Source organism: Actinoplanes solisilvae, assembly GCF_003999975.1.
Lineage (GTDB): Bacteria > Actinomycetota > Actinomycetes > Mycobacteriales > Micromonosporaceae > Actinoplanes > Actinoplanes solisilvae.
This window is the reverse complement of record NZ_RJAC01000023.1, coordinates 56,740-111,100: the sequence shown is the minus strand read 5'-3', so window position 1 is coordinate 111,100 and position 54,361 is coordinate 56,740. Positions and strand designations below refer to the sequence as shown.

At 70.6% G+C, this 54,361-nt stretch carries 49 protein-coding genes and 2 pseudogenes (1 of these 51 cut by a window edge); 24 read left to right on the top strand and 27 right to left on the bottom strand.

Going from position 1 to position 54,361, the window contains the following annotated elements:
* From EER30_RS49805 to EER30_RS37865, 4 genes and pseudogenes are all read left to right on the top strand, one after another.
* Positions 1-120, top strand: a pseudogene (locus tag EER30_RS49805) (IS630 family transposase); the annotation flags it as partial.
* Positions 121-310: 190 nt separating this feature from the next.
* On the top strand, positions 311-3,367 hold the full coding sequence (locus EER30_RS37875) for a hybrid sensor histidine kinase/response regulator (RefSeq protein ID WP_164842627.1): 3,057 nt from the start codon (positions 311-313) through the stop codon (positions 3,365-3,367).
* Between the two features lie 215 nt (positions 3,368-3,582).
* On the top strand, positions 3,583-5,679 hold the full coding sequence (locus EER30_RS37870; protein WP_164842626.1) for a two-component system sensor histidine kinase NtrB: 2,097 nt from the start codon (positions 3,583-3,585) through the stop codon (positions 5,677-5,679).
* A complete protein-coding gene (locus EER30_RS37865) occupies positions 5,676-6,872 on the top strand; it encodes an HDOD domain-containing protein (RefSeq protein ID WP_127506104.1) in 1,197 nt (398 codons plus the stop codon). Before EER30_RS37870 ends, EER30_RS37865 begins: the two co-directional genes overlap by 4 nt.
* Positions 6,873-6,908: 36 nt before the next feature.
* On the opposite strand, the gene EER30_RS37860 is transcribed toward EER30_RS37865, so the two are convergent.
* Together EER30_RS37860 and EER30_RS37855 are read right to left on the bottom strand one after the other, a co-directional pair.
* Positions 6,909-9,101 (bottom strand): PAS domain-containing sensor histidine kinase, encoded by a 2,193-nt coding sequence (locus tag EER30_RS37860; protein WP_127506102.1) that lies wholly within the window; start codon positions 9,099-9,101, stop codon positions 6,909-6,911.
* A 10-nt stretch (positions 9,102-9,111) separates the two neighbouring features.
* Positions 9,112-10,245 (bottom strand): FIST N-terminal domain-containing protein, encoded by a 1,134-nt coding sequence (locus EER30_RS37855; protein ID WP_164842625.1) that lies wholly within the window; start codon positions 10,243-10,245, stop codon positions 9,112-9,114.
* A 107-nt stretch (positions 10,246-10,352) separates the two neighbouring features.
* Here EER30_RS37855 and EER30_RS37850 point away from each other — a divergent pair, with 107 nt between their 5' ends.
* A complete protein-coding gene (locus tag EER30_RS37850) occupies positions 10,353-11,444 on the top strand; it encodes a response regulator (protein ID WP_127506098.1) in 1,092 nt (363 codons plus the stop codon).
* Positions 11,445-11,616: 172 nt separating this feature from the next.
* Here the strand turns inward: EER30_RS37850 and EER30_RS37845 are convergent, their stop codons facing one another.
* The 3 genes from EER30_RS37845 to EER30_RS37835 form a co-directional block, all read right to left on the bottom strand.
* The gene (locus tag EER30_RS37845; protein WP_127506096.1) at positions 11,617-12,360 is read right to left on the bottom strand and encodes an SDR family NAD(P)-dependent oxidoreductase; all 744 of its coding nucleotides are present in this window, start codon (positions 12,358-12,360) and stop codon (positions 11,617-11,619) included.
* A 68-nt stretch (positions 12,361-12,428) separates the two neighbouring features.
* Complete coding sequence (locus EER30_RS37840; RefSeq protein ID WP_127506094.1) at positions 12,429-13,010, bottom strand: GNAT family N-acetyltransferase; 582 nt, start codon at positions 13,008-13,010, stop codon at positions 12,429-12,431.
* 94 nt (positions 13,011-13,104) lie between these two features.
* The gene (locus EER30_RS37835) at positions 13,105-16,542 is read right to left on the bottom strand and encodes a bifunctional proline dehydrogenase/L-glutamate gamma-semialdehyde dehydrogenase (protein ID WP_127506092.1); all 3,438 of its coding nucleotides are present in this window, start codon (positions 16,540-16,542) and stop codon (positions 13,105-13,107) included.
* Between the two features lie 92 nt (positions 16,543-16,634).
* On the opposite strand from EER30_RS37835, the gene EER30_RS37830 reads away from it, so the two are divergent.
* On the top strand, positions 16,635-17,528 hold the full coding sequence (locus EER30_RS37830; protein ID WP_127506089.1) for a LysR family transcriptional regulator: 894 nt from the start codon (positions 16,635-16,637) through the stop codon (positions 17,526-17,528).
* Between the two features lie 438 nt (positions 17,529-17,966).
* Here the strand turns inward: EER30_RS37830 and EER30_RS37825 are convergent.
* Positions 17,967-18,158: pseudogene (locus EER30_RS37825) on the bottom strand (ATP-binding cassette domain-containing protein); the annotation flags it as partial.
* A gap of 89 nt (positions 18,159-18,247) precedes the next feature.
* Here EER30_RS37825 and EER30_RS37820 point away from each other — a divergent pair.
* Entirely contained in the window at positions 18,248-18,610 is a 363-nt protein-coding gene (locus tag EER30_RS37820) for a cyclic-phosphate processing receiver domain-containing protein (protein WP_127506087.1), read from the top strand.
* Here EER30_RS37820 and EER30_RS37815 read toward each other — a convergent pair.
* The gene (locus EER30_RS37815; RefSeq protein ID WP_127506085.1) at positions 18,552-19,469 is read right to left on the bottom strand and encodes a hypothetical protein; all 918 of its coding nucleotides are present in this window, start codon (positions 19,467-19,469) and stop codon (positions 18,552-18,554) included. The genes EER30_RS37820 and EER30_RS37815 overlap by 59 nt on opposite strands.
* Before the next feature lie 36 nt (positions 19,470-19,505).
* On the opposite strand from EER30_RS37815, the gene EER30_RS37810 reads away from it, so the two are divergent.
* Entirely contained in the window at positions 19,506-19,745 is a 240-nt protein-coding gene (locus tag EER30_RS37810) for an e9imm peptide (RefSeq protein ID WP_127506084.1), read from the top strand.
* 51 nt (positions 19,746-19,796) lie between these two features.
* Here the strand turns inward: EER30_RS37810 and EER30_RS37805 are convergent, their stop codons facing one another.
* The 3 genes from EER30_RS37805 to EER30_RS37800 form a co-directional block, all read right to left on the bottom strand.
* On the bottom strand, positions 19,797-19,976 hold the full coding sequence (locus EER30_RS37805; protein ID WP_127506082.1) for a hypothetical protein: 180 nt from the start codon (positions 19,974-19,976) through the stop codon (positions 19,797-19,799).
* A complete protein-coding gene (locus tag EER30_RS47530) occupies positions 19,964-20,119 on the bottom strand; it encodes a hypothetical protein (RefSeq protein ID WP_164842624.1) in 156 nt (51 codons plus the stop codon). The genes EER30_RS37805 and EER30_RS47530 overlap by 13 nt, the downstream gene beginning before the upstream one ends.
* Before the next feature lie 167 nt (positions 20,120-20,286).
* A complete protein-coding gene (locus EER30_RS37800) occupies positions 20,287-20,493 on the bottom strand; it encodes a phospholipase D-like domain-containing protein (RefSeq protein ID WP_127506080.1) in 207 nt (68 codons plus the stop codon).
* Between the two features lie 147 nt (positions 20,494-20,640).
* Between EER30_RS37800 and EER30_RS37795 the strand changes: the two genes are divergently transcribed.
* The gene (locus EER30_RS37795) at positions 20,641-22,035 is read left to right on the top strand and encodes a reverse transcriptase family protein (protein WP_205650590.1); all 1,395 of its coding nucleotides are present in this window, start codon (positions 20,641-20,643) and stop codon (positions 22,033-22,035) included.
* Here the strand turns inward: EER30_RS37795 and EER30_RS37790 are convergent.
* Genes EER30_RS37790 through EER30_RS37780 form a run of 3 tightly spaced genes read right to left on the bottom strand, consistent with a single transcriptional unit; the run spans position 22,008 to position 25,288 of the window.
* Positions 22,008-22,580 carry a TetR/AcrR family transcriptional regulator gene (locus EER30_RS37790; RefSeq protein ID WP_127506078.1) on the bottom strand — a complete coding sequence of 191 codons (573 nt, stop codon included), beginning with the start codon at positions 22,578-22,580 and terminating at the stop codon, positions 22,008-22,010. The genes EER30_RS37795 and EER30_RS37790 overlap by 28 nt on opposite strands.
* Before the next feature lie 13 nt (positions 22,581-22,593).
* A complete protein-coding gene (locus tag EER30_RS37785) occupies positions 22,594-23,871 on the bottom strand; it encodes an MFS transporter (RefSeq protein WP_127506076.1) in 1,278 nt (425 codons plus the stop codon).
* 43 nt (positions 23,872-23,914) lie between these two features.
* Positions 23,915-25,288: an FAD-binding oxidoreductase gene (locus EER30_RS37780; RefSeq protein WP_127506074.1), complete on the bottom strand. Its 1,374-nt coding sequence runs from the start codon at positions 25,286-25,288 to the stop codon at positions 23,915-23,917.
* A 170-nt stretch (positions 25,289-25,458) separates the two neighbouring features.
* Between EER30_RS37780 and EER30_RS37775 the strand changes: the two genes are divergently transcribed.
* From EER30_RS37775 to EER30_RS37765, 3 genes are all read left to right on the top strand, one after another.
* Positions 25,459-25,806 (top strand): YciI family protein, encoded by a 348-nt coding sequence (locus EER30_RS37775; RefSeq protein WP_127506072.1) that lies wholly within the window; start codon positions 25,459-25,461, stop codon positions 25,804-25,806.
* Positions 25,803-27,080: an RNA polymerase sigma factor gene (locus EER30_RS37770; protein WP_127506070.1), complete on the top strand. Its 1,278-nt coding sequence runs from the start codon at positions 25,803-25,805 to the stop codon at positions 27,078-27,080. The genes EER30_RS37775 and EER30_RS37770 overlap by 4 nt, the downstream gene beginning before the upstream one ends.
* A 207-nt stretch (positions 27,081-27,287) precedes the next feature.
* Positions 27,288-29,129, top strand: a complete 1,842-nt coding sequence (locus EER30_RS37765; protein WP_127506068.1) for an adenylyl cyclase — start codon at positions 27,288-27,290, stop codon at positions 29,127-29,129.
* Between the two features lie 377 nt (positions 29,130-29,506).
* Here the strand turns inward: EER30_RS37765 and EER30_RS37760 are convergent, their stop codons facing one another.
* The 3 genes from EER30_RS37760 to EER30_RS37750 form a co-directional block, all read right to left on the bottom strand.
* Positions 29,507-30,286 carry a serine hydrolase gene (locus EER30_RS37760; RefSeq protein WP_127506066.1) on the bottom strand — a complete coding sequence of 260 codons (780 nt, stop codon included), beginning with the start codon at positions 30,284-30,286 and terminating at the stop codon, positions 29,507-29,509.
* A gap of 4 nt (positions 30,287-30,290) precedes the next feature.
* The gene (locus EER30_RS37755) at positions 30,291-31,091 is read right to left on the bottom strand and encodes a DUF4241 domain-containing protein (protein WP_127506064.1); all 801 of its coding nucleotides are present in this window, start codon (positions 31,089-31,091) and stop codon (positions 30,291-30,293) included.
* 83 nt (positions 31,092-31,174) lie between these two features.
* Complete coding sequence (locus EER30_RS37750; RefSeq protein ID WP_127506062.1) at positions 31,175-31,789, bottom strand: TetR/AcrR family transcriptional regulator; 615 nt, start codon at positions 31,787-31,789, stop codon at positions 31,175-31,177.
* A 133-nt stretch (positions 31,790-31,922) separates the two neighbouring features.
* On the opposite strand from EER30_RS37750, the gene EER30_RS37745 reads away from it, so the two are divergent.
* On the top strand, positions 31,923-32,771 hold the full coding sequence (locus EER30_RS37745) for an SDR family NAD(P)-dependent oxidoreductase (protein ID WP_127506060.1): 849 nt from the start codon (positions 31,923-31,925) through the stop codon (positions 32,769-32,771).
* A 16-nt stretch (positions 32,772-32,787) separates the two neighbouring features.
* Here EER30_RS37745 and EER30_RS37740 read toward each other — a convergent pair whose 3' ends face one another.
* Together EER30_RS37740 and EER30_RS37735 are read right to left on the bottom strand one after the other, a co-directional pair.
* The gene (locus tag EER30_RS37740; protein ID WP_127506058.1) at positions 32,788-33,483 is read right to left on the bottom strand and encodes a hypothetical protein; all 696 of its coding nucleotides are present in this window, start codon (positions 33,481-33,483) and stop codon (positions 32,788-32,790) included.
* Between the two features lie 46 nt (positions 33,484-33,529).
* Positions 33,530-34,891 carry a DUF2252 domain-containing protein gene (locus EER30_RS37735; RefSeq protein ID WP_205650589.1) on the bottom strand — a complete coding sequence of 454 codons (1,362 nt, stop codon included), beginning with the start codon at positions 34,889-34,891 and terminating at the stop codon, positions 33,530-33,532.
* 160 nt (positions 34,892-35,051) lie between these two features.
* Between EER30_RS37735 and EER30_RS37730 the strand changes: the two genes are divergently transcribed.
* Together EER30_RS37730 and EER30_RS37725 are read left to right on the top strand one after the other, a co-directional pair.
* On the top strand, positions 35,052-35,462 hold the full coding sequence (locus EER30_RS37730; protein ID WP_127506054.1) for an MmcQ/YjbR family DNA-binding protein: 411 nt from the start codon (positions 35,052-35,054) through the stop codon (positions 35,460-35,462).
* A gap of 30 nt (positions 35,463-35,492) precedes the next feature.
* Complete coding sequence (locus EER30_RS37725; protein ID WP_127506052.1) at positions 35,493-36,191, top strand: hypothetical protein; 699 nt, start codon at positions 35,493-35,495, stop codon at positions 36,189-36,191.
* 6 nt (positions 36,192-36,197) lie between these two features.
* Here the strand turns inward: EER30_RS37725 and EER30_RS37720 are convergent, their stop codons facing one another.
* The 3 genes from EER30_RS37720 to EER30_RS37710 form a co-directional block, all read right to left on the bottom strand.
* Positions 36,198-37,457 carry a lamin tail domain-containing protein gene (locus EER30_RS37720; RefSeq protein WP_127506051.1) on the bottom strand — a complete coding sequence of 420 codons (1,260 nt, stop codon included), beginning with the start codon at positions 37,455-37,457 and terminating at the stop codon, positions 36,198-36,200.
* 81 nt (positions 37,458-37,538) lie between these two features.
* On the bottom strand, positions 37,539-38,942 hold the full coding sequence (locus tag EER30_RS47525; RefSeq protein ID WP_164842623.1) for a class I SAM-dependent methyltransferase: 1,404 nt from the start codon (positions 38,940-38,942) through the stop codon (positions 37,539-37,541).
* Positions 38,939-39,802 (bottom strand): hypothetical protein, encoded by an 864-nt coding sequence (locus EER30_RS37710; protein WP_127506124.1) that lies wholly within the window; start codon positions 39,800-39,802, stop codon positions 38,939-38,941. Before EER30_RS37710 ends, EER30_RS47525 begins: the two co-directional genes overlap by 4 nt.
* A 236-nt stretch (positions 39,803-40,038) precedes the next feature.
* Here EER30_RS37710 and rho point away from each other — a divergent pair, with 236 nt between their 5' ends.
* From rho to EER30_RS37695, 3 genes are all read left to right on the top strand, one after another.
* Positions 40,039-41,136, top strand: a complete 1,098-nt coding sequence (rho, locus tag EER30_RS37705; protein ID WP_127506049.1) for a transcription termination factor Rho — start codon at positions 40,039-40,041, stop codon at positions 41,134-41,136.
* A 120-nt stretch (positions 41,137-41,256) separates the two neighbouring features.
* On the top strand, positions 41,257-43,416 hold the full coding sequence (locus tag EER30_RS37700; RefSeq protein ID WP_349290910.1) for an ATP-binding protein: 2,160 nt from the start codon (positions 41,257-41,259) through the stop codon (positions 43,414-43,416).
* 143 nt (positions 43,417-43,559) lie between these two features.
* Entirely contained in the window at positions 43,560-44,537 is a 978-nt protein-coding gene (locus EER30_RS37695) for an SLAC1 family transporter (RefSeq protein WP_164842622.1), read from the top strand.
* Positions 44,538-44,569: 32 nt separating this feature from the next.
* Here EER30_RS37695 and EER30_RS37690 read toward each other — a convergent pair whose 3' ends face one another.
* Positions 44,570-45,676, bottom strand: a complete 1,107-nt coding sequence (locus tag EER30_RS37690; protein WP_127506045.1) for a glycosyltransferase — start codon at positions 45,674-45,676, stop codon at positions 44,570-44,572.
* Positions 45,669-46,598 (bottom strand): glycosyltransferase family 2 protein, encoded by a 930-nt coding sequence (locus tag EER30_RS37685; RefSeq protein WP_127506043.1) that lies wholly within the window; start codon positions 46,596-46,598, stop codon positions 45,669-45,671. The genes EER30_RS37690 and EER30_RS37685 overlap by 8 nt, the downstream gene beginning before the upstream one ends.
* 358 nt (positions 46,599-46,956) lie before the next feature.
* Here EER30_RS37685 and EER30_RS37680 point away from each other — a divergent pair, with 358 nt between their 5' ends.
* Positions 46,957-47,817 (top strand): MEDS domain-containing protein, encoded by an 861-nt coding sequence (locus tag EER30_RS37680; RefSeq protein WP_164842621.1) that lies wholly within the window; start codon positions 46,957-46,959, stop codon positions 47,815-47,817.
* Here EER30_RS37680 and ybiA read toward each other — a convergent pair.
* The gene (gene ybiA / locus EER30_RS37675; RefSeq protein WP_205650587.1) at positions 47,811-48,362 is read right to left on the bottom strand and encodes a riboflavin biosynthesis intermediates N-glycosidase; all 552 of its coding nucleotides are present in this window, start codon (positions 48,360-48,362) and stop codon (positions 47,811-47,813) included. The two genes, EER30_RS37680 and ybiA, sit on opposite strands and share 7 nt — an antisense overlap.
* A gap of 399 nt (positions 48,363-48,761) precedes the next feature.
* Here ybiA and EER30_RS37670 point away from each other — a divergent pair, with 399 nt between their 5' ends.
* The 5 genes from EER30_RS37670 to EER30_RS37650 all read left to right on the top strand — a co-directional run bounded on the left by EER30_RS37670 (position 48,762) and on the right by EER30_RS37650 (position 53,425).
* Complete coding sequence (locus EER30_RS37670; protein ID WP_127506038.1) at positions 48,762-50,099, top strand: MFS transporter; 1,338 nt, start codon at positions 48,762-48,764, stop codon at positions 50,097-50,099.
* Positions 50,089-50,694, top strand: a complete 606-nt coding sequence (locus tag EER30_RS37665) for a sugar O-acetyltransferase (protein ID WP_240670555.1) — start codon at positions 50,089-50,091, stop codon at positions 50,692-50,694. Before EER30_RS37670 ends, EER30_RS37665 begins: the two co-directional genes overlap by 11 nt.
* A 100-nt stretch (positions 50,695-50,794) precedes the next feature.
* Positions 50,795-51,241 (top strand): hypothetical protein, encoded by a 447-nt coding sequence (locus EER30_RS37660; protein ID WP_127506120.1) that lies wholly within the window; start codon positions 50,795-50,797, stop codon positions 51,239-51,241.
* A 247-nt stretch (positions 51,242-51,488) separates the two neighbouring features.
* Entirely contained in the window at positions 51,489-52,985 is a 1,497-nt protein-coding gene (locus EER30_RS37655; RefSeq protein WP_127506034.1) for a SulP family inorganic anion transporter, read from the top strand.
* Positions 52,986-53,008: 23 nt separating this feature from the next.
* A complete protein-coding gene (locus EER30_RS37650) occupies positions 53,009-53,425 on the top strand; it encodes a MerR family transcriptional regulator (RefSeq protein ID WP_240670554.1) in 417 nt (138 codons plus the stop codon).
* A 1-nt stretch (position 53,426) separates the two neighbouring features.
* Here EER30_RS37650 and EER30_RS37645 read toward each other — a convergent pair whose 3' ends face one another.
* The 3 genes in view from EER30_RS37645 to EER30_RS37635 are tightly spaced (at most 39 nt apart) and all read right to left on the bottom strand, a layout consistent with a single transcriptional unit that may run on beyond the window.
* Positions 53,427-53,858, bottom strand: coding sequence for a DUF4259 domain-containing protein (locus tag EER30_RS37645; RefSeq protein WP_127506032.1), 432 nt, complete (start codon positions 53,856-53,858; stop codon positions 53,427-53,429).
* A 39-nt stretch (positions 53,859-53,897) separates the two neighbouring features.
* Positions 53,898-54,314 carry a GNAT family N-acetyltransferase gene (locus tag EER30_RS37640; protein ID WP_127506030.1) on the bottom strand — a complete coding sequence of 139 codons (417 nt, stop codon included), beginning with the start codon at positions 54,312-54,314 and terminating at the stop codon, positions 53,898-53,900.
* Positions 54,311-54,361, bottom strand: the final stretch of a protein-coding gene (locus tag EER30_RS37635; protein ID WP_127506028.1) for a class I SAM-dependent methyltransferase. It continues 762 nt past the right edge of the window; 51 of the gene's 813 nt are visible here — the last part of the coding sequence; the start codon falls outside the window, past its right edge — the gene reads right to left on this strand; its stop codon occupies positions 54,311-54,313. The genes EER30_RS37640 and EER30_RS37635 overlap by 4 nt, the downstream gene beginning before the upstream one ends.

Genomic DNA, 54,361 nt, shown 5'->3' with positions numbered 1-54,361 from the left:
CGCCAAGCCCATGCCTTCTTCCAGCACCGCACCGACAGCCAGAACCTGACCACCGCCGCGCCCTGGACCTCACCCTGGCTGCCGCCGGGTTACGGACAAAACTTCTGGCCAGGCGCTTAGGGCGGAGAGGATGTCAACGATGGTTCTGTCGGCGGGTCGAAGGGCGGCAGCTCGCCTACGGGGTGGGGAGCGATTCAAGCGTTCTCGGTTGCCCCGGTGGCAAACGGATTAGCGTTGGGAGGGGCGCGTCTTGCGCGGCAGGCGCCGGCCGTCCGTGTCTGGCTGGCGGGGGCGCATCGTGGGATCGGCGTTGGAGTTCGGATCGACGGGTTTGCTGGAGGCGGCGCCGGACGCGATTGTCGCGGTGACGGCGGACGGCACCATCGCGTTGATCAACGCGCAGGCGGAGCGGCTGTTCGGCTATGCCCGGTCGGAGTTGCTGGGGCAGCCGGTCGAGTTGCTGGTGCCGGAGGCGGTGCGGGGAGCCCATCCCGGTCATCGGCGGCGGTATTGGCATGACCCTGAGCCCCGTCCGATGGGGGCCGGGTTGCAGTTGGCGGCCCGGCGTAAGGACGGCAGCCAGTTCCCGGCCGAGATCTCGCTGTCGGCCATCGACACTACGCATGGACGGCTCGTGGCCGCGGCGGTGCGTGATGTCAGCGACCGGGTTCAGGCCGAGGCGAAGTTTCGTGGCCTGTTGGAGGCCGCCCCGGATGCGATCGTGGGGGTGGACGCCGACGGGCGGATCGTGTTGGTCAACGCACAGACCGAGCGGTTGTTCGGCTACGGCCGTGACGAGTTGGTCGGGCACCTGGTGGAGATCCTGGTGCCGGAGGCGAAACGGGCGATGCACCCGGCCCGCCGCACCTCGTACCTGAGCGATCCGCAGCCTCGTCCGATGGGCGCCGGGATGGAGCTGTCGGGCCGGCGTAAGGACGGCAGCGAGTTCCCGGCCGAGATATCGCTGTCGGCGATCGATACCGAACACGGGATTTTGATCTCGGCGGCGATCCGGGACGTGACCCAACGACGGACCGCGGCCGCGGCGCAGCACCAGCTCGCCGCGATCGTGCAGTCCTCGCATGACGCGATCATGGGCAAGACCCTGGAGGGGAGGATCACCAGCTGGAATCCGGGCGCGGAACGGCTGTACGGCTACGCCGCGCAGGAGATGATCGGCCGCCGCGTCGACCCGCTGTTCCTGCCGGCGTGGCTGGCCACGGAGGCGTCGGTGATGCGCCGGATCGCCGCCGGTGAACGCGTGGAGCAGTTCCAGATCGAGCGGCGTCACAAGGACGGCAGCACGATCACGGTGTCGTTGAGCCTGTCACCCATCGTCGACGACGCGGGCGCCGTGGTCGGCGTGGCGTCGGTGTCGCGCGACGTCAGCGAGCGGCTACGGGCCGAGGTGAAGTTCCAAGGACTGCTGGAGGCCGCCCCGGACGCGATCATCGGCGTCAACCCCGACGGGAAAATCGCGTTGGTCAACGCCCAAGCCGAACGCCTGTTCGGCTACTCAAGAACTGAGCTGCTCGGCCTGCCGGTGGAGATCCTGGTCCCGCAGTACGCCCGCGACGACCACCCAGGTTACCGCCATGGCTACCTCGCCGACCCGCGACCTCGCCCCATGGGTGCCGGTCGGCAGCTTGCCGGGCTACGCAAGGACGGCAGCCAATTCCCCGCCGACATCTCGCTGTCCTCGATCCAGACCGAGGATGGTGTGCTGGTCTCCGCCGCGATCCGCGACGTCACCGACCGGGCCCGAGCCGAGGCGAAGTTCCGCGGCCTGCTGGAGGCCGCCCCGGACGCGATCGTCGGGATCACCCAGGACGGATCCATCACGCTGGTCAACACCCAGGCCGAACGGCTGTTCGGCTACGCGCGTGAGGAACTGCTCGGCCAGCCTATCGAGATCCTGGTCCCCGAACGCGCTCGCGGGGTGCACCCAGATCGGCGCACCCACTACTTCACCCAACCCGTGCCCCGGCCGATGGGCGCCGGCATGCAGCTCGCCGCCCTGCGTAAGGACGGCAGCGAATTCCCCGTCGAGATCAGCCTTTCCGCGCTGGACACCGAAGACGGGGTGGTCGTCTCCGCCGCCATCCGCGACGTGACCGACCGGATAGAGATGCAGGCCGCCCGCGAGCGACTCAAGACCCAAGCCGAACGCGAACGCCTGGAAGCTCAACTCCACCAGTCCCAACGTCTGGAAAGCCTCGGCCAGCTCGCCGGCGGCGTCGCCCACGACTTCAACAACCTGCTCGCGGTGATGCTCAACTACACCACCTTCGTCGCCGAGCAAATCACCGCGAAAGCGGAGGCCGACCCGGACGGCGAATGGCACGAGGCCCGCAACGACATCATCCAGATCCAACGCGCCGGTGAACGCGCCACCGAACTCACCCACCAACTCCTGGCCTTCGGCCGCCGTGAAGTCGTCCGGCCCCAGGTCCTCAACCTCAACACCGTGATCGAGGAAATCGAACCGTTCCTGCGCCGCACCATCGGCGAACACATCCAACTGCACCCACGGCTGACAGCGGCCCTGTGGCCGGTCCTGGCCGACCCCGGCCAGATCGAACAAGTCCTGGTCAACCTCGCCGTCAACGCCCGCGACGCGATGCCGCAAGGCGGCACCCTGACCATCGGCACCACCAACCGCACCCTCGACCAGGACGCCGTGACCTCTCGCGCCGCCCTGTGCCCCGGTCGCCACGTGGAGCTGTGGATCGCTGACACCGGCACCGGCATCCCACCCGAAGTCGCCGAACGGGTCTTCGAACCGTTCTTCACCACCAAACCCAAAGGCGAAGGCACCGGCCTCGGCCTGGCCACCGTCTACGGCATCATCGTGCAAGCCGGGGGACACACCGCCATCACCTCCGCACCCGGCGCCGGCACCACCGTCACCATGCTCCTGCCCGTCACCGACCAAACCCCGGCACCCGTCGAGACACCCACAGCCCCACAACCGGGCCGAGGCGGGGAAACCGTACTGATCGTCGAGGACGAGGAAGCCCTCCGCGAGGTCGCCCGCCGCATCCTGACCCGCAACGGCTACCAGGTCCTGACCGCCGCCGACGGACCCGAAGCCATCAAAATCGTCGAACACACCACACACGACATCCACCTGCTGCTCACCGACGTCATCATGCCGCGCATGCTTGGCAAAGAACTCGCCGGCGAGATACTTCAGCTGCGCCCCACCACCCGGGTGCTGTACATGTCCGGCTACGCCCAACCCGTCCTGGCCTCCCAAGGCACCCTCGACCCCGGCGTCACCCTCGTCGAGAAACCCTTCTCCGAGACCAGCCTCCTCACCCGCATCCGCGAAGCCCTCGACACCATCGACCAGCAACCCCAGTAGCGCCGGCCACAGCGCAGCCGCTCCCGCGCCCCAGGCGGGCCGATACACCTCAGTAGCTGCTCTTTTCCAGGCCGGGCCCGGAAAAGAGGTCGAGAGGCCTCCGCGCCCGCCTTCCCGTGCCGATGGGAACTGAGGGGGGAATACACGGAGCGTTAGGGAGAAGCCTCTTGATCAGCCTGGGCCGGTGGGCACGACCGGGTGCCGGCGGTGCCTCGATGCTGGGACAGGTGCGTTCGCTGTTCCTGTTGTTCTGTGTGCTCTGGTCCGTGATCGGTGTCTTCGGTGTGAAACAGGACGCCGGCCTCGGGACCCGCGTCGCGACGATTGCCGCGATCGTGGTGGTCGAGCTCTGCCTCTGCTGGGGCTACCGGCGGGGCGCGTTCCCCCGGGCGCTCTGGCTCGTCGAGGCGTCGTGCGTGTGCGTGGTCGCGGCGGCTTCCGACTACGGCATCACCGTCGGCCTGCTCTTCGTGTGGATCAACTTTCGCGCGTTGTACGGCGGTCGCCTGGATCACATTCTCGGAGCGTCCTGTGTTGTCGGCATCATGGGAATCGGCGTCGGACTCGACGGTCTGGCCTTGTCCGATGCCCTGCCGCTCACGGTGACGGCTCTGATCGGTCACACCATCAACCACACCTTGGGCCGGGGCATCGGGGCCCGTGACCGGGCCGCGCTCCGCGAGCGGGTCGTCGCCGAGGCGGGCGCGAGCTTCGCCGCCGCGACCGACCGTGGCGAGGCTGCGCGGGCCGCGGTCGACGCGGTGGTCGCCTTGGACCGGCGGATCAGCGCCGCTGTCGTCGCCACGATCGCCGGCGGAAAACTGCGGCCGATCGAATCCGCCGGGGTGGGCGGCCGCGACCCGAACGACCGTACGATGGACCTCGCCACGAGCGGGCCGGCCCATCAGGCGGCGTTGCGGCCGGGCGGCTACGCACAGATCACCGGAACGGACGCGACCTCGTTCGCCGAGCGGCTGGGGCTGCCGGCATCCGATCGCGTGGACCTGGTTCCACTCGCCGCCGGGGGCAAAGTCTTCGGCCTGCTGGTCGTCGCCTATTGCCCGCGCCCTGAGGACGATCTGAGCGCCTCCCTTTCCACCTTGGCCGACGAGGTCGCGCTGACCCTCGACCAGCTCCTGACCCGCTCGCGACTCAACGTCGTGGTGGAGCACTCGCACGACGCCCTCCTGTTGTGTGGGGAACAGGGGACGATCCGGTTCGCCAACTCGGCCGCGGCCCGGCTGCTCGACGTGCCGCGCGAGGCACTGACCGGCCGAGAACTGGACTCGCTCGTTCACCCCGACGATCTCGCCGAAGTGCTGGCGCCGGATCAGACGACGGCTCAGATCCGTCGGTTGCGCGGCCCCGACCCTGAGGCATGGAACGAGTTCGAGGTGTTCGTGGCCTACGTGACCGAACACAACGGGTCTCGCAGCATCGTCCTCAACGCCCGGGACATCTCCGAGCGGCAGCGCCTCGAGCTCGGCCTGCGACACGCCCAGAAGCTGGAGTCCGTCGGTCGCCTGGCCGCGGGCATCGCCCATGAGATCAATACGCCGATGCAGTTCATCGGCGACAACGTCCGGTTCCTCGACGAGTCGTTCACCGAGCTGCTGACGCTGACGGCGGAGATCCGGGAGCGCCTGGGCGCGTCCGACGAGGATCTCACTCGCCGGATGCTCGACCTCGACCTCGACTTCTTGCTGGAGGAGGCGCCCGCAGCGATCCGCCAGACTCTGGAGGGCGTCGAACGGGTGGCCATGATCGTGCGGGCGATGAAGGCGTTCGGGCATCCCGGCTCGGACACGAAAAGCCCGGCCGACCTCAACGAGGCGATCCAGAACGCGGTGGTTGTCGCGGCCAACGAGATCCGGCTCGTCGCGGAGGTCAGAACGGATCTGGCTGAGTTGCCGCCGGTGCTGTGCCACATCGGCGACATCAATCAGACGGTTCTCAACCTGCTGATCAACGCGGCGCACGCGATCGACGCGGCGGGCCGCGGCCGGGGCGAGATCCGGGTGAGTACCCGGCGTGAAGGTCACGAGGTGGTCATCGAGGTCGCCGACACCGGAACCGGCGTGCCTCCTGAGATAGCCGACAAGCTGTTCGACCCGTTCTTCACCACCAAGCAGGTCGGCCAAGGAACGGGCCAGGGTCTGCCCCTGATCCGCAGCCTCGTCGTCGACCGGCATCAGGGATCCATCAGCTTCACCAGCGAGCCCGGCGTGGGCACGATTTTCACAGTCCGGTTGCCAGTCGACGCGCGCTACGCACCCGAATCCCCAGCGACACCGGCGGAGGTACCCGTATGACCGGCAAGCCGCACGTCATTTTCGTCGACGACGAGCCGCGCATCCTCGACGGCCTACGGCGGATGCTGCGCACGGAGAGGAACCGGTGGGACATGTCCTTCGCGCCGGGCGGCGCGGAAGCCCTGGCCGCCATGAACGACCGGCCGTGCGACGTGGTCGTGACCGACTTCCGGATGCCCGGCATGGACGGCGGAGACCTGCTCAGCCGCGTCCGCGCGCTTTATCCCGGCACGGCCCGGGTCATCCTTTCTGGGCAGACCGGTGAGGACAACGTGCTGCGCGTCATCGCGCTCTCGCACCAGTTCCTCAGCAAACCCACCAGCCGGGAGCAACTGGTGCAGACCGTGGACCGGCTCCTCGCGGCCCAGGCGGCCTCGGGCGACGGCTCGGCCCGCAGCGACGCGGCCATGGTGCAGTCGCTTCCCAGCGCGCCTAGCATCCTGCCGGAACTGATCATGGCGCTGGAGGCGAATGATTCCTCGGCCGGATCGATCGCCGCCGTCATCGAGAGCGATCCGGCCGCCACGGCGAAAGTGCTTCAGCTGGTGAACTCGTCGGCGAGCATGGTGGTGCAGCCGATCAGCGACGTAGCCCAGGCGGTGGCGTTGCTCGGCCCTCCGACCGTACGCGGCCTGGTGGTGATGCACGACGTGGTCCGCAGTCTCGACCCCGAGGGGCTCCTTCCCGCCCGCTGGATCCAGGAGCTCACCGAACATTCCGTACGGACCTCGCGCCTGGCGCGGTTGCTGGCCGGCGATACGTCGTGGGCGAGCGAGGCCTTCACGGCCGGTCTGCTGCACGAGGTGGGGCAATTGGTGCTGGCGTCGTCGCGAGGTGACGGCTACCCCGCGGTCCTGCGTGCGTGGGCCGACAGCGACGCGCCGCCGGCCCCCCTGGACACCGCCGAGCTGGCTGCCTTCGGCACCTGCCACAGCGAGGCGGGCGCCAACCTGCTGCAACTTTGGGGTCTGCCCGTCACGGTCGTGTCCGCCGTGGCGGAGCACGCGAAAGCCGAGGTGGGGCCCAAGGTGCACGACCCGGGCTCCGCGGTCGCCCTGGCCCACCGCATCGTGGAGGCTGAGTTCGGCCTCGTGTGCGAGGCGCCCGGCCATGGCGAGAGCTTCACCGACCAGGACGTTTCCGCGGCGGATCGGGATGTTGTCGAAGGCTGGCGGGCGACCCACCCACGGTGACTCCCAGGGGCCCTCGGGCGGGTGATCAGTACCGAGTCATGCGTCGACGTCTGGTGACTGCAGAGGGATGGCGATGATGAAGGTCGTGCCGGCGCCGGGGCTGGAGTCCACCTGAATGGTGCCGCCGTGCTTCTGCACGATGCTGGCGTACGCCAGGCTCAGCCCCTGCCCGGTGCCCTTGCCGACCTCCTTGGTGGTGAAGAAGGGGTCGAAGATGCGCTGCCGGGTTGCCTCGTCCATGCCGGTGCCGTCGTCGCTGACGGCGATCTCGACCGTGGACGGCGTGCGCGTGGTGCGGATCGTGATGTGCCCGAGGCCGCCCTCGCGCTGGGCCGCGGCTGCCTCGATGGCGTGGGCGGCGTTGACGATGAGGTTGAGGATGACCTGCTTGACCTCGCCCTCGTAGCAGGACACCAATCCCACGTCGCCGCCCAGGTCGAGGGTGAGTTCCGCGTGGTATTTCCACTCGTTGCGGGCGACCTGGGTGGTGCTCTCCACCGCCCGGTTGATGTCGACGTCGCCGCGGCCGCGTCCGGGGTGGGAGAAATCCTTCATGGCGCGCACGATCTGCGCCACCCGGCTGAGCCCTTCGAGCGACTCGGTGATCGCGGTCGGCACCTCGGCCAGCAGGAATTCGAGATCTAGGTCGCGCAGGCGCTCGGCGAACTCCTCGTCGGTGGCCGCGAAGCGCGTTTGCGCCTCCTGCAGAAGTTCCAGTACCTGGCCGAAGGTCTGCTCGACGAAGCGGGTGTTGTCCGAGACGAATTGGATGGGCGTGTTGATCTCGTGGGCGATGCCGGCGGCGAGCTGGCCGATGGCCTCCAGCCGGTTGGTTTGGTTGAGCTGGCGTTCGAGGTCGCTGATCCGGGTGACGTCGGCGCCGATGCCGATCACTCCGCCGGCGTGGGGCTGGGGCAGCACGCTCATCAGGATCGTGCGGGGCGAGCCGTCCGGCCCGCTCACCAGGACGTGATGGTCGACCACGGGGTCATTGCTGGCGAGCACGCCGGCCTCGAGGTCGGCCAGGACCGGCCCGACGTTGTCGTCGGCGCCGATGTCCGTCTCCAGCTTGCCGGTCAGGTCGGTGTCCGCGGTGAGCCCGCGCATGGCCAGGAACGCGGCATTGTGGCCTTGGTAGACGCCACGGGCGTCCTTCCAGAAGATCAGGTGCGGGATCGAGGAGATCACCCCGGTCAGGACGGCCTTCTCCACCGACAGTTCGTGGGCGAGCGCCTCGGCCCGCTCCTTGGCCGCGAGGCTGGCCTGTTCCGCGTTGCGGCGCATGGTGACGTCGCGCTCGATGGTGACCCAGCGGACGATGCCGTCATCGTCGACGACCCGGTAGAGCGCGACCCTCAACCAGCGGTGCCGGCCGTCCTTGGTCCTGGTTTCGAACTCGGGGTAGACCAGCGAACCACGCCCGCTCAACGCCTCGGCGTCCACTTCTGGCGCGTTGTCGGCGCCGAGCATGTCCACCCGTTGGCGGCCCTCGCATTCCGCGAGCGTGTAGCCACTCATCTGGGTGAACGCGTCGTTGATCCATTCGATGCGGCCTTCGGCGTCGGAGATGACAACCGCGTCCTCCATGTGCCGGGCGACCGGAGCCAGCCGGGTGGCCTCCTGGGTGGCCCGGCGCAACTCCTCCTGGGTCTGCACTACCTCGGTCTCGTCGGTGAGGGTCAGAACCGCCCGCGCGGCACCGTGGCCGCGGACGCGATCGACCCGCAACCGCCACCAGCGTGGCCCCTGTTGAGTCCCGACCTCGTGGCTCGATGGGAGCCGGCTGGGCCGGCCGGCCAGCACGCTCCGGAGGTCGTCGGCGGCTGCCCGCATGAGCTCGCCCAGCCCGTCGGTGCTGCCGGCGGCGAAGTCGAAGAAGCAGGTCTCGTCCGGGGCGCCCCCGCTCAACCGGGCGAGCATGGTGCTCCAGGCCTGGTTCGTGTCGACGATGCGGCCGTCGTCGTCGAGGATGCACAGGCCGGCGTCGATCGAATCGGTGACCGCGCGCAGGAGTTGCTCGGCCGCCCGGGTGCGTTCGGTACGTTCGGCCAGCCGCCGCTGTAGCGTCAGGTTCCGCTGCCAGGTCGCCAGCGCGGCGCTGTCCGGCTCGCCCGCGGTGCGCCGTTCGGCCGCCGTGACCAGCGCCTCGATGGTGCGCCGTTGCTCCTCGACGGTCAGTCGCAGCTCGTCGGCCGACTGCTCGGCGGCCAAGGTGCCGGTATCCGGCATGTGTGCTCCCTCAGGCGAAGGCGACGGCGACCAGGGTCTGGTTCATGTGCATGCCGTTGAACTGCTCACCGTAGGTGCTGAAACCCACGGTGCCGTGCTCGGCGAGGAAGCCGCCGACGCGGTCGGCGATCCGGTGCTCCTCGAACTCCAGCCGTCGCAGGATGCAGTCGAAGGCGAGCATCCCGCTGATCGGCCCGAGGTCGGCCTCGACGGCGGCGAACTGGTGCTCGAGCTTGTCGAACATGCCGATCGGGCGCCCGACCCGCAGGACGTCACCGATGTCCACCCGGGCGAGCATGCTCAGCGTGCCGTCCGGGTTCGTGGCGGCGATGCTGCGGACCCAGCTCGATCCGCCCGCGTTCAACAGCAGCGGGTGCTTGGAATAGATGGTCGGGTTCAACGCGGCGACCTGCGTCCCGACCGCTTGCGCGTACTCCTGCGCCGCCGGCCGCCCGTTGAAGGCCCGGATGATGCGTAGGTCGGGGTCGACGTCGGTCGCGACGAGAATCGTGTCGGTCGTCTCGTGATGCTGCAGGCGGATCAGCCGGAACGGCGCGTCGGTGCAGACGATGGTGACCGTTGCGAGGCTGGCCGTGAAATCCCCGTCGTGGTACACGGCTGTGTGCCGGAAGGTCAGGTCGTCACCGGCCGACGCGCCGATGATCGGCACGTCGCCCAGCGCGGCCATCAGATTGGCGGCGAGCAGGTCCTCGTTGCGGGTCAGCCCGTCGGTGAGCAGGATCGCGAAGCTCTCGCGGTCGCCGACCTCGGCGTGCAGGTCGGCCAGGTCGGCGGCCGCTCGTTCGACCGCGCCCGGCGCGTCGTCGAGAGGACCGACAGTGATGGTCCGGGCGTGCAGTCCACCGGTGAAAGCGACGGCGCAGATCCCGGATCGGTCGTACCCCCGCGGTCCGATGTTTCCTGAACTCGTGCAACCGATGACGCGGTCGCCGAAGTGGTGCTTCAGGGCGGCGCCCACGGGGGCGAGGTCGTAGCCCGGCGCGACGAAGACCGCGTACATGTCGGCCTCGGTGCCGAGAACGGCGGCGATCTCCGCGACGGCGGCGGACGGGTCGGGCCGGTGGGAGTCCGCGGACGCCACTACCGTGTGGTGCCCGGTTCGGGATGCCATCAGCGCAGACATGTCTACCTCCGGATTAGCCGTAGTCCCAAGGTCCCGTTCGGCCGCTGCTCCGGGAAGTTGAGTACATTCGGTGACATGCCGTGACCGGCCGGACATATGCTGCCCGCGTGGCCGAACGCATCTTGATGGTCGACGACGAGCCGAGGATCCTCGACGGATTGCGGCGGACGTTGCACGGCCGCTACCAGATCGACCCGGCCACGTCCGGGGCGGAAGGCCTGACCCGCATAGCCGACGCCGCGGAACCGTACTCCGTGGTCGTTTCCGACATGAAGATGCCGGTCATGGACGGTGCCGAGTTCCTCGCTCGCGCTCGGGTCGCCAGCCCCGACTCGGTGCAGATCATCCTGAGCGGCCAGGCCGAACTCAGCTCGACCATCGCCGCGGTCAACGAGGGCAACCTGTTCCGGTTCCTCACCAAACCCTGCGAACCCAACGACCTCACCCGTGCCCTGGACGCGGCGCTGGAGCAGCACCGACTGGTGATGGCCGAGCGCGAGCTGTTACAACGGACCCTCGACGGCGCGGTCGAGCTGCTCACCGATCTGATGAAAGCCACCAACCCGTTCGCCGCGATGCGGACCGAGCGGCTGCGCGTACTCGTCGACGCCGTCGCCCCTGTCGGTGCCTGGGAACCGCGGATCGCCGCGATGCTCGGGCAGGTCGGCCTGATGGCCATCCCCGAACCGGTTCTGGCCCAGGTGCGAAGCGGCGAGCCGCTCGACGCCGGCAACGACGAGCTCTTCCGCGGTCATCCCCGGCTGGCGTACGACCTCATCCGCCGGATCCCCCGGCTGGAGCGCGTCGCCGGGTGGGTTGCCGAGCAGCCGGTCGCCTTCAGCGAGAAACCGCCGGTGGACATGGACGACGACCAGGCACCGTACGCGACAGCCGTTGCTTTTCTGGTCGGGGTGGAAGGTGGCTTGCAGCCCGGTCAAGCCGCCGGAGGGCTCAGCGGGTATCCGAAAGACCTGGTCGACCAGATCTTGCAGGTCTACGTCACCGCGCAGGTCCGCAAACCCCGGCGGGTGACGGGCACCGAGCTCATGGTGGGCATGATCGTCGACCAGGACGTGCTGACCACCAACGGGCTCGTCCTTCTGCGCCAGGGCGAGGTGCTCAGCGAGTCGATGGCGATCCGGCTCCGTCACTTCGCCGGCGGGGTCGGCCTGGTCGAGCCCATCGCTGTCCTCGTCTGAACCGGGCGCGTGGTCACCGTCGACCAGTGACCACGCGGGCCGGCCGTGGCGTCCAGAAGTGGTGCGCCCTTGGTCTGGTTGGAGTCCACGAGCGGCGTCGATCGGGCGGCTCCGGGGCGCCAGGCGGCCACGGCTGACCCCCTGGCGCCCCGGACGGAACGACGGCCGGTGATCAGATGGTGAAGCCGCCGTCGACGTTGACCGTGGCCCCGGTGATGTAGCGGCCGTCCGGCCCGGCCAGGAACACCACGGCCGCCGCCACGTCGGCCGGGGTCGCGTAGTGGCCGACGGCGGTGAAGCCGTTGATGGTCTCGGCGTTCGGGCCGTCGGCCGGGTTCAGCTCGGTGTCCGTGGGTCCCGGGTTCACGAGGTTGACGGTGATCCCGCGGGCGCCGAGTTCGCGTCCGAGTGCCTTGGTCAGGCCGATCATCGCGGTCTTGCTCATCGCGTAGAGCGAGAAGCCCGGGAAGACCGCCCGCTCGGCCACGTTGCTCCCGATGTTGATGATCCGCCCGCCGGCCACCATGTGGCGTACCGCCGTCTGTGAGGCCACGAACGGCGCCCGCACGTTGACCGCGACGGTCTGCTCGAAGTCTTCCGGGCTGAGCTGCTCGATCGGTCCGAGCAGGAACGCGCCGGCGTTGTTGACCAGGATGTCCAACCGGCCCAGCTCCCCGCTGGCCCGGTCGACGGCGGCGACCACCGCGGCCGGGTCGGCGCTGTCCGCCCGTACGGCGATCGCCCGCCGCCCGGCCGCCTTGATCTGGTCGACCACGCCGTCGGCGCGCCGCTGATCGTGCTGAAATGTCAGCGCCACGTCGGCGCCTTCCTCGGCCAGACGCAGGGCCACCGCGGCGCCGATGCCGCGACCCCCGCCCGTGACCAGGGCTACTTTGCCGTCAAGTGCGTTGTTCATGGCAGCCAGCCTGGGCGATCCCTGCTCACATGTCTGGCGGTGATCGGACAGCGCGTTGCGGGCCGACGTCAGCACCGCGAAATCGGGATGCCAGGCGGATGCCACGCCTCGCGGGTCATCTCGTATTCGACCTCACCCTGCTCCGAGCCCGGCAGGGGATCGTCCCAGGTCGGGTAGAACGTGCGCACGTAGCGCAGGCCGACCGCCCGCATGACGCCGCGCGACCCGGCGTTCACCGCCATCGTCTGCGCGATCACCCGCCGCACCCCGACGGTGTCGAAGGCGTGCCGCAGCAGGGCGCGGGACGCCTCACTGGCCAGGCCCTGGCGCCAGTAACGGCGGACGAGGCGATAGCCCAGTTCGGCGACGGACGGGTCGTCGGGCTGGTCGGGACCGTTGGCCGGCGGCAGCATCATCAGCCCGACGAAGGCGTCGCCGGAGAACGCCATCCAATAGCCGAGGCCGTCGACCTTGGTACCCAGGGCCATCCGCTCGGCGTGGCTGACCGTCACCTCCTCCCGGGAACGAGCCCGGCCGTAGAGATAGCGCATCACCTCGGGGTCGGAGTCGAGCTCGACCTCCAGTTCGAGATGCTCGTCGGCCAGCGGGATCAGCTCGAGGCGGGACGTGCGCAGGATCGGCTGGGGCATTCCGTGACGGTCACACATCGGCGCGCGGCCCGCGACCGGTTAACGGCGACGGCCGCGCGGGAAGCACCGCGCGGCCGTTCCGGGGGGAACTGAACTACAGGGACGAGGTGGCCAGCTTGTCGGGGTTGCCGAAGCGGTGGGCGGTGATGCTGACCGCCTGCTCGTGCAGGAACGGGAGCATCTCGACCCGGCCGGCCTCGGTGACCGGCGCCGACCACACGGCGAGGTCGGGGCGTCCGCCGGTGGCGCGGGCCAGGGCCTCGGCCGAGCCGCCGATCAGGCGTACACGGGAAACGCCGGTCAGGCCGGCGGCCCAGTCCTCGTCGCTCTCGACGCGCACGTCGACGGGGATCGCCACGGCGAGCTCGGCCGGCAGCGGCGTCGCGGTCGAGACCCGGAAGGGCGCCCCAGCCCGTACGCCCGCAGCGACGACCCGCAGCAGCGAGGCGATCGGAGCGCCGGCCGACAGCCGCACCTCGACGGGCACCGGCAGGTAGCGCAGCACGTTGCGCTCGGCCCACAGCCCGGACACGTCCGACTGCCCGAAGTGGCCGGACCAGGCGGCGCCGTCACTGCGCGCGGCCCGCTCCAGCATCAGGGCATCCGACGAGGGGAGAGCCTTGCCGGCCGCCGTGAGCAGGGCGCGGACAGCGACGTCGTCCACCTTGGCGTCGGCGGTCGACGAAGCAGACTCCCAACCGGTCAGCCCGACCAGGTAGTTGGGGCCGCCCGCCTTGGTGCCGGGACCGACCGCCGAGCGCTTCCAGCCACCGAACGGCTGCCGCCGCACGATCGCCCCGGTGATGCCGCGGTTGACGTACAGGTTGCCCGCCTGCACCCGGTCGAGCCACGTTGCCAGCTCGGCGGGGTCGAGCGAGTGCAGGCCCGAGGTCAGGCCGTAGTCGACGTCGTTGACCAGGTCGATCGCCTCGTCGAGGGTGTCGGCGGTCATGATGCCGAGGATCGGTCCGAAGTACTCGGTGCGGTGGTAGTCGGAGCCGCGGGTGACGCCGTCGCGGATGCCGGGGCTCCACAGGCGGTCGCTGTCGTCGAGCGACTTGGGCTCCAGCAGCCAGCTCTCGCCGGGGCCGAGCTTGGTCAGGCCGTCGAGCAGCTTGCCGGCGGCCGGTTCGATGACCGGGCCGACCTGGCTGCGCGGGTCCTGCGGCCAGCCGACGGTCAGCGACCGGGCGGCGTCGAGCAGCTGGTGACGGAACCGGTCGGACTGGGCGACCGAGCCGACCAGCACGACCAGGGAGGCGGCCGAGCACTTCTGGCCGGCGTGCCCGAAGGCCGAGTTGACGACGTCCTTGACGGCCAGGTCGAGGTCGGCGCTGGGGGTCACGATGATCGCGTTCTTGCCGCTGGTCTCGGCCAGCAGCGGCAGGTCGGTGCGGAACGACCGGAACAGCGCGGCCGTCTCGTACGCCCCGGTGAGGATGACCCGGTCGACCAGCGCGTGGCTGATGAGCTGGCGGCCCAGCGCCCGCTCCTCGACCTGCACGAGGGTGAGCAGGTCGGCGTCGGGCAGCACCGGCTTGATGATCTCGGCCAGCACCGCGCCGCAGCGTTCGGCCTGCCCGGCCGGCTTGAGCGCGACCGCGGAGCCGGCGGCCAGGGCGGCCAGCACCGAGCCGGCCGGGATCGCCACGGGGAAGTTCCACGGCGGGGTCACCAGGGTCAACTTCTCCGGTACGGCCACCGCGCCGTCCACGGTGTCCAAGGCGGCGGCGAGTTCGCCGTAGTAGTGCGCGAAGTCGATCGCCTCGGAGATCTCGGGGTCGGCCTGATCCGCGGTCTTGCCGGTCTCGGCCGCCATCACCTCGAGCAGGTCGGCCCGGCGGGCCTCGAGGGCGTCGCCGACGCGGTGCAGGATCGCGCCGCGCTCGGCGCCGGAGAGCGCGCCCCACTCGCCGGCCGCGGCGACGGCGGCTCCGAGAACACCGTCGAGCTTGCGTTCGTCGTTGACCCGGGCCGCGTCGATGGTGGCCTGGCCGATCGTCGAGGCGGGCACGCGGGAAAGAACCTCGCGCACGACGCGGCGGTTCTCGGCGATCGACGGGTCGGTGTCGGGCGAGTTCTCGAAGTGCCCGGGGGCGGAGGCGGCGACGGCGGCGTGCCGGGCGGCGACCCGGTGCGGCGGGGGCACGGCGTCGTCGAGGTGCTTCAGCGAGGCGAGGAAGCGGTCGCGTTCGCGGGCGAACAGGCCTTCGTCGCTGTCCAGCTCGAACACCGCGGACATGAAGTTGTCGCTGCTCGCGCCCTCCTCGAGGCGACGGATGAGGTAGGCGATGGCGACGTCGAACTGCTCCGGGCGTACGACCGGGGTGTAGAGCAGCAGCCCGCCGACCTCGCGCCGGACCACCTCGGCCTGGCCCTCGGCCATGCCGAGCAGCATCTCGAACTCGATGCCCTCGCGCACTCCGCGGTGCCCGGCGAGCAGCCACGCGTACGCGACGTCGAACAGGTTGTGCCCGGCGACGCCCAGACGCACGTTGCCGATGCGGTCGGGGTGCAGCGAGTAGTCGAGGACCCGCTTGTAGTTCGTGTCGGTGTCCTGCTTGGTGTGCCAGGTGGCGAGGGGCCAGCCGTGCACGGTCGCCTCGACCTGCTCCATCGGCAGGTTCGCGCCCTTGACCAGGCGCACCTTGATGCCGGCGCCGCCGTCGGCCCGACGCTGCGCCGCCCACTCCTGCAGCCGGATCATGGCCGAGAGAGCGTCCGGGAGGTACGCCTGCAGCACGATGCCCGCCTCGAGGTCGTGCAGCTCGGGCTTGGACAGCAGGCGCGTGAAGACCGCGATGGTGAGGTCGAGGTCCTTGTACTCCTCCATGTCGAGGTTGACGAACTTGCGGGTGCCGGCGGTGGCGGCGAGCGTGAACAGCGGGGTGAGCTGCTCGACGATCTCGTCGACGGCCTCGTCGAACGCCCACGGGTTGTGCGGGGCGACGGTGGACGACACCTTGATCGACACGTAGTCGACGTCGGCGCGGCCCAGCAGGCGCTCGGTCTCGCGCAGCCGCCGGGTGGCCTCGCCGCGACCGAGGACGGCCTCGCCGAGCAGGTTCACGTTCAGGCGTACGTCGCGGCGCTTGATCTTGGCGATGGCCCGGCCCAGCTTGGCGTCGGAGGCGTCCACGATCAGGTGGCCGACCATGCCGCGCAGCACGCGACGGGCGATCGGCACGACCACACCCGGCATGACCGGGGCGAGCTTGCCGCCCAGGCGCACCGCACCGCGCAGGGGAGCGGGCAGGAAACGGGGAACGTCGGGCGCGAGCGTGGCCAGGGCACGGGCACTGACCCGTACGTCCTCCGGCCGCACCACGCCGTCGACGAAGCCGACGGCGAAGGCCAGTCCCTTCGGGTCGCGCAGCACGCCGGCGAGCTGTGCCGCGGAGCCGGTGGTCTTGATGGTGGAGGCCTCGTGGAGCCAGCGGCGGACCAGCGCGATCGCCTGGTCGGCGAGCTCGGCGGGGGCGTCGTCGGCGGCCGGGGTGCCGGCCGGCGTTGACTGAGCGACATCAGACATGACGACAGTGTCCTTCCGAGGTTCGTTCAGGAAAAGCGACGGTTTCCGTCGAGTACTCTTCAGTTCTGCTTAACGTTCTGGAGGGGTTCGCCGTGCTCGAGATCAGGCGCCTGGTGCTGCTGCGGGAACTGGCCATCCGCGGCACGATCGCGGCCGTCGCCGAGGCCCTCAACTTCTCGCCGTCGGCCGTGTCGCAGCAGCTCAGCCAGCTCGAGAGGGAGGCCGGCATGCCGCTGCTGCGCAAGTCGGGCCGCGGCGTGCAGCTCACCCCGGCGGCCGAGGTGCTGGTCGACTCGGTCGGCGAGGTGCTCGACACGCTCGAACGGGCCGAGGCCCGCCTCCAGGCGTCGGCGGCGAGCGTGAGCGGCCGGGTGCGCGTCGCCGTCTTCCAGTCGGCCGCGCTGGCGCTCATGCCGGCGACGTTGCTCGCCATGGCCACCCGCTTTCCCGAGGTCCGGGTCGAGATGGTGCAACGCGAGCCCGAGGAGGCCCTACGGGAGACGTGGGCCCGCGACTTCGACATGGTGATAGCCGAGCAATACCCGGCGCACGCCGCGCCACACCATCCCGGCCTCGACCGCCGCCCGCTCACGACCGACGCGATCCGGCTCGCCCTGCCCGCCGTCGGCGCCGCCCTGCGCCCGGTCGCCTCGCTCGACGAGGCCCGGCACATGCCGTGGGTGATGGAGCCGCGCGGGACGGCGTCGCGCCACTTCGCCGAGCAGCTGTGCCGGTCGACCGGCTTCGAGCCCGACGTACGCTATGAGACCGCCGACCTGCAGGCCCACATCCGCCTCGTCGAGTCGGGCAACGCCGTCGCCCTGATCCCCGACCTGGTCTGGGCCGGCCGCGACACCTCCTGCCGCCTGCTCGGCCTGCCGGGCGAGCCGCGCCGCACCATCTTCACCGCCCAGCGCCTCTCGGGTGCCGCGTCGCCGGCCGCCCGGGCGTTCCGCGAGACGCTGGAGGAGGCCGCGGCCCTCTGATCAGCGTTCGCGGCCGAGGTCCGTTCCTGGCGGCTCGCGGGTGTCCCGGCTTGCGGGTATTCCGTCTTGAGGGTATTCCGTCTTGCGGGCATGCCGGGTCCGCGTGGCCGGTCGCGGTGACCTGCGGGTCGCGCGGACTGTCCGGACCGTCCGGCGTCGCGGTGCGGCGGTCGTTCGGCCGCTGCGCTGATCGGTCGGCTCGGCGCGCAGCCCCAGATCCAGGATGTAGGCCTTTGCCGACTTGATCGTGCGGCCGTTCGCCCCGCTGATCCAGGTTGTAGGGCTCTCGACCGCGGTTGAGAGGCCTGTATCCAGGGTCTTGTCTTGATCAAGGGGGAGAGAGGGGCCTGTTTTCTTGAAGTCGCGGCCGGCCGGTCGGAGGCGTGTGCACATGCTGGCGCGACTAGCGGCACGGCGCGGTGCCACGACGGCCGCCGGCTTGGCGCGCAGGCGGCGGAACAGGTCTTGCATGCGCAACCGGGTCAGCGCGTCGAGGGCCCCGAACGGTTCGTCGAGCAGCAGCGACGGCTCCCGGGCCAGCGCCCGCGCGAAGGCCACCCGTTGCGCCTGGCCGCCGGACAGCTCGACCGGCCAGGCGCGGGCCCGGTCGGCCGGCCCGACCTCCTCGAGAGTGGCGACGCACCGCGCCCGAGCCGCGCACCGAACCTATCTACCCGATTGGAGATAGGGAAGAGGGTTCCCGCTGGCATGATGGCGCGATGCGCTCACCGGTGATCCTGATCGACGACCTGCGCTCGTTCACCGACGGACGCGACGCCGAGGTGGGCCGCACGAGCGCGGCTGGCGTCGAACTGCTCGAACGTCACCGAGGCCGGCCGGTCGGGTCGCTGTGGCTCGACCATGACCTCGGCGAGGACGACACGATCTGGCCGGTGGTCGAAGTGCTCGAACGGGCCGCCTTCGAGGGTGACCCGTTCGACATCGGCGTCATCAACATCCATTCGGCTAACCCAGCCGGCGCCGCGAAGATGGCCCAGGCGTTGCGGCGCTGGGGTTACCGGGTCACTGTCGCGACAGGCTCGCCCGAGGTCGGGTATCGGGAACCGCCGGCTCGGGGCTGAAACCCCGCAGCACGTGGTCGAGGACGATGCCGACCGGGATCGCCAGGACGATGAGGATGACGTCCTCGTCGACCTCGATCGGCGGGTTGGCGGCCAGCAGGGTGAACGGCTTGCCGGACTGCACCAGGACGGACGCCAGCGTGAGCGGCAGCAGCATCACCGGCAGCGTGATCGCGGCGATCGTGGCCACGATTCCGTGCTGCCCGACGTGTGGGGTGGCGAGAGCGACGACGGCGACCACGAGCAGCACGGTGAACGCGAAACACCCGAACCACAGCATGCCGTCCGGCAGAGGGTTGAAGCGCAGCAGCCACGGGACGGCCGCGGCGAGAACCGGGACGGCGATGGGCACGCGTCGGCGTCCGGCCGCGGCAGCGACGGCGACCAGGGCGAGCAGGGAACCGACCGCGGCGCTGCCGAGGTGGAGCCCCATTTCAGTGTCGGTGGGTGACTCGGTGGCCGTCGCGAGGCCGGACGCGACGGCGGCGACGATCGCCGCGGCCCGCAGCGAGCCCGGCCGAGGCGCGGCCACGACAGCGCAGCCCGCCAGCGCGACGACCGCCGCGCCGGCCGCGAACCACGCGGCCCCCTGGTCGACGTCGAACCGGTCGAGAACGACGTCGGCCGCCAGCCAGGCACATCCGCCGGCCACAATGGACCAGTTGGCCCGGCGGCGCCCCCCGGAGAGCACGATGAGCGCGAGAACCAGGGCGAGCAGAGCACCCCAGCGCAGCTCCCGGGCCCAATAGGTGTTGTTGGCATACGTTTCGGGCCCGATCGGCTCGCTCAACGGCTGAAGTACGACCAGGCCGAGCGCCCACGCCACCGCCGCCGCGGCCGCCAGCCCTTTGAAGATCATGGCCGCACCCTACAAGCCGCTCGCTGTCGTGCCGGGATGGAATCACGCCCACCGGCCCGGACGCTCGACGATGCGCGACGGCGGCAAGCCCACGATCTGATCCAGCGCCTCCGCGACCCCGTGCTGCCCGACGACGCCGCAGGCCCGCTGCTGGACGAGCTGGAGCGGGTGCTGGCGCACCCCAGGGTCAGCGATCTGCTGTTCTGGCGCACACCCGAACTCGGCATTGACGAGGTCATCGACGAGGCCATGCGGTACAGGCCGTTCGTCGGCTAGTCCGCGGAGATACTTCGCGTGACCGAACGATCGAGTGGTGTGGAGGCGGCCCTACTCCCAGTTGCCGGGTGTTGGTTCCTGGACGACGCTGGGGCCGAGGTGGCCGCCGTCCTCGATCGGCTTCTTGTCGCGGCGACGATGCTTGAGCCACGACACCATGGCCAGCACGATGATCGCGAGGGCGATCGCGGCCACGGCGATGAGGCCCACAAGCTGCATCATGGAGTCCATGACGGCAGCGTAGTCGCGACGGCGTGATAGGCGCGCGCGCCGCAGACGGCGCCGCGGAACAGGCCGTACCGGTGCAGCACGTGGGCGAAGACCACCGCCAGGGCGATCTGGGTCGGCACGTGGAGCGCCGCGCTGAACGCCATCGGCCCAGCCATCGCCGGGTCGACACCGCGACGTTGCCGCAGATCAGCGTGCGCCCGGTCGTCGAGGAGCGCCTGCAGCGCAGCATCTTCACCGCCACCCGGGTCTCCGCGATGGACAATCCCGGCATCGTCGCGCTGCGGGAGGCGCTCCAGTTGGCGGCCGGGCGTCAGTCCTCCGCGGGCTCGGCGGCGGCCTCCTCCATGACAGGCGAGGAGGCGAGCAGTTCGACCTCCCAGTGGTCCTCTTCGGCCTCCACGTAGCTTCGCACCCGCACGCCCAGGCCGAGCTGGTTCGCGGCCCGCAGGTGCTCGGTCACCTCGTCGATGCTGGTCAGGTAGTAGGTGGCGATCAGGTTCTCGTCCAGGTCGGTCACCCGACCAGGGTAGGGGGCCGGTCGGCGTCGGGGCGCACGGGGCGTCCGTGGTCTCTATGATGGCCGGGTGGCAGCGTGTCCCGAGCTCGCCGTCGGCCGTCGTTCGCGGCGGCGATGGCTCTTCGGGGTAACCCCGAGGACGTTTCTGTGAGCACCGCAGCACACCGCCGGCGCGCTTCCGCGCTTCGCGCAGTCCGGCGCAGGCACGACCGGGAATCGTCGGGGCACGCTGCCATTCGCACATGGAACCGCAAGCGGCTCGCCCCCGCCCGGCGCTGGTACTCGCCGCGCCGCCAGCCGTCGTCGAGCGTCGCGAGCGCCCTGGCTGACGCGTTGCTGACGACGAACTGGCGCCGACCGCACATGCTCTCGGCCGTACGGGTGGTGGCCCCGGCCCGGGCGCGCCGGCTGGTCGACGCCGTGCTGCAGGCCTATCCGCGGGCGCCCGTCGACCGGCCGAGGGAGCTCAGCCGGTTCCTGGCCGGGTTCGGGGTGCCGCGGGCCGTGATCCGCCGTCGGCTGGTGGCGCCGGCCCGGGTCGTACGGATGCGGTGGAAGGCTCCTCGGATCGACGACCTGGCCGGGCTGGCCGCGTTTCTCGAGCTCGACGGGGGCGCGCTCGACTGGTTCGCCGACCGCCGCGAGCTGAACCGGCAGGCCCGCGACGAGCGGCTGCGCCACTACCGGTACGCGTGGCTGAGCCATCGCCTGATCGAGGCGCCCAAGCCACGCCTGCGGGCCCTGCAGCGGCGGGTGCTCGACGAGATCCTGGCGACGATTCCCGTGCACGACGCCGTCCACGGTTTCGTCCCCGGCCGCGGCACCCACACGTTCGCCGAGCGGCACGCGGGCCAGGACGTGCTGCTCACGATGGACCTGCGGGCGTTCTTCTCGAGCATCACGGCGGCGCGGATCTACGGCCTGTTCCTCGGCGCCGGCTACCCCGAGACCGTCGCGCACGCATTGACCGCATTGACCACCACCCGTACGCCCGCCCGGGTCCTTCGGTCCGCCCCCGATCCCGACCTGGCCGCGGTGCTGCGCCGCCCCCACCTGCCGCAGGGCGCGCCGACCTCGCCCGCCCTGGCCAACCTGTGCGCCTTCCGCCTCGACCGCCGCCTGACCGGCCTGGCCGAGCGGTTCGGGCTGACCTACGCCCGCTACGCCGACGACCTGGCGTTCTCGGGCACCGGACCCGTCGACCGCCTGACCCCCCTGGTCGCGCACATTGCCACCGAGGAGGGCTTCCGCGTCCGTCCGGACAAGACAAAGGTCCGCCACCGGTCGCAGCGGCAGTCGCTGACCGGTCTGGTCGTCAACGAGCGGCCCGCCGTCGCCCGCGCGGACTACGACCGGCTGCGCGCGATCCTGCACGATGCGGCCACCCACGGCCTCGACGCCGCCAACCGCGACGGCCACCCTGACTTCCTGGCCCACCTGACCGGCCGCGTCGCCTGGGCCTCCCACGATCACCCGTCCCGGGCCACGAAGCTGCGGCGGCTGCTGAACCAGGTTCAGTCCTCCCACATCGTTGGGCGATAGGTGAGGTCGAGCAGGCGGCGGGTCAGGCGCTGGTGTTCCGGGGTCAGGTAGGAGCCACCCCACAGGGGAGCACTGCTCATGCCGTCGGCGGCGGCGACGACCAGGGTCAGCACGTCCGGGGGCAGGCCGTCCGCGGCCAGGTCGGCCTCCAGGCGCTGGGCGTCGGCGCGGGCCAGGGCGGCTACCTCGGGGACGGTCATGAGCTGGGTGATCAGGGCCAGGGACTCGCGGGCGGCAAGCTCGTCGGCGGGGGGAACCAGGACGGCGCGCAGGTAGGCGCGGGTCAGGCGGCCGGGGGCGGTGTCGGCCGGGTCGAGGGCGGCGTCGACGCTGGCCCGGAAGGTGGCCAGCAGGTCGTGGGCCAGGGCCAGGATCAGCTCGTCCTTGCTGGCGAAGTGGTAGATCAGGCCGCCCTTGGAGACCCCGGCGTGGCGGGCGATCTCGTCGAGCGAGGCGTGGATGCCCCGGACGCGGATGGCCTCGCCGGCGGCGGTCAGCAGAGCTCGCCGGGTGTCCTGGGGCGAGCGGCCCGCGGTGCGTCCCACGACGAAACCGTACCTACGAGCGCGCGGACGGGATCAACCGCCACGCCAGCAGGGCCGCGCCGGCCGCCGCCACCGCCGCGACCACCGATGTCGTCTGCATGCCGGCGATGAACGCGTCGCGCGCGCTGCCGGCCGCGCCGGGCGGGAGCACCTGCAGGGCCGAACCGAGCGAATCCCGTACGCGCAGGGCCTCTGACTCGGAAAGACCGGGCGGAACGGTGACCGAGTTGCGGTAGACCAGGGTGACCAGCGAGCCGAGCACCGCGATGCCCAGCACGACGCCGAGCTCGTTGGCCGTCTCGGTGATCGCCGAGACCGAGCCCGCCTTGCGCGGCGGCGCCGCCGAGACGATCGCGTCGCCGGTCAGCGTCATGGCCAGCCCCACCCCGAGGCCGATCGGCACAAGAGCCAGACCCAACCAGATGTACGGGCCGTGAGCGGCCGCCGCCACCAAGGCGAGCCCGGCCGCGGTCAGAGCCAAGCCGAGCGCGATGGCCCGCCCGCGCCCGAGCCGGGTCACGGCGACCCCGATGACGACCACGACGGCGATCGACGCGAGGGTGGCCGGCAGCTCGGCCAGGCCCGCCTGCAGGGGGCTGTGCCCGCGGGCGAGCTGCAGATACTGCGAGAAGAAGAAGAGCAGGCCGGTCAGCGCGAAGATGGCGATCACGTTGGCCGCGACCGCGCCCGAGAAGGCGGGGCTGCGGAACAGTTCGACGTCGAGCATGGGCTGCTCGAGGCGGCGCTGACGGCGTACGAAGAGAACGCCGCCGGCCAGGCCGACCAGCACGAGCGTGACCGTCGTCGCGTCGAGGCCCGAGCCGACCACGTGCTTGACGGCGTGGACCAGCGGGACGATCGCCGCCATCGACAGGAGCGCCGACAGAACATCGAACCGCCCGGGAAGTGGGTCGCGGGACTCGGGCAGCAGCATCAGACCCGAGACCACCACCAGCACCATGACCGGCACGTTGATCAGGAAGACCGAGCCCCACCAGAAGTGCTCGAGCAGGAACCCGCCCACCAGCGGTCCGATCGCCGAGCCGGCCCCGAACGCGGTCGACCAGATGGCGATCGCCCGGGTGCGCTCGGCCGGTTCGGTGAAGATGTTGCGGATCAGCGACAGCGTCGACGGCATCAGGGTCGCCCCGGCCACGCCGAGCAGCAGCCGCGCCCCGATCAACGCCTCGGCGCTGGTCGCGAACGCGGCCAGCACCGAGGCACCGCCGAACGCCACCGACCCGATCAGCAGCACCCGCTTGCGGCCGAACCGGTCGGCCAGGTTGCCCAAGCCGGAACTGTACCGACCAGACGGTACAGTTCGTCAGGGTGATCTACCCGACACGCACCGGCACCTGACCCGCCCGCAGCACGTTGTGCGGGTCGTAACGGGTGGCGATCGAGATCAGCCGGGCCAGGGTCGCGGGGTCGTAGGAACGGCTCAGCCGGGCGGCCCCGGTGCCGGCACCCATGTTGGGCAGGGCACCGCCGTCGGCCCACGGCCCGATCGCTTCGAGCAACGCCTGGGCGTGCGGGCCGATCAGCTCGGCGAACGGCGGCACCGGAACACCGATGGCGATCAGGCTGTACGCGGCGTCGCGGTGGCTCAGCGCGCTCGGGTGCTCGGGCGGTCGGGCCAGCGCGCCGCCGAGCTGCCGCACCTCGACGATCACCTGCGGCGAGCGGGCGTCCGGCCCGGCCACGGCCAGCAGCGCGTCCACCGCCTCGGACGGGAACTCGCGCAGCAGGTCGGTCGCCTCGACGGCGGGGATCGGGTCGACCGGGTCGGCGTGGACCATGCCGATCGCCGCGTACGGGATGGTCTGCACCGCGTCGATGATCGGGGTGGCGACCGCGCGCATCGGGGCGAGCACGTCCGCGCCGGAATCGGGCGAGCCGGTCCAGGCAAAGCGCACGGCGACGGCGTACTTGCCGGCGAGCGGCTCGGGAACGCCGGGCAGCGGCGGGAGCTGCAGCAACGCGAACGACGTGGTGGCCTCCAAGGGCAGGCCGGCCGACCAGTCGCGCCACCTGTGCACGACGGCGGCGGTGTCCGCGCCGGCGAAGTACAGCGCACCGGCGTACAGGGAAGGCAGTTGAACGAGGTCGAACTCGAGGGCGGTGACGATGCCGAGCGCGCCCTTGCCGCCGCGGACGCCCCAGAACAGGTCGGGCTCCTCGTCGGGGGTCGCCCGGCGCAGCACGCCGTCGCCGGTGACGAGCTCGACCGCCCGCACCCGGTCGGAGCTCCAGCCGTAGGTGCGTGCCACCGGACCGATCCCGCCGCCGACGGTGTAGCCGACCACGCCCACACCCGGCGCCGACCCGCACAGCGGCGCCAGACCGTACGGGGTGGCCGCGTCGATCACCTGCTGCCAGCGCACGCCCGCACCGACTCGCGCCCAGCCCTCGGGATGCACCACGCACTCGTCGAGACGGCCGGTGTGCACCAGGATCGTGCCGTCGAGGGTGGCGGCGATCCCGTGGCCGGTCGCCTGCACCGAGACCGCGTAGCCCGCGTCCCCGGCGAAGCGGACGGCCTCGGCGACGTCCTGCGGGCTGCGGGCCTCGACCACGGCGGCGGGCGTGGGCGTGACGGCCAGATTGAAGCCGGTCGTCAGGGCGGCGTAGAGAGGCTCCCCGGGCGTGGCGAGCTCGCCGGTGAGCCGGTTGCGGAGCGCGTCGAACGACTCGACAGCGGTGGTCATCTGGTTTCCCCCCGGAAATCGGTGTGTCATCCCCGCCGACTCTGCCTCGCCCGGCGCCGCGGCTCGGGCATTTGTGCCCATTCGGCCACGCGTTCTGCCTGGAACTGTCGATTTCCGTGAACGGCGCGCGACGACCGGGTGCCAGCGATGATGAGTTCAAGGAGGCGACGATGAAGTACGCACTGCTGATGTACGGGGTCGACCAGGACTGGGCCGAGGCCGACGAGGAGAAGCGGGCCGAGACGTACGAGAGGCACGGCCGGTTCTCGGAGCTGCTGCGCTCGCGCGACGCCGAGCGGGGCGGTGAGGAGCTGGCGCTGTCGAACACCGCGACGACCGTACGGCTCAAGGCCGGTGAGGCGCTGCTGACCGACGGGCCGTACGCCGAGACGGCCGAGCAGCTCGGCGGCTTCTACCTGGTCGAGGCCCGCGATCTCGACGAGGCGCTCGAGTTCGCCCGGGCGCTCGCCACCGTGGAGGACATCATCGAGGTACGGCCGGTGGTCGAGCACCCGTGACCGTCGTCGAAGCCGCGTTCCGGGAGCATCGAGGGCCGCTGCTGGCCACGCTGGTCGCCGAGCTGCGCAGCTTCGACCTGGCCGAGGAAGCGCTGCAGGACGCCTTCGCCGCCGCCGCTCAGCAATGGGCGAGCGAGGGCGTCCCGCAGCGGCCGGCCGCCTGGCTGCTGGCGGTCGCGCGGCGGCGGGCGGTCGACCGGCGTCGCCGGGAGGAGACCCTCGCCCGCTACCTGCCGCGGCTGATCACGTCGCCGGGGGAGCCGGTGCACTCCGACGACTCCCTGGCGCTGCTGTTCGCCTGCTGCCACCCGGCGCTCGGGTCGGAGGCCCGGGTCGCGCTGACGTTGCGGTTCGTGGCCGGGCTGACCGTACCCGAGATCGCGCGGCTGTTCCTGGTGCCCGACGCGACGATGGCCGCGCGGATCACCCGCGGCAAGCAGAAGATCCGGACGGCGGGGATTCCGCTGCGGATGCCGTCACCGGACGACCTGCCCGAGCGGCTGCCGGGCGTGCTCTCGGTGCTCTACCTGCTGTTCACCGAGGGCTATCGATCATTCCGTACGGAGGTGGCCGCGGAGGCGATCCGGCTGATGCGGCTGCTTCGTGAACTGCTTCCGACCGACCCTGACGTACGGGACCTGCTCGCGCTCGTGCTGCTGCAGCACTCGCGGCGGCGCGCCCGGCTGCGGGACGGCCGGCTCGTGCTGCTGGCCGACCAGGACCGTACGCTCTGGAACGCGGTGGAGGCCGGCGAGGCGCTGACGCTGCTCGAAGCGCCGGGGCCGCTGAGCGCTTTTCGGTTGCAGGCGCTGATCGCGGCTCGGCACGCGGTGGCGGCGCGGGCGTCGGACACGGACTGGGCCGGGATCGTCGAATGCTACGAGCGGCTCGAGGAACTGACCGGGTCGCCGGTGGTGCGGCTCAACCGCGCGGTGGCGGTGGCCGAGTGCTCCGGGCCGGCTGCCGCGCTGGCCCTTCTGGACGGGCTGGGGGAACGGCTGCCGCGCAGTCATCACCTGGCGGCCGCGCGGGCCGAGATGCTGCTGCGGCTGGGGGAGCGGGAGGCGGCGGTGGGGGAGTTCGACCGCGCCCTCACGCTGGCGCCGACCGCGGCCGAGCGGGAATTCCTGGCCGGGCGCCGGGTCTTCGCGCTTTCCGGCCAGTCCTCCGGCACTGCTCCCGGCCCGTCCGCCAGCACCGGTTCCGGCCTGTCTTCCGGTACCGGTTCCGACAGCCCTCCGGTACCGGTTCCGGAGGCCGAACGACCAATGTAGAGAGTCTCTAGTCCGGTCTCAGGGCGGCGGGTGGGGCGGTTGGATGGGGCCGTTCGGGCAAGGCTGGTTCCGGAACCGCGGCGAGATGTCCGAAGCCTGTGCGAATGCCGCCCTTGCCGCCGCCAGACACCCTTGACATGTCGATGCGTCTATAGCTTTCTGTGGTCCCGTTTGTTGCCTCCCCGTTAACGGAAGGGACCTTTCCGCATGACGACAAACGCCGGTCGCCGGATCCTGGCCATAGGGATCGTCGCGATGACCGTCGGTGCGCTCACTGCCGCGCCCGCCTCCGCCGTCACCAAGCCTGTTGCCGCCCCCTTCGGCGCCAACGTCACCGTCTTCGACCCGGGCATGCCCGTCGCCGATATCCAGGCCAAGCTCGATGCCACGTACGCCCAGCAGGTCAACGCCGAGATGGGCACCAACCGGTACGCGTTCCTGTTCAAGCCGGGCACCTACGGCACCGACGCCCAGCCGCTGCAGATCAAGGTCGGCTACTACACCGAGGTGTCCGGGCTCGGCGCCTCGCCGTCCGACGTCGTGATCAACGGCAAGGTCGAGGTCTACAACCGCTGCCTCACCGAGGGCGGCACCGCCAACTGCCTCGCGCTGGTCAACTTCTGGCGTACGCTCTCGAACCTGTCGTTGAAGGTGAACTCGGCGGGGCAGGACGGCTGCCGGTCGAGCGCCAACTTCTGGGCCGTCTCGCAGGCCGTGTCGCTGCGGCGGCTGCAGGTCGACGGCAACTTCTCGCTGATGGACTACTGCACGGCCGGGCCGCAGTACGCGTCGGGCGGGTTCATCGCCGACTCGGAGTTCGGCAACGTGACCAACGGGTCGCAGCAGCAGTGGCTGACCCGTAACAGCAAGGTCGGGGTCTGGTCGAACGCGGTGTGGAACCAGGTCTTCGCCGGCGTCGTGGGTGCGCCCGACGACGCGACGTTCCCGAACCCGCCCTACACGACTCTGGCCGCGACGCCGCTGAGCCGTGAGAAGCCCTATCTCTTCGCCGACAGTTCGGGCAAATATTCCGTACGGGTGCCGTCTGCTGCCCGGAACACGAGCGGGGTGTCGTGGGGCGGCCCGGGGCGGACGATTCCGCTGTCGGACTTCTTCGTGGCCAAGCCGTCCGATCCCGTGTGGAAGATCAACGCGGCTCTGCTGCTCGGCAAGAACCTGCTGCTCACGCCCGGCGTCTACGACATCAACCAGTCGATCCACGTGCTGCGGCCGAACCAGGTCGTGCTCGGCATCGGGCACGCGACGCTGACCGCGGTCAACGGGGCCACGCCGCTCAAGGTCGCCTCCGTCCCCGGCGTGATCATCGCGGGGGTCACGATCGACGCGGGGCTCAAGGAGTCGAAGAACCTGCTGCAGGTCGGTGCCCACAAGGGAATCGGGATCAGTTCGGCGGCCAACCCGACCACGCTGTCGGACGTCTACTTCCGGGTCGGCGGGCCGCACATCGGCAAGGTCGACACGGCGCTCGAGGTGAACAGCGACAACGTGCTGATCGACCACACCTGGGTGTGGCGCGGCGACCACGGGGTCGAGGGCTTCACCGAGGGCGTCAACGGTGACACGCAGCGGTGGCGTACCAACATCGGACGCTACGGCGCGGTCATCAACGGCGACAACGTGACCGCGACGGGCCTGTTCGTCGAGCACTTCCAGAAGTACAACACCGTCTGGAACGGCGAGAAGGGCACGACGGTCCTCTACCAGAACGAGCTGCCGTACGACCCGCCGACGCAGGCCGACTGGATGAACGGCTCGGTCAAGGGGTGGGCGGGCTACAAGGTCGGCGACAAGGTGCGCAACCACACCCTGTACGGCGCCGGCGTCTACGTCTTCAACCAGAACAACCCGTCGATCGAGACGGAGAACGGCTTCGAGGTGCCCCAGCGCCCCGGGGTGAAGCTGCACCACATCATGACCGTGAACCTGAGCGCCGGCGTGATCAACCACGTGGTCAACGGCGTGGGCGAGGCCGCCGACACGACGAAGGTGGGCGCCCCGGTCTTCATCACCGACTACCCGGCCCCGTAGGGGAGTCGTCACCGGGCCGGAATTCCTTCGGGGGTTCCGGCCCGCGCGCGTTCTGCGGTCGCGCCGCGGCCGGCCCGCGCTTGAACCCTTCGGCCGTCGCGCCGCGGCCGGCCCGCGCTTGAACCCTTCGGCCGGCGCTGCCGCTGCGGCGGCGCCCGTTTCGCCCGCGCGCTGCGGCGGCGCCGGCGCCGGCCCGGGGCTTTTTCTGAGCTGAGCGCGAAAGGACGGATGCCTCCTGGCGGGGTAGGCACCCGTCCCGATTCGTATTGTCCCGCTCCGTGGGTGATGCGCCATTGTCCGAACAGCCCAGGAAATGGGATAGGATCCTAGGACGCCTTACGCGACGTGCGGGAACGCACCGATCAGACGCTGATCTGTCAGCGAGCGATGTGCTTGGCGAGAGCTACGCCGATCGTCCGCATTCCGCGCATGACCCGCCCGGTGCCGTCCGGCTCGGCGGGGTCGAATTCCGCGAGTACGGCGTAGGCCTGCCGCCCGATGTAGCCGACGTCGGCGCGGATCCCGTCGTCGGTGCCGGTCTTGTTGCGCAGCGATCGCGGATGCGCGAGCGGGTCCTCGTCGAAGCCCGAGGCGACCATCGACAGGTCCACGCTGGTGGCCAGCCAAGCATCCATCCGGTCGGACACGGCCACCGACAGCAACTGCCGCCGGGCGATCCGCGCCATCAGGCCCGCCAGCTCGCCGGCGTTTCCCGTCGACAGTGTGGGCGGGTCCTGCGGTTCGCGCCTGTTTCGCACGCGATCGTGCAGTGCCGTGTCGTGGAGTCCCAGCCCGGCCGCGAGCACCGCCACCGACGCCTGCCCAACCCGGTTGAGCAGCACGTTCGTGGCGTAGTTGTCGCTTACCGCGGCGATCAGCAGGGCCAGGTCCGAGATCGGCAGCGCGTCGACCGCCAGATGCTGCCAGAGCCCCGAATCGGCCACGGCCAGCCCCGGGTCCTTCGAGAGAACCTCGCCGGGGTCGAGCTCACCCTCCTCGATGCGGCGCGCGGTCTCGACCAGCAGCAGCAGCTTCCCGATGCTCGCCGTCCGCAGCTTGCGTCCCGGCTGGTGCTCCGCCAGCCCCGGCACCGCGATCGACCACCGAACCCCGGTCGTTCCGGCCACGACTTCGTCAACGATTCCCTGAAGTCCCATTTGATCATTGTGGCGACCGGCTGGTGGCCGGCGATCGTGGGACGGGGTGGCGCCACGGCGTCCCGGTCGTGGGTGAGGCGAGCATGAGCAGGTCGACGACCACGGAAGTGATCTCGCCCTTGGGGGAGCGGCCGATCCAGGTCGGATAGTTGCCGGCGCCCCACCCGGTGCGGAAGACGATCGCGGCGGGGTCGTCGCGGCTGATCGGGGAGTCGGCCTTCCGTACGGTGAGCGCCTCGGGGTCCCGTTCGATCAGGCGGTCCACGTCGTCGAGGGCGGAGCCGTCGTACAGGGCGATGGTGGCGGAGTCGACGCCGGTGCCGAAGAAATGGTTCGGCTCGAGGGTGGCGGGGTCTTCGCCGGGGCGGACGGCGAGATCCCAGCGGGCCGTCGGCTCGTCCCGCACGGTGAGTCGGGCCGCGGCGCAGCGCAGGTCGGTCCAGCGCAGAAGGGCGAGCTCCACCGCGTACGCCCCGGGCGGCAGCCGCACGCTGAACGGCCCGCTCGCCGGCTGCCACGACCGGCGCGGCAACCAATGCGGATCGACGGCGACGAGTCGTCCGGTGGGGAGCTTCAGGCGGCCGGCCTTGAACAATTCGGCCGTGGCTGTGTCGCCGTTTTCCAGCACGTGGGTGCTGCCGGGCGTGAACAGGGTGGCCGTCTGCTCGGGGAACAGTCCGGGCTCCTCCCCGGGGTCCGCGAACGCCACCGGTCGTTCACAGGCCGCGGTGGTGAACGCCAGCGCCGTCAGGGCCAGTGCCTCCCGCCGTCCGAGAGCCGAGGACGGCCGAACTGCCGATGTCATCGCCCGACTGAGCCGCCCGTGCGGCGGCGTGAGGGGTTGCCGTCGCGTGCCGGCCGGACTGCGCTGAGGCATATCGAACTCCGTCAAATTCTGTAGCGGGCCTGCATCGTAAGGGCGGCCTGCTCGACGGCGCGGGTGTTGGCGGCCTCGACGGGGTTCCAGTCGATCAACAGCATGCGTGGCCAGAAGACGTAGTCGGCGATCATGCCGAGGAACTGGGTGGCCGCCAGTTCGGGGTCCTGCATGCGTACGGTGCCGTTGGCCTCCTCGGCCTCGAGATAGTGCCGGACCGACTGGAAGAACGGCATCTTGCCCAGGGCGAACTGGGTCTTGCCGAGCTCGGGGAAGCGCGGCGCCTCGGCGATGACGATGCGGAACAGGTCGGCCATGCCGGGCCGGGTCAGCAGGGCGACGTAGCGCAGGCCGATCGTGCGCAGGCCGGCGAGCAGATCGCCGGGGGACAGGAACGTGGTCTTGCCGTCGGACTCCTTCCAGTACTCGGTGACGATCGCCTCGAAGAGGGCGGCCTTGGTCGGGAACTGCTTGAACAGGGTCGCCTTGGAGACGTCGGCGGCGGTGGCGATCTTCGCGAGCGACGCGCCGCCGTAGCCGGACTCGAGGAACAGCCGGGTCGCCGCCTCGATGATCGCCATCCGCTTCTGCTCGGCCATGCGCTGGTGATACGTCACGGGTCTCATTATGCCGAGCTGCGAGGTGAGTCACTTGACTCACCACCACTCGTCACCCTAACGTGGTGAGGTGAGTCGCTCGACTCACCACCTTGGCGTCGCGCGGCTTCGGCCGCGGGCCCGGCACATGACGGAGGCTTTCATGAACGACTTCACCGGCCAGACCGTGTTTATCAGCGGCGCGACCGGCGGCATGGGCGCCGCCCACGTCCGCGCCTACTACGAGCACGGCGCGAACGTCATCATCGCCGCCCGCGACGTCGACGCGGCCCACAAGCTCGCCGCCGACCTGCCCGGCGGCCTCGCCGCCGATCTGCCCGGCCGCGTCGCTGCCGATCTGCCCGGGCGCCTTGCCGCCGAGCTGCCCGGCCGCACGATGGTCGTACGCCTGGACGTGACCGGCGAGGCGAGCTGGCAGAACGCGGTCGCCGCCGCCGAGACCCGGTTCGGGCCGATCTCGATCCTGGTCAACAACGCCGGCGTGCAGAACCCGGCCGCCCCGATCGAGCACACCGATCGCGAGGTCTGGGACCGGGTGCTCGACGTGAACCTGACCGGCAGCTATCTCGGCATCAAGACGGTCGTCCCGTCCCTGCGCCGGGGCGGCGGCGGCTCGATCGTGAACGTCGCGTCCACGACGGCCCACGGCGGCACCGCGTTCTTCGGCCCCTACGTGGCCAGCAAGTGGGCGATCCGCGGCCTGACCCGGACGGCCGCCCTCGAACTGGCCCGAGACGACATCCGCGTCAACTCGATCCACCCCGGCGTCGTCGCCACCCCGCTGATCACCGAACCCAACGCTCCCGGCGAGCCGCCGATCAGCGATTTCTACGACCCCGGCCCGTACGCGATCCCGCGCCTGGCCGACCCCGAGGAGCTGAGCCGCCTGCTGCTGTTCATCACGTCCCCGGCGGCCGCGTTCGCAACCGGTTCCGAGTTCGTCCTCGACGGCGGCCTGCTGCTGGGACCCGTACCCTCTCCCGCTCTTTGACCGACGAGCGGCCCGGTCAGGGGGCCAGCAGCTCAGCGACCAGGTGCCGCTGATCCGGGGGAAGCGCGACGGGGCTGTCGGGGTTGCGGGGCGCGAGGTTCAGGTCGGGCGCGCCGGCCACCCACGGCACGTGCCCCCAGAAGTCGACCTCGTCGGAGACCGCCCGCGCCGCCAGTTCCTCGACGTCCTTCACGGCGCCCAGCTCGCGCATCGCGTCGGCGAGCACGGCGGCCGCGTCCGGGGTGCCGGCGGAATCGTCGCCGAACGCGGGCGCCAGCAGCAGCAACGTCTGCGCCCGCCGCTTCCGGTCGGCTTGCCGTGCGGCCACGGCGACCAGCTCGGCCCACGACAGCCCCGGCCCGGTCTGGTGCCCTTCCAGGCTGGCGATCCCGATGGCGTCACGGCCGCCGGCGGGCAGCACCAGATAGTCGGCTCCCGCGTCGTCGGCGAAGTTGCGGAACACCACGGCGAGCTCGGCGCCGTCGCGCAGCGCGACCCGGAACACCGGCCACTCGGGCGTGGCGTAGAGCTCGTCCAGCCGTTGCGGCAGGACGTCCTCGTCGACGCCCCACACGCGGGGGAGCAGCCCCGGGTCGTCGCCGATGAAGTGTTCCTGCCAGTGCGCCGCCCAGAAACCGGGTCGCTCGGCCAGGGGCCAGCCGTCCACGGTCGGTGCGGCGAGGTCCGCCTCGTCCGGATATCCGGGAATCATCGGAGCAAGCTACCCGACGATCTGCGGCGGCGGGGGAGGGTCAGGTTCAGATTCCCGTACGGGCTTCGAGCCGGCCGGCGGCGATGGCGGAGGCGAACGCCGCGTGGTCGTGTTCGGTCTGGTCGGCGTACGCCTGGGCGAAGGCCCCGAAAGCGCGGTCGTAGCGATCGTCGTCGCCCAGGTAGGCGGCGATGGCGATGCGGTCGCCGCTGCGCGCGTGGGCCCGGGCGAGCGTCCAGGCGCAGAGGCGGCCGTACTGCAGCAGCGTCTCGAAGTCCATCGTGTCGACGACGGCCGAGCCTTTCCAGTCGCGCAGCTGGCGCACGTAGAAGTCGCGTTCGCGGCCGTCGACACCGGTCACGCGCTGCCAGCCGAGGAAGATGTCGCTGGCCGCCTGCATGAGCCGCTGCCCGCGTACGACCCGCCGCCCGTGGTTGTCGCCGGCCGAGTTCGGTGCGAGGACCGAGGGGCCGGCCTCCTTGACCTGCAGCAGAAGCGGGTCGGTGTGGTCGCGCCCGGTCAGCAGGACGATCCAGCAGCGCGTGCCGACGCTGCCGACACCGACGACCTTGCGGGCCAGGTCGACGAACCGGAACGCGTCGATCAGCCGCCGTTTGTCGTCGGGCAGCGTGTCGCGGTAGCCGCCGAGCACCTTGCGGATCTGCGCCTCGACCTGCGCGGACTGCCCCTCCGACACCAGGTCGCCCACGGGCACGAGCAGCGGCGGGTCGGCCACGATGCGCGGGTTGCCGTCGATCACCGCGGTGAGTTTCCGGTACGCCTGCAGGCTGTCCCGCCCGCGTGCCTTCGTACCCGCCGCGGTGAGTTTCTTGCGGGACGCCTTGCCGAGCCGGGCGGCCAGATCGTCGACGTCGGCGCGGGCGTACCAGACCTCGAGCTCGCCCCGGCCGGCGAACCCGGCCATCGCCTCGCGGTAGGCCCGCGCGGCGGCGAGAACGATCTCCGCGCGCTGGCGGCGTTTGAACCCGTTCGACCGGCCGGCGAGGGTCAGGCTGGCCAGAAGCCGTTTGAGGTCCCACTCCCACGGCCCGCCGCTGGTCTCGTCGAAGTCGTTGACGTCGAAGATCAGCCGCCGTTCGGGCGAGGCGAACATGCCGAAGTTGCTCAGATGGGCGTCCCCGCACAGCTGCGCTTTCAGCCCCGACGACGGCGCCGCCGCGAGGTCGGCCGCCATGACGTTGGCGCTGCCGCGATAGAACGCGAACGGTGAGGCGACCATGCGCCCGTGCCGGATCGGCAGCAGCTCGGGCAGCCGGTCCTGTTCCTGCGCGATGATCAGGTCGACCGGGTCGGCCCTTCCCGCGGCCGGTGCGAAGTCGGTGTGCGCGGCGGGCGGCACGCGTTTGCGGGCGGCGCGTCCCGCCTGAGCCCGCTCGGCCGGCGTCATCCACCGAGGGTAAACCCGACCCGGCTGAGCTGCGGTGACGCCGCTCACCCGAGGTTTGTCCGGTATGGGGTTCGGGCCCTTCGCCGGTGCGGCCCCGGCGGCCGGTTTCTACCAGCTCGCCTTCGCCTGAGACAGACCGGCGATCCGTTATCGTCGGCCCGTGTCCAGCCCGGGAGATGTGCCCTCCGAGATCCTTGACCGGCTGCGCCCGCTGTGCCGCCGACTGCCCGAGGCGTACGAGGAACCGGCCTGGATCGGCCTTCGCTGGCGCATCCGCACCCGGACGTTCGCCCACGTCTACATGCCCGACACGCAGCGCTATCCGTTCTACGCGCGGCAGCCGGGCGCGGGCGAGGCGCCGACCGTGATGACGTTCCGCGCCCCCGCCGACGACCTGCTCGGCCTGGTCTCCGGCGGCTTCCCGTTCTTCCAGGCCGAGTGGGGCCACAACGTGGTCTGCGTCCTCCTCGGCGACCATACCGACTGGACCGAGATCGCCGAACTAATCACCGACAGCTACCGCGAAATGGCCCCGAAGTTCCTCGCCGCCCGGGTCGCCGAGCGTTCGTAACAACCCGCGCCGCGCCGGACAGGTAGGGGTGTGAGAAAAGTTCAGAGCGAAGCCCGCTTCCGGGCGCCGCAACCGCGGTCGCGGCCCCCGCGCAAGAAATGGATCCTCGCTCCCGTCGCCGCGCTTGCCGTCGCTGCCGCCCTCGTCGCTGTTCCGTGGGGCAAGGACGACGGGCGGGCGTACGCCACCTGGACGCCGATTCCCGTGGCCCTGACCCCGGCCGAGATCGACCTCGTCGGATCGGCCTGCCGTAAGGACATGCGCCGCTACGACCTTCTCGACCTTGACCGTGCCCACCTGGTGCTGGCCGAACGCCGCGGCGAGTACGTGGCGATGCTCTATCGCACCGAGGGCCCCGACATGGTCGCCACCTGCCTGGCCCACAACCTGCCCGGCACCGACGACGTCGAAGACCTGAACACGGGTGCCGCCAGCGGATCCGACTCCCCGCGAACCACCCCCGCCGGCCGTTTCGAGGACGGCGCCCTGACCGACGACGGCGCAGTCTCGATCACCGAGGGCACTGTCGGCCCCGACGTCGCCGGCCTGACGGTCCACGCCGGCACGTTGACCGTCCAGGCCACCGTCAGCAACGGCCGCTGGGTCGCCTGGTGGCCCGGCCCAGCCGTCGAGTGGGTCGGCCAGGCCCAGACCAGAGACCTGATGACCTACGACTTGACCCTGCGCGACGGCAGCGTCATCCGGGACGCGAAACCGTGGCGGGGCTGACCGCGGTCACCGTCCGATGCAGATGGTTCTTCCGGGAGCGACCTGGTTCGCGCGGTAGTCGACCTTGTCGATCAGGTTGCCGGCCGCATCGAGGAGCACTATCTGGTCGCCTCGGTTGCCCAGCGACATCGTGGCCGCCGCGGTGACCTGCGTGACGCCGCCCGGCGGCAGCGCTCCGGACAGGTCGGTGCGGCCGCCGGCCGCGTCGAGCAGGCGCCAGCCGGTCAGGTCGACAGGGGTGGCGGTGGCGTTCAGCAGGGTCACCACCTCGCGGCCGGCGTCCGCGCCGACCGGGTCGGGCAGCACGGCGACGACGACCACGTCGCCGGCCGCCGCCGGAGTGCCGGTCGTCGGCGCGCCGGGCGTCGCCGGGTCGGGGTCGATGACGAGCGTCTCGGGCCAGACGGTCAGGCGGACCGTGCGGCCGGTCGCGTGGACGACGTCGTGCAGGTTGGCCGTCTCCAGGACGTCCAGCCGGAACAGCCGGTCGTCGCGGTGCACCGGGTCGGCGCGCAGCCACGCGTCGAAGCCGTCGAGGTCGGCGTTTCCGGCGGCCAGGTAGGGCACCAGCCGCCGGAACAGCTTCGGCCACATGACCAGCGTCCGCAGGGCGTCGAGGCCGGGGACGGTCGCCGCGCCGTCCGGGTCCGCTGTGGAGGCGGGCCACAGCCCGGCGGGCGGCTGGGCGGTGCGGGCCGCCGTCGACAGTTCGGCCAGACGCGTACGCAGGTCGGCCGGGAGGGTGGCGTAGAAGGCCGGGAACGCGAGTCCGGACGACAGCAGTTCGGCGTTCACCGACTGCTCGGCCAGCGCGGTGTCGACGAAGACCGACGACCCGTCCAGGGCGGCGTTGTCGCCGGGGTGCACGAAGGCGATCAGGCGTCCGTTGGCGTCGATGCCGTTGGACAGGACATGCCCGCGGATGCTGTCCTGATCGCACGACTCGACCTTGTTGGGCGCGTCCCGGAAATACGTCACGCCGGTGAAGCCGAGCCGCGCCAGCAGCCTGTCCCGGGCCGCGTTCGCGTTCTCGAGCTGCTGATGTGTCTCCTCGAAGTGGGTCTCCAGCGCGTCGACCGCTTCCAGCCGTACGGAGATGCCGCGCGGGTTGATGTCCGGCGGGCTCCCGGAGCGGCGCGGCAGCGTCTCGACCAGCGCCGGCGTGTCGGGCCGGAACTTGATGGTGTCCCCGTCGGGCTCCGGACCCTGCCGAGGCAGATCCGGGTAGCGAATGACGAACTCGCCCTTCAACAGCGTGTAGCTCATGGAGCCCTCCTAGCTCAGAGTCACGCTAGGACCAGGTGGGACAACCCTCCAGCCGTACGTCGGTGATCCGTCTTGGAAGCCTCAGTTGCCCCGGGTGCGGCGGACCACCGAACGCATCGCCCGTTTGCCCGCGCGCAGGCCGCCGACCAGGGACGTGGCGGCCTTGCCGGGGACCGTGGCGGAGAGCAGGGCGTTCATCTGGCGGACGCGTTTCAGCTCGGCCTCGCGGTAGCCGAGCATGTGCTCGTACCAGTCGTGTTTGGCTTTTGCCTGGGCCAGTTCCCGGGTCAGTCGGTCGCGTTCGGCCAGCAGGTCGCCTACCGCGTGGCTGGTGGGCCGGTCGGCCGGGGGGACGTCGCCCGGCTCCAGCTCGCGGCCGGTCATGCCGGCCAGGACGGCGGTGAGCTCGGCCTCGTCGGCGGGAATGGGCCACAGGTGGGCGTAGCCGCCGGCGATCGCGGCGGCGGCGAAGGCGCGAAGCGCCGTCAGGGCCTCGGCGGCCGGGGCCAGGGCGACCAGGTCGAGGGAGGGCTCGCTGACGACGACCCGGTCGGCCGGAACCCCGGCGGTGGGGCCGGTCTGCCAGGCGGTCAGCAGCTCTCGCATGGTGGGCAGGTCACGGCGCTGGGCGGTGGCCAGCAGCAGGCTCTGCAGCGTGCGCCCGCGCGGCAGGTCGGTCGCGGGCAGCAGCACGGGCTTCGAGTCGAGCACCGCATCGGGGGTGTCCGCGGCGTCGTGGCCGGCGATCACGATCCAGGCGGGGGCCAGCGCCGCGGTCAGGCCGTTGCGGACCGCGCCGGTGGCCAGGCGCACCGGGTCGACCAGGACGTCGCACGGCGGGCGCAGGGCGGAGGCCACGGCCGCCTCGACGACACCGGCCAGAGCGGGATCCGTACGGATCTCCGCGCCGAGCAGCACGGTCGGTGCTGTCAGGGACGGGTACGCGGCGTAGTCGCGGGCGATGTGCAGTCCGGCACCGGTGAGCCGGGCGAGCAGCGCTGCGTGACCGGCGGGGCGTTGCGGATCGTGGTCGTCGGGAACGACCCACTCGCTGTCGGCCGGGGACTTGGGCAGAGCGGTCAGGCGGTGCACGCCGAACAGGTTCTCCATGCCCAGCAGCAGGCGGCCGCCGGGGGCCAGCACGGCCAGCAGCAGGGACAGGGTCTCGTCCCAGGAGCGCGGGTCGGCTTCGGCGGACAGGAGCCGGTCGAGGCCGTCGAGAGCTACCACGGTGTCGTACGCGGGAAGGGTTGCCAGTTTTTCGAGGCTGCCGCACAGGACGGTGACGTCGGGGCGGGCCGCGGCCAGGGCCTGCGCGTCGGGGACGCCGCGCACCAGGACGGTGACGCCCGCGGGCAGCGACGACGGCTCGTGCGGGCCGGCGACGAGCGTACGCCCGGGGGTTCGCGACAGAAGCGACGGCAGAAGAACGGCGGGGGCGGTGTCGGACCAGAGCAGCATCTCCCCGCCGATCAGGGTGGTCATCGGGTCAGCACTCCGGTCAGCTCGAAATCGGGATCTTCACGCAGGGACGGCCACTGGAACAACCGGCGCAGCTCGGCCGGGGGCAGCAGACGATCGGCGCCCAGCTCGGCGACGGCGATCTCGCGGGCCAGCGTCACGTCGACCGACGGACCGTGCAGATCCGCCCATTCACGCACGATGCGCGCCTGACCGCCGAAAGCCGACTTCTCGCCCTCGAGCTGCATCGGGTCGCCGTACACGGCGGGCTCGCAACCGGCCAGCGTGCCGTACATGATCGCGCTGCACAGGCGGTTCGACGCGACCCGGGAATGTTTGCGCTGTTCAGCCAGTTGACGGTAGAGAAATCCGGGGTCGAGGTCCTTCCACCAGCCACCGCGGTAGCCGTGGCAGATCACCCGGAAGCCGGCCCTCTCGTAGAGAGCGCGCACGCGTTTGTCGCGAAACTCCTGCCAGTACAGGCACACCGTCACCGGACCCGGCTCGGTGTCACGGATCTCGGCGATCAGGCCGTCGTGGTCACCGACGATGTGCTGACCCTCCCAGCCGTGGAACGGGTACCAGATGGTCCCCTCACGCTTCGCCGGCTCGGCCGGTTCGGGCTCCAGGGCCAGCAGGTACGCCCAGGGCGCGCCGACGACGTACACCTCGCGCCGCCCCAGCGACCAGGCCCGCCGCCGCACCCGCTCGGACCAGACGAACTTGGCCACGCCGGGAACGTACTCGTGATCGGGGGCCATGCCGTCGCCGATGTTCCAGCCGTGCTGCAGGTAGCCGTGCAGGCGGGGCGGCTCGGCGTCGTCCAGGCCGCAGTAGCGCGCCAGCACGTGGCTGTGGCCGTAGTAGTGGTTCGCGTGGTGCACGCCGAATTCCATACCGCCCAGGCATCCCGCAAGCAAACGCGCAGTGTCGCCCAGATGTCATCTGGCGTGCCGGTGCTGTCGCGATCGGCCGCGGGGTGCTACCTTGACGGCAGATCGCACCCCGAGTGCAGGCACCAGTCCTGGTCGCCCCCGGGTCATTTCGATCGTCTTTCCCATCGACGCCGACTTCGGCGTTCTTCACTCGTGCCGGCATCGGCTCTCGAGGAGTACCCCCAATGACTGACAACACCGAAACCATCCGCGTCGACGCGCTGCTCGACATCGTCGACGACCGGGCCTGGCTACGCCTCGACGGCTACCTGCCCGGCCCGCGCGACATCCCCGTCGCCTGGCACGAACTGCGCCGGCTCGGCCTGCGGCGCGGCGACCGCGTCGTCGGCTCGGCCCGCGTCACCGGCCGTAAACCGGCCACCCTGCAGCTCGACCACCCGATGGGCCGGCGTCCCGACTTCTACGAGCTGACCGCCCTCTACCCGCAGGAACGCCTGCGCCTGGAGACCGAACCGGGCCTGCTCACCACCCGCGTCATCGACCTGGCCATGCCGATCGGCAAGGGCCAGCGGGCGCTGATCGTCGCGCCCCCGAAGGCGGGCAAGACCACGATCCTCAAGCAGATCGCCAACGCGATCGCGCACAACAACCCCGAGGTGCACCTGTTCGTGGTGCTGGTCGACGAGCGGCCCGAGGAGGTCACCGACTTCACCCGTACGGTCAAGGGCGAGGTCGTCGCGGCCACCTTCGACCGGCCGCCGAACGAGCACGCCGCCCTGGCCGAGCTGGCCATCGAACGGGCCAAGCGCCTGGTCGAGCAGGGCGACGACGTCGTCGTGCTCCTCGACTCGATCACCCGCCTGGGCCGCTCGTACAATCTGATGGCCCCGGGCCGTGGGCGTACGCTGACCGGCGGTCTCGACTCGACGGCGCTCTACCCGCCGAAGCGGTTCCTCGGCGCGGCCCGCAACATCGACGGCGGCGGCTCACTGACCATCATCGCGACCGCCCTGGTCGAGAACGGCTCCGCGATGGACAGTGTCATCTTCGAGGAGTTCAAGAGCACCGGCAACGCCGAACTGAAGCTGGACCGTTCCCTCGCCGAGGGCCGCGTCTTCCCGGCGATCGACCTGTCGCAGACCGGCACCCGCCACGACGAGACCCTGCTGTCCCCGGCCGAACTGGCGATCATCGCCCAGGTGCGGCGCGCGCTGGGCACCGGCGACCGCCAGGACGCGATGCGCAAACTGCTCGACCAGCTGCGCGGCACCACCTCGAACCGCGACTTCCTGCGCCGCGTGGCGCATTCGCTGGCCGCTTGAACCTTTCCGGCCCGGCGTGAGTCAACACTGTGCCGAGGACAAGATTCCTGTTTCACCGAGAAGTCACTACGGCGAGCGGTACGGTACCTCAGGGAGAGTTCTGGCGTCTCTGACGTGTCTATGGATGGTGGCCGCTTCGCCGGAGACGCGACCTGCTGGGCGGTCGTGGAGTGGCACATGATCGGGATCTCGGATTCCTCAAGGTCCGCGGCATACCGGGTCGACCTCGGCGCGATCATCGACTCCTCCGACGACGGCATCATCGCCGTCACCAGCGCCGGTCTGATCTCCCACTGCAACCGGGCGGCGGCGCTGCTGTACGGCTATCGCGGCCCTGATCTCATCGGCGTCGACGCGCAGGTGCTCGTACCGCCTGGACTGCGGGCAGCGGAATCATCCGTCCTGCGAAGCGTCGCCGCAGGGGAGAATCCCGGAAGTCACCACACGCACCGGCTGCGCCGCGACGGCACTGTGGTCCCCGTGGTGGTGACCTTCTCGCCGATCTTCGACCCTGCAGGCGCCGCCATGGGCGCTGTTGTTATCGCGCATCAGGTCGGCGAATCACAGACCGTCCCCGATGACGCCGACGCTCATCAGGTGGTGAACTTCAGCGGGCGATCTGCCGACGATTCCGGTCACCGCGACCAGGACGTGCAGGACCGGCGGTTTCAAACTCACATCGACGCGGAGTATGCCAGCGAGCGTACCGAAGTCTCCAAAGCCCAGGACCGGTTCGAGGTCACCATGGGCGACGAACGCGCGCAGGAGAGGCTCGAGGTCGAGCAGGCCCAGGACCAGTTCCAACTGCGGATGGGAGAGGAACGCGCTCAGGAGAGGATCCAGGTCGAGCACGCCCAGGACGAGTTCCAGCTCCGAATGGGAGAGGAGCGCGCCCGGGAGAAAGTGCAGGTGCAGCAAGCGCAGGATCGCTTCCAACTGCGGATGGGAGAGGAACGCGCCCAGGAGAGGATCCAGGTCGAGCACGCCCAGGACCAGTTCCAACTCCGAATGGGAGAGGAACGCGCCCAGGCTCGCGCCGACCGCGAGCGCCTGCAGGCTCAGCTCCACCAGGGCCAGCGCCTGGAGATCCTGGGTCAACTCGCCGGTGGAGTCGCCCATGACTTCAACAACCTGCTCGGCGTGATCCTGAACTACGCTGCGTTCGTCGCCGAGGAACTCGCCGCCGAACCAGAACAGCGTCTGCAGGCGGCCGGTCGTGACGTCGAGCAGATCCGGCGGGCCGCGGAAAGGGCCGCCGAGCTGACTCACCAGCTCCTCGCCTTCGCCCGCCGCGACGTCGTCCAACCGCGGGCGCTCGATCTCAACGAGATCGTCGTGGATGTGGAGAATCTGCTGCGACGTACGATCGGCGACGACATTGATCTGTCCACGGACCTGGCCCCGGAGCTGTGGCTCGTGCTCGCCGACGCCGGTCAGATCGAGCAGGTGCTGGTCAACCTCGCGGTCAACGCCCGGGATGCGATGGGCGACGGCGGGACGTTGAGCATCGACACCGCCAACGTCGTCATCGACGGGCACACCGACCCGCTGCTCGAGGCCGGCCGCTACGTGCAGCTGCGCGTCTGTGACACTGGCACCGGCATGCCGGCCGAGGTCATCGAGCACGCCTTCGAGCCTTTCTTCACCACCAAACGCGATGGTGGGGGCACCGGTCTGGGACTGTCGACCGTGTACGGCATCGTTGCCCGGGCCCAGGGGACCGTCACCATTCACTCACAACCCGGCGTCGGCACCACGTTCACCATCCTGATGCCCGTGACCGCTGAAGCCCCCGCGCCAGCCGATGAACCGTTGCCGTATGAACGCACCCCTGCCGGAGAGACGGTCCTCGTGGTCGAGGACCAGGAGGCGCTGCGGGAGGTCACTGAACGCATCTTCACGCGCAGCGGCTACCACGTCCTTACCGCGGCGAACGGCGCCGATGCCGTCGCCGTCGCCGCCCGGTTCGACGGCGACATCCACCTACTGCTCACCGACGTCGTCATGCCCAACATGCTCGGTAAGGAAGTGGCCGAGAGAATCCGGCAGACCAGAGCCGACATCGCGGTCCTATTCATGTCCGGGTACGCCCAGCCGGTCCTGGCCTCCCAGGGCCGACTCGACCCCGGCGTCCACCTCATCGAGAAGCCCTTCTCAGCGAAGGCGATCATCGAGAAGGCCGGACGCATCCTCAACGGTCAGTTCGAGGGATTCCGCACCATGAACCCCGACGAACCCGCCCCTTCCAGCGATGGCAGACCGGAAAATGGACGGGCGTGACGAGGTTCGAGGACCGCGACGCCGACGACGTCGAAGGCCGTACTCAAGTCTTCGGGCCGGGACCAGTTGTCTGACTCATGCGCCGGGGCGGGCCGGGCTGCCAGGATGGGGCTGCGATCCGCCAGCGACAGAGGAGCCCGGCAGTGCGTCGACGTCTGACCCCCAACCTGTTCGCCATCAGCTTCGGCCTGGCCGGCGTGACCCAGTGCTGGGCCGCGGCCGCCGCCCAGCACGCGGTGCCGTCCGCCGTGGCCGACGCGGGCTGGTTCGTGGTCGCCGCGGTGTGGCTGGTCACCGCCGTCCTCTACGGGCACAACCTCGTCGCCGGCGGCCGGTTGCGTACGGAGATGTCGGATCCGGTGTTCAGCCCGTTCCTGGCGATTCCGCCGATCGTCGGGATGCTTCTCGGGGTGGCGTTGGGCGCTCACGCCCGTACGGCGGGAATTGTGGTTTATGCGGTTTTCCTGGTGGCGACTCTCCTGCTCGGCGGGTGGCTGAGCGGCCAGTGGATCGCCATCGACCGTGCGCTCGCGGCCTGGCATCCCGGATATTTCCTGCCGACCGTGGCCGGTGGGCTGATCGCCGCGGTCGGTGCCGCTCAGCTCGGCTTCCCGTCGCTGGCCCGGTTCCTGTTCGGCTACGGCGTGGTCTGCTGGCTGGTGCTCGGCTCGATCCTGCTGCTGCGGCTGTTCGTCGAGCCGAGGCTGCCGGTGCCGCTGCGCCCGACGATGGCGATCGAGATGGCACCCCCGGCCGTCGCGGGCATCGCGTGGTTCGCGATCAACGGTGGCCGGGCCGACGCCCTGGCCTGGGGACTGGCCGGATATGCCCTGCTCATGGCGATGGTCCAGCTGCGGCTGGTGCCGGTGTATCGGACGGTGCCATTCGGCCTGGGCTACTGGGCGTTCTCGTTCTCGTACGCCGCGGCGTTCACCGTGCTCATCCGTTGGATGGCGGTGGCCGACGTGCCCGGTCAGCGCGCCTGGACCATTCTGCTGGTGAGTCTCGCGACGGCAGGCCTCGCTGTACTGCTCGTCGCGACCGTGCGGGGACTGGCCCGCAATACGTTCCTGCCCGCGCCGGCCCCGGCCCCGGCCACCGAACCGCAGCCCGTGCGATAGCCCGGATCCGCGGGCGGAATGACCGGGCCGGGCTACGCGCCGGCGACCGTTTCGTCGTAGAGGGACTCGAGGCCGTGGCTTTGCTTCACGACGTCGAAGTTGGCCTCTGCCCGGGCTCGGGCGGCCGCACCCATGGAAGTCCGCAGGTCGGGGTCGTCGAGGAGTTTGCGCAGGTTGGCGGCCAAGGCGTCGCGGTCGCCTTCAGGGCCCAGCAGGCCCGTCACGCCGTCGTCCACTGCTTCGGGGATGCCGCTGTGGACTGTGGAGACCACGGGCAGACCCATCGCCATCGCCTCGACGATGGTGGTGGGCAGGCCCTCGCTGTCGCCGTCGGCGGCGGTGCGGGAAGGAGCGGCCAGGACCCGGGACTCGCCGAGGATGCGATAGACCTCGTCGGCCGGCTGGGCGCCCAGGAAGGTCGCGTCCACGTTCAGGCTTCGGGCGTAGCCTCGCATCTCGGCCAGGTGGGGGCCGTCGCCGATGAAGACCGCTGACGCCGGGCGGCCCAGGGAGGCCAGGGCGGCTACCAGGTCGTCGGCGCCCTTCTTCTCGACGAAGCGGCCCACGAACGCCACGTCGTAACGCTTCGGCATGGCCGGGAGCGTCGCGGGCAGCGGTACGCCGGTGTAGTGGACGCGGACCTTGGCCGGGTCGGCGCCCCAGCTGATCGCGCGCTCGCGGATCACCGACGAGACGGCGATCAGCAGGTGGGCGCGGCGGAAGACCGTACGCAGGTTGCGGCGGTAGCGGACGCCCTTCGGGCCGGTGCTGGCGGGCTGGCGGGTGACGTCGTGGCCGTGCAGGGTCACCACGAGCGGGGCACCGGCGCGGGCGGCGGCGGCGCTGACGAGCCAGCCGTCGCCGCCGAAGTGGGCGTGCACGACGTCAGGGCGTACGCCAGCAATTGTCCTGTGCAGTTGTGGGGAGGAACCGGTCAGGCGCAGGCGCAGGAAGGCGCGGTGGTCGGCGGCCGACGGGAAGGCGATCAGGTCGGTGTCGCGGGCCAGGAGCGAGTCGGTCTTCGTCGCGCCGACGTAGATCGGCTGCCAGCGGGTCATCGCGTCGGCCTGGTTGCGGACGAAGGTCTCCGACGCGGGCAGCATGGCGCTGCGCCAGACGGCGACGCGGCGCTCAGGCATGGGCCTTGCGGCCGACGACCGCGTCCCGTACGCGGTGGCGGACGTCGGGCGGCAACGCCCAGATCTGAAGGAACGTCACGTAGTCGATCGTGCTCGGGTCGCCGTGGGTGCGGGCCTCGTCGAGCAGCTCACGGAAGACCTTGAGGCTGCGGGTCGGCGCGGCCATCGAGCTCAGCACACTCATCGTCACGGCAGCGTACGCCTTGGGGGTGAACAGGTCGCGGCTGGAGCGCAGCCATTCGAGCTGCTCCTCCCACGGGTTCTGCAGGCTGATCCGTTCCCGGTTCTCGTCCTGGTGCCAGAGCACGAGCGCCTCGGGGGAGTAGAGCAGCTCGACGTCCTCCTGCTGCAGCGCGCGCAGCGTCCAGTCGAGCTCCTGCTGGCGGCGCAGGCCGACGGTGAACGGCACTCGGCGCAGCAGCTCGGCCGGCGCCATGATCGTCGAGGTCTGGATGAAGCCGTCGCCGTAGAACAGGCCGCGCCGGACGGTCAGATATTCGCTCAGCGGCTCACCCGGCTCGGGCAGGCGCCGCGGCATCACCGTGTCCGAGCGGGGCGTACGGCTGATCATGCGCGTCGCCACGATCGGGCTCGCCTTGGTCGCCGTCGCGGCCAGCTCGAGCTGCACGGCGATCTTCGACGGCAGCCACTCGTCGTCGTCGTCGAGCAGCGCGACCCATTCGCCCCGGGCGTTGCGGGCGCCGACGTTGCGGGCGTTCGGGGCCTTGCCGCGCTCGGGCAGGCCGATCACCCGCAGCCGCTCGTCGCCGACCTGCGCGAGAGCCTCGTGGGTCGCGTCGTCGGGGCCGTCGACGACGACGATGACCTCGAGGTTCTCGTGCGTCTGGGCCAGGGCGCTGTGCACGGCCCGGGTGGCCAGCTCCGGGCGGTTGCACGTCGGAATGACGACGCTGACGTCCATGTCCTGCTCACTCCCGGGCGGCTGGTTCGCGGCTTTGCGGCTTCGGCTTTGCGCTTTGGCTTGCGGCTTCTCGGCCGCGCGGGCGGATGCTTTTGCGGCGATTCGCGAAACGCTAGGGGCGCGCGGTGAATGGAAGGCGTCGCCGGTGCGAATCGGACGTGCGGTCCCGGCGGTCCGGCGGTGAACATTGAGTGACGTGAACCTTTCGGTCATCGCCACCTGACCAGGTGGTTTCACATGGCGAAGTCACTCGTCCGTGGTAACGCGGCGGAAGCGTTTCGAAGCGTACGGTGAACGGCACCTTGCGGCTGTCTGAGCTTCGTGAGGCACGCTGCGCGGGGAGGAACGGGAGGGGCCGGTGGCAGGGCTGGCGCTGCTCGATCGCCTTGAGCTGGGCGACCATGTCTGCTGGACCGTCGACGACGACGAGGTCCGGCAAGAGGCGATCGTCCGGGTGCTGCACGACGGCCTGCGCGCCCGGCACAAAGCGGTCTACTCCGGCGATCAGCCCGAGGCGGTGCTGGCGGCCCTGGCCCGCGACGGCGCCGGCATCCGCGAGGCGATCGGCAGCGGACAACTGACGGCCGTGACCCCCGAGGGCAGCTATCTGGCCGGTGGCGCCTTCGACGCGGAGGACACGCTGGCCCACTGGCACGAACAGAAAGCCCGCGCCCGCGCCGAGGGCTACCTGGGCATGCGCGTAGTCGGCGACATGAGCTGGGCGACCCGGCGGGTGCCGGGGGCGGAACGGCTCGGCTGGTACGAGGCCCAGATCAACACCGTGTTCACCGACGGCTACGTGATGGGCATCTGCGCGTACGACCGACGGCTCTTCAACCCGCTGCTGCTCAGGCGCCTGGCTCTCGCGCACCCCGGGGCGGCCGGCCCGCTGCTGCCCTTCGACCCGGACACGTCGCTGAGGGTCCGCCGCACCACCGAGCCGTACGGGTTGTGGCTGTCGGGCGAGGCTGACATGTCGAATCGGGATGCGCTGACCGCCCTGGTCGAGGAGGCCTTCGGCCAGCGCGACGAGGAACCGGTGGTGACGGTCGACGTGACGGCGCTGCGGTTCGCTGACACGGCTGCCGCCCGGGTGCTGCTCGACGCGGCCGGCCGCGGCCCGATGCACATCGTCGGCTGCTCCCCGGTGATGCTGCGCCTGCTGTATTTCCACGGCGCCGGGACGACGCCGGGGCTGATGGTGACCTCGGGCTACTGAAGTTCCTCTCGTACGTCCATCAGCGCGAACCCGAGCAGGTTGGTGCCCCGCCAGCGGCGTGGATTGGCGGCCGCCGGGTCGTCGCGGCCGAGCCCGATGCCCCAGACGCGGTCCATCGGACTGGCCTCGACCAGCACCCGGTCACCAGTGGTCAGCAGGTAAGCGCGCAACTCGTCGTGCTGACCGAACTTGGCCCGGTTGCCGGCGACGACGATGCCGTAGCGGTGCTCGTTCCAGACGGTCTGCTCGAACCGCTCGACCCGGCCGCCCAGGGTCTTGGCGACCTTGGGATGCGGAGCCTCGAGGATGCGGGCGGCCATGGTGTCGTCGTCGAAGAGGACGGCCTTGCGCCACATCATGTAGTGCTCGGCGGTGGCGAACTCGTGACCGTCGGCGGTGAACGGGGAGGGCCACCACTGGCTCAGGCAACCGGTGCCCGCGCTGCCGTCCCGCTCGGGCTGGTGACCCCAGAAGAACAGGTACTTGACGCGCTTGCGCGCGGCGTGGGCGGCCAGGTCCTGGACATTGCGGGCGGTGACGGACATGCCGCGAGTCTGCCTCATCGCGGTGGTTGGGCTCTCCCGAATTTCGTCGTCGTCCCCGATGTTTTTCGTCGTCGTCCCTCGCCGTGAAGGACCGATTTTTGTCATACCCCCCAACTAGGTTCATTGCCATGACCACCGACCTGAAACCCGCTCCCCGTCCCGTCTCCCCGGCGCTTCGGCCGCCCGTCGTGCCACCCGGTCTGCGCGCGCGTCGTGCCCGCCGGGCCAGACTTCGAGCGGCGGCCACGGCCGCTATCCGCCGGGCGGCCCAGTGAGGGCGCCGCCGCCGAATTTCGCGTTGCGGGGCGCCGCCCCGACGTAATACGGTCACGCCCGGCGAGTTGATGTTCCAGTCCGACCTGTCTGGCGGCTCGCGGTGATGAGCCGCTGGAGTTGCACGTGCACACAGGTCGTTTCGCTGTCGGTCGTTATCTGTCGGTGTTCCGCGTGCCCGCGGCGGCGCGATTCTTCGTGCCCGCGGCCGTTGCGCGACTCGGGGTCGCCATGAGCGGTCTCGGGGTGATGTGGGCGGTTCAGGGGTCGTCCGCGTCATTCGGGCGGGCCGGGGCGGCAGCCGGCGCGTTTGCTGTCGCCGATGCGGTGGTCGGCCCGCAGATCGGCCGGCTCATCGATCGACGGGGGCAGCGGCGGGTCGTGCCGGTGACGGTCGGCTTGTTCGTCGCGGCGGCGGTCGGGCTGGTGCTCGCGCATGGCGTTGTTCCGGTGATGATCGGGCTGGCCGCGCTCGCCGGAGCGACCGTGCCGCCGGTCGGGGCGCTCGCGACGGCTCGGTGGCGCAAGGTGCTGGGTTCGTCGGCGCTGTTGTCGGCGGCCTTGTCGCTGGAGGGGTCGCTCAACGACGTCGTCTTTCTCGTCGGGCCGATCCTGGTGACGACGCTCAGCGCCACCGTCGCGCCGTGGCTCGGGCTGGTCGTGGCTGTTTCGCTCGTGGCGGTCGGGATCGCCGGGCTCGTGACCGCTCGGGCGACTGAGCCGGGACCGAGCCGGTCGTTCGCTGCCGCGAGGCGGCCGGCGTCGGGCGGGGCGGGCGAGTCCGCGACGAACAGGTCGGCCGGCGGCTCGGGTGCGCGGACATCGGGCCGGCTCTTCACCGGGGCGCGAGGGCGGGCCGGGTCCGCGCTTGGTGTGCTGGTCGATCGGCGGCTGTTGGACCGGCGCGTTGTCGCGCTGTTCGCGGTGAACCTGGCGATCGGGTTGTTCTTCGGGGGGATCGGGGTGGCGATCACGGCGTTCGCGCTGGCCCATCAGGCGGGGGCCTGGGCCGGGGTGATCACGGGGGTCGCGGGGGTGGTCAGCCTGGGGGCCGGGCTCGTCTACGGGGCGCTCGAAAACGCTGATCCGCGGGTGATGATCGTGGCGGGAGTGGTTCTCACGGCGGGTTGCGGGTTGCTGGCGTTCGTTCCGGGCCTGCCGGTCATGTTCGCGGGCTACGCGGTTGTGGGCGGCTGCGTCGCGCTCGTGCTCATTCCGGCATCCGTGCAGCTGCGGGAGGCGACCGTGAGCGCGGTCTACACCCAGGCGATGACGTGGATGAACTCGGCGAGCGCCCTCGGGATCGCGGTGGGCGCGCCGGTGGTCGGGCACGTCGTCCAGCGGCACGGGTGGGCGGACGGGTTTCTCGTGCTGGCGGCGTTGACCGCGGCTCTGCCCGTGACACTGCTGATCTCGTACCGGATGCTGTATGCCGGCGTTGAAGGAGAAGCTGGTGGATCGTGAACGTAAGGTGCTGGAGAAGGTCCGGCGCGGGCGGCTCTACACGGAGTCGGAGGCGTCCTTTCAGGCGGCGCGGCGACGAGCCGACCTGATCTTCGATTACAACCACACGCGGCCCAGCGATGAGGGGCGCCGACGGGAGCTGCTCGAGGCGATGCTCGGATCGGTCGGGGCGCGGACGGTTCTGCTGGCGCCGTTCCACGCGGCGTTCGGCAGCAACGTCCACATCGGGGACGACTTCTTCGGCAACGTCAACCTCACCTGCGTCGACGACGTGGAGATCCGCATCGGGAACGGGGTGATGATCGCGCCGAGTGTCACGCTGACCACTACCGGCCACCCGGTTCATCCGGGGTTGCGGGAGGACTTCCGGCGGTTCTCCGAGCCGATCGTGATCGAGGACAGGGTCTGGATCGGCAGCAACGTGGTGGTCCTGCCCGGCGTGACGATCGGGTACGGATCAGTCATCGGTGCGGGCAGCGTCGTCAGCCGCGACGTCCCGGCCATGACCGTCGCTGTCGGCGTGCCCTGCCGGGTTGTGCGGCCGATCACCGACGACGATCTCGCGACCCGGGTGGACGGTTCGACCCTCACGTAGATCTTGCCGGCTTGACCCTCGCGTAGGTCGAGAGCCCAGGATCGCCGGTGTTGCCCGCAGACCGAGCGAGGAGCGCGAAGTGCCCGAGACCGACCCCGTCATGACAGCGATCGTCGCCGCCGTCGAACAAGGCCGCGCGGGTGACCGTGCCGGAGCCCGCCAGGCCCTGGAAGCGCTGTGGGATCAGACCGGCGACGTGCTGCACCGGTGCACGATCGCCCACTTCGCCGCCGACCTGCAGGACTCGGTCGCCGACGAGCTTCGGTGGGATGAGCTGGCCCTGGCCGAGGCGGGATCGATGACCGAGGAGCGTATCCAGCAGTACGACGCGGCGTGGCAGGTGCGGCAACTCCTGCCGTCCCTGCACTTGAACCTGGCTGACGCCCACCGGCGATCCGGCAACTTCGCCGCGGCGAGCAGCTCTCTGAAGGCGGCCCTGGCCGAGATCGACTCCCTGCCGGACAACGACTACGGCACGTTGATCCGCGTCGGCGCCGAGAAGATCGAGCGGGCGCTGGCCGAGAAGTCGGTGGCGCCGCTCGTCTGACGGCTCCCATCCGGCCGAGGTGAGCGTCGAGTGCATCGACGGCGTCGACCAGGCGCGCCGCCAGGGGCTGCGGCAACTCTCCTCTCACCGGAGGGTAGGGTTCGGGTCGAGGCGCCTCGGGTGCCTTTACCGGGCATTGTGGGCGATGGGGCCTCACGCAGAGCGGGACCGTGGTTGACGGGTCCGGCATCACTTCAGCAGGCGCACCTTGGCTGCGCCGTGCGTTTTCCGAGCCGAAATGGGTTACATGTCGTCGCTGTTGTCGGCGGGTCGTTCGCCGCGCCTGTCGCGTCCGGAATGGTTGTCGTCGCCGAAGGTGCTGCGTACCGAGGTGCTCGCGGGGCTGGTCGTGGCGCTCGCGTTGATCCCGGAGGCGATCTCGTTCTCGATCCTCGCGGGGGTCGACCCGAAGATCGGGCTGTTCGCGTCGTTCACGATGGCCGTCACCATCGCGTTCACCGGGGGACGGCCGGCGATGATCTCGGCTGCGACCGGGGCGATCGCCCTGGTCGTGGCGCCGCTCGCCAAGGAGCACGGGCTGGGCTATCTGGTCGCGGCGGTCATCCTGGGCGGGCTGTTCCAGGTGATCCTGGCGGTCGCCGGGGTGGCGAAGCTGATGCGGTTCATCCCGCGCAGCGTCATGGTCGGCTTCGTCAACGCGCTCGCCATTCTGATCTTCTCGGCGCAGGTGCCGCATCTGGTCGGCGTGCCGTGGCTGGTCTATCCGCTGGTCGCGGTCGCGTTGGCGATCATGTGGTGGCTGCCGAAGCGGGTCACCGCGGTGCCGGCCCCGCTGGTCGCGATCGTGCTGCTCACCGCATTCGTGATCATCGCGCAGGTGGCCGTCCCGAACGTCGGCGACGAGGGCACGCTGCCCGACAGCCTGCCCGTGCTCGGCCTGCCCGACGTGCCGTTCACTTTCGCCACGTTGACCACCATTGCCCCGTACGCCCTGGCCATTGCTCTGGTCGGGCTGATGGAATCGCTGATGACGGCCAAGCTCGTCGACGACATCACCGACACGCGATCGGACAAGACCCGCGAGTCGTGGGGGCAGGGCGTCGCGAACATCGTCACCGGGTTCTTCGGCGGCATGGGCGGCTGCGCGATGATCGGCCAGTCGATGATCAACGTGAAGGTCTCGCGGGCGCGGACGCGGTTGTCGACGTTCCTGGCCGGGGTGTTCCTGTTGATCCTGGTCGTTGTGCTGGGCGACGTCGTCGCCCTCATCCCGATGGCCGCCCTGGTCGCCGTCATGATCATGGTGTCGGTCGGCACCTTCGACTGGCACAGCATCAAGCCCTCGACGCTGAGACGGATGCCCGCGGGCGAGATCGCCGTCATGGTCGTCACCGTCGCCGGCACGCTGGCCACTCACAATCTGGCCGTCGGGGTTGTGCTGGGCGTCCTGACCGCGATGGTGATCTTCGCTCGGCGGGTGGCGCGCTTCGCATCCGTGACCAGCGAGCTGGACGGCGAAACCCGTGTCTACCGGGTGGGCGGGGAGCTGTTCTTCGCGTCGAGCAACGATCTGGTTCACCAGTTCGACTACGCCGGCGATCCGGACCGGGTCGTGATCGACCTGAGCTCGGCGCACATCTGGGACGCGTCTTCCGTGGCGGCGCTCGACGCGATCACCACCCGCTATGAGGCGCGGGGCAAGCACGCGCAGATCGTCGGGCTCAACGAGGCGAGCGAGAAGTTCCACGAGAACCTGTCCGGCAAGCTGGGCGCGGGCCACTGATGGGCGGCGGGCACACTGAGGCGATGACCGCAGGGCGTATGCAGATCGGCGAGGCCGCCGAACGGGTCGGGCTCAGCATCCGCACGATCCGCCACTACGAGGAGGCGGGGCTGGTCGTCCCGTCGGCCCGCAGTGAGGGCGGGTTCCGGCTCTACACCGAGCCCGACCTCGACCGGCTGCGCGTGATCAAGCGGATGAAGCCGCTCGGCTTCACCCTCGAGGAGATGCGGGAGCTGCTGGTCGTGCTCGACGAACTGGCCACAGCCCAGGGCGAGCAGCGGGCCGGCCTGCTCGACCGGCTCGCCATGTTCCACACGGCCGCCCGCACCCGGGTGGAAGCACTGCGCGCCCAGCTCGACATGGCCGAGGGCTTCGCCCACCAGATCGACGAACTGATGGACCAGCACAACCAGCAGCCGCCCGGCGCACTGCCGCGGTGACTCAGCGGCCGTCCGCGCGCTGCAGGATCGCGCGGATCGGCTCGAGCGAGGCCGCGACATCCGGGTCGAGCGAGCCCGACTCGGACCACAACTCGCACCATTCCGAGTCGTCGCCCACGATGCGGTCGAGGGCGCGCAGGGCCAGCGGCGGCAGGTCGGGTGTGATCTCGAGGCGGCCGCCGCCCTCGACGAGGAAGTCGGGCGCGTAGGGCGAGGTCACCGGCGTGCCGCCGGGGAGGTGCGAGGCCACCAGCGCGGCCGCGGCGACGACGGCCGAGCCCTCGTCGCTCTCCAGATAGGAGTCGGACTCGAGGACCGACGTGAACGCCGCCCGCACCAGCCCGGGCCGGTCGGCGGGAGCCGCGTCGTCGAGGTCACCGCACCAGTCGGCGGCGCTGTCGTTGTCGAACGGACCGTGGCCCCATGCACCCATCACAACCCCCGTAGCTCGATTCGCGCCGCGAGCGTAGCGTCAGCCTCTGACATTTTCGGCGTCCAGCGCGATCAGCCCCGCCGCGGTCGGCCGGAAACCGCATCGACGCAGGTAGAAGTCCTCCAGACGCGGTTCGAAGTCGACGTGCGCCCATGTGCAGCCGGCCGCTCGGGCCTCGTCAACGGCCGCCTTCACCAGCGCCGCGCCGATGCCGTTCCCTTGGAAAGCAGGGTCGACGGCCGTGTCGAGCAGGAACGCGTGCGAGCCGCCGTCCCAGCCGACCTGCACGAAGCCGATCAGCCGCGACGCAGCGAACGCGCCGACCCAGGTCAGGGCGTGGCGCTCCAGCCGGGCGCGCCACGGCACCACCGGCCCCGAGCTGCCGAAGGCCCGCCCGTGCAGATCGTTGAGCACCGCGTCGTCGACGGGGAAGCGTACGACGAATGTGACGGTCACGCGGCGGTGGCCAGCAGCGCGTAGAACAGCGGGATCCGCGGCTCGGA

Coding starts and splice junctions, on each gene's coding strand:
- EER30_RS37755 (WP_127506064.1), bottom strand. CDS start 31,091: ATGACATCGGCAGTTCGGCCGTCCTCGGCTCTCGGACGGCGGGAGGCA.
- EER30_RS37745 (WP_127506060.1), top strand. CDS start 31,923: ATGAACGACTTCACCGGCCAGACCGTGTTTATCAGCGGCGCGACCGGC.
- EER30_RS37865 (WP_127506104.1), top strand. CDS start 5,676: ATGACCGGCAAGCCGCACGTCATTTTCGTCGACGACGAGCCGCGCATC.
- EER30_RS37760 (WP_127506066.1), bottom strand. CDS start 30,286: ATGGGACTTCAGGGAATCGTTGACGAAGTCGTGGCCGGAACGACCGGG.
- EER30_RS37650 (WP_240670554.1), top strand. CDS start 53,009: ATGACCGCAGGGCGTATGCAGATCGGCGAGGCCGCCGAACGGGTCGGG.
- EER30_RS37840 (WP_127506094.1), bottom strand. CDS start 13,010: ATGCCCCAGCCGATCCTGCGCACGTCCCGCCTCGAGCTGATCCCGCTG.
- EER30_RS37685 (WP_127506043.1), bottom strand. CDS start 46,598: ATGGACGTCAGCGTCGTCATTCCGACGTGCAACCGCCCGGAGCTGGCC.
- EER30_RS37660 (WP_127506120.1), top strand. CDS start 50,795: ATGACAGCGATCGTCGCCGCCGTCGAACAAGGCCGCGCGGGTGACCGT.
- EER30_RS47530 (WP_164842624.1), bottom strand. CDS start 20,119: ATGGCGTTCAGCGCGGCGCTCCACGTGCCGACCCAGATCGCCCTGGCG.
- EER30_RS37820 (WP_127506087.1), top strand. CDS start 18,248: ATGCGCTCACCGGTGATCCTGATCGACGACCTGCGCTCGTTCACCGAC.
- EER30_RS37870 (WP_164842626.1), top strand. CDS start 3,583: ATGCTGGGACAGGTGCGTTCGCTGTTCCTGTTGTTCTGTGTGCTCTGG.
- EER30_RS37860 (WP_127506102.1), bottom strand. CDS start 9,101: ATGCCGGATACCGGCACCTTGGCCGCCGAGCAGTCGGCCGACGAGCTG.
- rho (WP_127506049.1), top strand. CDS start 40,039: ATGACTGACAACACCGAAACCATCCGCGTCGACGCGCTGCTCGACATC.
- EER30_RS37690 (WP_127506045.1), bottom strand. CDS start 45,676: ATGCCTGAGCGCCGCGTCGCCGTCTGGCGCAGCGCCATGCTGCCCGCG.
- ybiA (WP_205650587.1), bottom strand. CDS start 48,362: ATGTCCGTCACCGCCCGCAATGTCCAGGACCTGGCCGCCCACGCCGCG.
- EER30_RS37655 (WP_127506034.1), top strand. CDS start 51,489: ATGTCGTCGCTGTTGTCGGCGGGTCGTTCGCCGCGCCTGTCGCGTCCG.
- EER30_RS37810 (WP_127506084.1), top strand. CDS start 19,506: ATGGAATCACGCCCACCGGCCCGGACGCTCGACGATGCGCGACGGCGG.
- EER30_RS37700 (WP_349290910.1), top strand. CDS start 41,257: ATGGATGGTGGCCGCTTCGCCGGAGACGCGACCTGCTGGGCGGTCGTG.
- EER30_RS37855 (WP_164842625.1), bottom strand. CDS start 10,245: ATGTCTGCGCTGATGGCATCCCGAACCGGGCACCACACGGTAGTGGCG.
- EER30_RS37805 (WP_127506082.1), bottom strand. CDS start 19,976: ATGGACTCCATGATGCAGCTTGTGGGCCTCATCGCCGTGGCCGCGATC.
- EER30_RS37765 (WP_127506068.1), top strand. CDS start 27,288: ATGACGACAAACGCCGGTCGCCGGATCCTGGCCATAGGGATCGTCGCG.
- EER30_RS37835 (WP_127506092.1), bottom strand. CDS start 16,542: ATGTCTGATGTCGCTCAGTCAACGCCGGCCGGCACCCCGGCCGCCGAC.
- EER30_RS37815 (WP_127506085.1), bottom strand. CDS start 19,469: ATGATCTTCAAAGGGCTGGCGGCCGCGGCGGCGGTGGCGTGGGCGCTC.
- EER30_RS37735 (WP_205650589.1), bottom strand. CDS start 34,891: ATGACGCCGGCCGAGCGGGCTCAGGCGGGACGCGCCGCCCGCAAACGC.
- EER30_RS37775 (WP_127506072.1), top strand. CDS start 25,459: ATGAAGTACGCACTGCTGATGTACGGGGTCGACCAGGACTGGGCCGAG.
- EER30_RS37780 (WP_127506074.1), bottom strand. CDS start 25,288: ATGACCACCGCTGTCGAGTCGTTCGACGCGCTCCGCAACCGGCTCACC.
- EER30_RS37750 (WP_127506062.1), bottom strand. CDS start 31,789: ATGAGACCCGTGACGTATCACCAGCGCATGGCCGAGCAGAAGCGGATG.
- EER30_RS37845 (WP_127506096.1), bottom strand. CDS start 12,360: ATGAACAACGCACTTGACGGCAAAGTAGCCCTGGTCACGGGCGGGGGT.
- EER30_RS37720 (WP_127506051.1), bottom strand. CDS start 37,457: ATGAGCTACACGCTGTTGAAGGGCGAGTTCGTCATTCGCTACCCGGAT.
- EER30_RS47525 (WP_164842623.1), bottom strand. CDS start 38,942: ATGACCACCCTGATCGGCGGGGAGATGCTGCTCTGGTCCGACACCGCC.
- EER30_RS37645 (WP_127506032.1), bottom strand. CDS start 53,858: ATGGGTGCATGGGGCCACGGTCCGTTCGACAACGACAGCGCCGCCGAC.
- EER30_RS37740 (WP_127506058.1), bottom strand. CDS start 33,483: ATGATTCCCGGATATCCGGACGAGGCGGACCTCGCCGCACCGACCGTG.